This is a genomic window from Micromonospora sp. NPDC004704 (assembly GCF_053601675.1).
The window spans coordinates 57,672-112,910 of the sequence record NZ_JBSGCD010000011.1 but is presented as its reverse complement, the minus strand read 5'-3'; the positions used below and the strand labels follow the sequence as shown (position 1 = coordinate 112,910).

Here is a 55,239-nt window from a genome sequence, read left to right as displayed (position 1 = left end):
CAGCAAGAAGAAGAGTGCCGCGACCGGCGCGGGCGAGATCGGCACCTTCACCTCGCCCCACTCCCTCGCCGATACCCTGGTGGTGGTCTACGGCGGGGTCGCGTCCCAACTGAGCGTCGCCGAGCGCGAGATCCAGGCGCCGGGGCTCGCCGCGTCCATCTATCTCAGCCGCCTGGACACGACGGGTCTCACCGTCACGGCAGGCAACAAGATCGAGACCTACTTCCAGTTCCGCGTCGATCTGGAGGCGCAGGGCAACGGCTGCAAGGGCCACGCCACCTTCGACCGGCCGATGTCGGACATCAACAGGTGGATGGGTAACGCGATCAAACTGACGTTCGGCCTGCGGAGCGCGCTGACCGAATGCAGCGTGCAGGTCGAGAACTGGCGGACCGGCTGAGGGCATGGCTCCTGCCGGGCTCCGTCCCGGAGCCGGCAGGAGCCCTTCACCGTGGAGGTGCCACCAACGTCGAGCGTCAGGGCTGGTTGAAGCCCAGGGTGTACGCACCCCCGCCGTCGACCGCCATGATGACGTAGCGGTACTGGCCACCCGTACCGGTGTAGGTGAGGTGCTCGTCGCCGAGCACGACGTTGCTTCTCGCGACGGTGCTCCAGGTGCGCCCGACGAACTTCTGCAACTCCAGGCTCAGCGCCTTCCCCCCGGTCATGCACGCGCTGTGGGTGCCGGTCCCGGCCTGGAAGGAGCCCCCGTTCGGCTCCACCACCGACGCGTTCGTACGCGCCAGGCTGCCCGAGTAGATCGACGCGTACGTGTTGCAGGGCGTTTCGGGCTGGGCGGTGAGCGTCAGCCCGTACGCGCCGAGGATCTCCCCGACCGGCTGGAAGAAGGTACGTCCGCCGTTGACGCAGTCACCGGATCCGCCGGAGGTCACCCCCTGCGCGTGCGCACCGGCCACGAACGGGCCGCCGGAGTCGCCGCCCTGGGCGCACACGGTGGTCTCGGTCAGCCCGGTGACCGTGACCCCGACACTGGCATAGGAGACGGTCTGGTTCAGTGAGGTGACCCGCCCGCAGTGCCAGCCGGTGGTGGCGCCGGACCGGCAGGTCGTGGTGCCGATCGGGGCGGAGAGCTGACCGACGATGGTGAAGTTGCTGCCGTCCTGGTAGTTGACCCACGGTTGGGGCACCCACGATCCGTTGGTCGCGACCCAGGCGAAGTCGCCCACCTGCCCGAAGGTCGAGCCGGCGAACGCCCCCATGCCGGTGCCGTTGATGTGCCTCACGGGTTCCCCGGCCGAGCCGCAGTGTCCGGCGGTGACGAAGCCACCGGTGACGGAGAATCCGACCGAGCAGCCGGCCGAGCTGGTCCAGTACCGCTCGCCGCCACGGATGTCGAGGTAGGGCACGGGGTTGTCCGTACTGGCTTCGATCCGGACGGTCGTGGGGTCGGCGCCGCTGGCGTTGACGAACCGGGTGGCCGCTGCCCCGTCCCGGGCCAGCACGGTCACGCTGTTCGTGGTCGGGTCGACCCGCCAGCCGGTCACACCGTCGACCGAGGCACCACGCGACCGGCGGTCCAGTTGTGCCACGACCGCGTCGAGTTGCCGGGCGCTGTGGCGTACCAGAATGGGGTTGGCGCCCGCGGCCCGGATCGTGGCCTGGTGGGCGGGGTCGGTGACGGCGACGGACAGCCGGTCGGCGCCGGCCGGCAGCCAGCTTCCGGCGAAGGTGTCGCCGAGCGCGGCCGGCAGCGACGCCGCGACCCGGCGGGCGCGGTCGTCCACCGCGAGTTGGCTGCGGGCCTCGGCGTCGGTGAGGCCCAGGTCGCGCCGGAGCGCGGCGAGCATCAACCCCGAGGCGGCGCCGCCGTGGGCGAGCGTGGTCGACCCGGCGGGCGCTGCCGGAGCCGGTGGAGTCGCGGCGATGGCCTGGGGTGGGGCGATGACGACGATGGCGAGTGTGGTGAGGGCGGTGAGGACGAAGCGGCGACGTGGAGGCATGCGGTCTCCCTGTGTCGGCCCGCCGGGCGCGAGAGGGCGGAGGTGATCGCGCCGGTCGAGGTTTGATCACGCATGCTAATCAGACAATGATTCATGTCCATACCAGAGATCAACCATCGGACGGGCGCAGTGCCCGCGTCCCATCCATCGGACCCCCTGTCGCAGGGGCGGACGGTGGTCGGACGAACGCGCGAAAGAACCGCCGGCCCTGGAACAACTTCCGGGTACGGGCGATGACTGTTCATCCGCCGAACAGCGCCCACACGGCACAGGTGACAACCGCGAGCAGGACGGCCCCCAGCATCACCCGCAGCGTTGACAGCTTGCCGCGCAACTCGCCCTGGAGCGGCTCCAGGGTGCCGCCGAGTTCCGGCACCGACGACGGCCGGAAGACCACCGCGCCGACACCCCCCTCGGGTACGGAGACGAGACTCCTCGTACGCCGTCCCGGTATCCCGCTGGCGCGTGGCATCCAGGCCACGACGGCAGGGCCGCCGGCCCGGACCGCGATGTCGTACGGGTCCCAGCCGGGCAGGCGATGTTCGGCGTCCTCGACGGCCACGACGGGTGTGGCGTACTCGGCGTAGGTGTCGTCGAGCCACCACTCGGGCCTGACCGGAATGACCCGCAGGATGCCCTGCCCCGAGGAGACCGGAACCGTGGAAGGGGCGCTCTCCTTCGCTCGGAGGTCGGTCACCACCTCGGGGGTGAGTGCCTTGTCCTGAACGAAGAACAGCTTCTCGGTCAGGCCGGGTCCGAGGACGGCCGTGGAGAAGGCCAGCGTGGCGAAGAAGGCGCCGCCGAACATGACAAGAACGGCGACTATGAACAGCAGCCTGTCGACAATCACGATGTCGATGTAGTCGGCGAACGCGAAGAGACCGACCCCCGCACCGAAAACCACGACGGAGATCAGGATGCCGATGACAGCGTCGCGGCGAGCCTCCGGATCCTGTCGCCGTACCCCCATGGGCGGAGCCTAACGACGGCCCGCAACCTGCGAAGATCGCCAACCGTGGCGTACCGTCTCCACATGAGACACTCGGCCCGGCGGTCGGTGTCCGAGCGGGAGGTACCGGCAGTGTCCGATCCGGCTTCGACGCCTGTTCACCTTGCCTCGGCGTTGGACGGTCTCGCCGAGAATCCGGAGTTGCCGGCGGAGCTGGTCCGTCGGCTGCTGGGCTACCGGCGAGGCTTGGGTCATGCGGCCATGCGGGCGGACCTCACCCCCGAGATGATCGCCGAAATCATCACCGCGAACCACCACTGGCTCATGCACAGTCTCGCGCTCAACCGCCACCTGCCGGACGCGGTTCGACTGCAACTCGCCGGGCATCGGGATTCCTCTGTCCGGGCCGCGTTGGTCGTGAGCGGACGCGACGCGGGCAGGGACGTGTTCGTGCGACTGATCGACGATCCGGACAAGCAGGTGCGTCAGTATCTCGCGGAGGGCGACCACGTACCCGCAGGTCTTCGTGCTCGGTTGGCGGCTGATCGTGACCCCGAAATCCGCGCGACGCTGGCCCGGTGGTGGCCGCAGGCTCCGGAGGAGGTACGGCGGACCCTGCTGACCGACCCGGAGGACAAGGTCCGTGCGGCGGCCTGCTCCACCTACTATGCCCGGCTCCCCCACCCGATCCCACCGGCCGACCTCGTCCCGGGCCTGCTCGCCGACCCGGTCACCCGGGTCGGTGCGGTGCGGCACTGCACGCTCACCGCCGAGATCGCGCTGTGGCTGTCCGACGACCCGAACCACCAGGTGCGGCGTCAACTGGCCGAGCATCCACAGCTCCCTTCGGACCTGCGCGACAAACTCGCCGAGGACCCGAGTGCGTGTGTGCGGGTGGGCATCTTCGCCCGCCCCGACACCCCGGAGCCGACCCGATCGGAGATCTACACCGAGATTCAGCAGCAGGGCTCGAGGTCGCTGATCGACGCGCCCGACGACGAACTCGACGACAACGCCGCCCTGCAGCAGGTCGAGGACTACTTCGCCCTGGTCGAGCTAAGGGATCTGCGCCTGGACTGGGTCACCGCCGACCCGCTCCCGCACGTCGGCTCGCCGTACGCCTGCTTCCGGCTCTCCGCCGCGTGCAACCCGTCGCTCCCGCCGGAGGCGGTGATGCGGCTGCTGGACGACAACGAGAGCAACGTGCGTACGACGATGGCCAGGCATGCTCCGCACCTCGTCGACGAGGACGCCGCCGAGCGGATCGACCGCACCTTCCGACCTCGCAAGAGGACGCGCTGGCGTCCGGCGGACGATTTCACCTTCTCGTCGCAGACCCTTCGCCGGTTCGCGACCGATCCCGACCCGAGGATGCGCCGCCTCGCTCCCCGTGACCCCGACCTTCCCGCCGACCTGGCCGAGCGGTTGGCCGACGATCCCGACAGCTCCGTACGCCGAGCCGTCGCCCCGCACCCGCGCCTGCCCACACCCGCGCTGACCGCGCTGCTGGCGGATCAGGACGAGTGGGTCGCCAAGGCAGCCGCGTCCTCGCCGTCGCTACCGACGGCGGAGATGGACCGGCTGCTTCGCCTCGCCGGCCTGTGACCGCTATCGGTGACCGCTGCACGGGCTTTGCTCGGAATAGATCGTCGCAGCATTCCCTCACTCCGGACCGACCCGGATAGTAGTTTCGATAGACGAATGGTCGGGGGCGGCAGGGGGTCGGGGTCCATGGGTGCCGAGCGGACGAATATGGAACTCATGCAGACGCTGGACGACGCGTGGAACAACCAGGATCTCGATTTGTTCAACAACCGCCACCACGAGGACGTGGTGGTGCGGTGGCCGGGCAAGCCCGAAACGCATGGGCAGCACAACCACGAGGCCGAGGCGATCCAGTTCTTCAAGGCGTTTCCGGATCAGCACCTGGACAACCGCCCGTACAAGGTCCTGTTCGCCGATGGCGACTGGACCTGCTCGATCGCGCACTGGACCGGGACCATGTCCGGGCCGATGCAGGGCCCGGACGGCAAGGAGATTCCTCCTACCGGTAAGTCCTTCGCCGTCGACTTCTGCACGGTGGCACGGTGGGTGGACGGGAAAATCGCCGAGGAGAACCTGTTCTACGATCTGACGACATTCATGAAGCAGATCGGGCTCGCCTGATGGCCTTCGCCCGCGGCACGTTCCCGAATCAGGACTGTCCGCGCCGATCGAAATCCTCGACGCTCGACCCGCCCGGCAGGCGGGTCTGGAAGTCGAGCACTCCGACCCAGGTCGGGCGGACCGCGATGCGGACCATTTTTGCACCGGGATGGTCGACCGCGGCGACGTTGGCCGCCCCCTGCTCGGGCCCGGCGTAACGGCGCTGGGCGAGTGCGTACTCCGGCACTATCCCGTCGACGTCGGTGACCTCGGCCCGCCCGCGTACGAGCAGCACCTCCGGCGGGGTGGAGGCGGCGTCGATGGTGACGGCCACCGCCGGCCTGGCCCGCAGGGCGGCGACCTTGGCGCCGCCGAAGGTGGACAGCACCACCTCGGTTCCGGTCCAGTGGAACAGCATCGGGAAAACCCGGGGTGTCCCGTCGGCGGCCACGTACGCCACCCGGGCCAGCTCGGTCGAGACGAGCAGGCGCTGCGCGACCGGGCTGTCCAGCAGGCGTACGTCTCCCTGGGGGAGGCTCATCACCTGGTCGGCGTGCAGCACGGTCACCGGTTCGGTGCCGTCGAATCGGCGCTGGTACCGCTCAGGTGTTCGGCCATCCGCTCGAAGGAGCTGGACCACCCCTCCTCCAGCCCCGCGCTCTCCGGACCGGCGGCGATCCCGGCGAGGTGGAACGTCATCTCCGTCTTGTCGCCGAGGTCGGCGAAGGTGACGGTCACCAGCGCCTCTTCGGCTCCGGCCCGCGCGTCCTCCGGTACGGGTACGGCGAGCACCAGCCGCTCGGGGGCGACCACCTCCCGGCAGGCGAAAACCACCGGGTATTCGGCGCCGTCCTCGTCGCCGACCATGCGCAGGCGCCACTGCCCACCCGGTCGGACGTCCATGTCGATCGTGGACAGGGGTGTGGTGAGCCCACGTGGCCCGAACCACCGGGCGACGTGTTGCGGGTCGGTCCACGCCTGGAAGACCAGGGCTCGTGGTGCGTCGAAGACCCGGGTGATCGTGAACTCCCGGGTGGGTTGACCGCTGGCGTTCGTCGTCTCAGTCATCCGTACCGTCCTTCTGTATCTCTCGCAGATGGTCGGAGAGGCGGTCGAAACTGCCTTCCCAGAACTGCCGGTAGTCCGCCAACCAGTCGGTGACGTCGCGCAGGGGCTCGGGGCGCAGCCGGCACGGACGCCACTGGGCGCTGCGGCCACGGGTGACGAGTCCGGCCTGTTCGAGCACCTTGAGGTGCTTGGAGACCGCCTGGAGGGTGAGCGGCAACGGCTCGGCCAACTCGTTGACGGTGGCCTCGCCCCTGGCCAGCCGGGCGAGGATCGCACGGCGGGTCGGATCGGCCAGGGCCGCGAAGGTGGCGCTGAGCTGCTGACTGGTATCCATGCCCTACTCAACCAAGTAGCTAATTAACCGACGGGTTGAATATACAGGCCAACACCGGTACGTCAAGGAGAACGGGCAGAAGGATCAGCTCCGACTACGCCGCGTCGCGGCTGAACAGTTGGACCCAGGTGCGGTGGGTGAAGCGCCAGCCGGCCTCGGTGCGGACGAATCGGTCGTGGTCCTCGCCGATGTTCCAGGGGGTGCTGATCGATCGGCCGTCGGCGTCGTTGAGATACACGGTCAGCACGGTCACCCCCTCGGCGGTGTCGCGGCCGTCGGCGTCGACCCCGGTGGCGACGAAGCGCATGTTGGACGCGAGGTGTCGGATGCCCGGAAAGGGGTTGTTCCGTTCGAGCTCCTCGCCCCAGGCGCGGATCGCGTCGCGACCCTGGGCAGGCTGGCCGATGTCGAGTACGCCGTTCTCGGTGAAGAGTTCGTGCAGGGTGCTGGCCCGACCGGCGTCAACCCGCCAGCCGCTTTCGCCGACGAGGCGGGACAGGCTCACATGGTCGGCGTCGCTGACGAGGCCGGGCAGGTGGGATCGTTGGTCGGTCATGTCGCTCACCGTTCGTGTCGTTCCGACGGACCCTCGCCGGCACCCGGCGGGGCTCGCTTGGCGGAGTCACGGCGGATCGCGTTTAGCAGTGGCGGGGAGTCCCACGCCGGTTCCCCGCTGAACCACCGTTGCAGCGCCGGGGACGGCGGACGTACGCCCCCCAGTGTGTAAAGCGCGATCGCGAGCAGCGTTCCGCCAACGGCCAGCCCGAAGCAGACCCAGAGAGTCATCTGGACGCCTGCCGCAGGGTTCTTCCCGACGGTCGCGGCGACGTACAGCAGGATCGGCGCGATCATGAACGCGGCCACCGCCCGCAGCAGCTCGACGATCGCGAACACCCGCTGGAGAGCGGCGTTGCGCAGTGAGAAGCCGGCAATGAACAGTGCCGGGGTAACCGTGGCGCCGACGCCGGCCCCGATCAGTCCCGTTCCGATCAGCGTACGGATGGTGGTGGGTGGAACAGCGAAGGCGATGAGCGCGATGCCCGCGATGAGCGAGAGCGTCCCAGCCAGCGCGAAATAATGGATTGCCCGCGTGGTGAACACCTTCGCGAACACGATCGCCGCGATCACCGCCCCACCGAACTCGGGGAGATAGAGCAGTCCCAGGTCCAGCGGCGAGTGTCGGTCCCGGAGCACGACGCCCGTCAACGCGATCGCGGGCAGGGAGGACGCCGCCGCGGACATGGCCACCACTATCCCGGACACCGGTAGCGTGCTCGTCAGGGGACGCACGATCAACAGCGGACGCCGGGCCCGGTACTGCTGCACCAGCAGGATGATGATCAACGCCACCCCCACAGCCAGCGGCGCCAACGCGGTGGCGTCGAGACTTCGGTGAGGCAGGAACTGTGAGGCTCCGTAGAACGCGGCCACACAGCCGGCGGTGGCCAGCACGACGGCAGTCGGGGAACGCGTGGCCGTAGGGTCGGCCGGCGGCACGTCCTGGAAGGTCAGCAGCGACAGCACCAGCGCCACGACGGCGATCGCCGCGATCACCCAGAACAACGGCCGCCAGGCGTTGGCCTCGGCTTGGATGCCAGCGATCAGCGGGCCGAGCGTGACCGCCCCGAAGATCGACAGGTTGAGGACCACCGCCGTCGGGCGGAGCTTCCCCGGTGGGAATCCCGTGACGAGCGGCGGCACGGCGGCGATCAACAAGAGACTGGTGCACAGGCCCTGAAGTACGTGCCCGACGATGAACAACGCCGGCCCGGTCGCCGCCGCCGCGAGCACCGAGCCGATCACGAGGATCGCGGTGTAGATGATCAGCATCCGGCGCTGGGGCAGATGCTGGGCGAGCTGCACCGACAGCACTGTGCCCAGCGCGTACCCGGCGTTGGCCAGGCCCTCGGCGAGACTCGTCTGCGCCGCGCTCATGCCGATCTGCCGGGCGATGATCAACATGAGCGGATCCAACGCGGCCGAGAGCACCAGGTACGGAACCAGCGCGGCGACGACCATCGCTGCCACCGCAGGGTAATGGCCGGCCAGCGGACCTTTCCTCGTCATCCGGCAGCCTCGCCATCCCCGCAGTCACGCCAGTGGATCGGAGCGGACCGTGCTCCGCAGGCCACGGACGCGTAGTTCGACAGCCCACCATCGGTGCCAAGGGCAGAGCATCGCCCAGCACGATCGATGGGGTCGCCGACGTTCATCCAAATCCGTGCCCCGGCGGCACCGATCATCCCATTCAAGATACTCCGCAAAAGGGTCTTATAAGTGGAATTGCGAAGGGACGAGCACGAGCTGCCGCGCCCGCCGTCCGGCCCGATGACCCGCCCCCTCAGGCGGCTTCCGGCCGTCAGGGCAAACTGAGGTATGGGCATCGACTACGGCTTCCAGGTGTACGTACATCGACGTGACGCGCGCGCCCCGGAACGAGGCGTACCAGGAGTTGCTGACGCGGGTCGCGGAGACGGGCTGTTGACTTAGGTAAACCTAAGTTGCACCATGAGCGAAGGCGCTACCCAGGAGGCACCGTGTCAGCACCGCTCTTCTCGTCGGTCATCCGTACCGCCAGTCAGGGCCCGCACGCCGAGGTCAACAACGCGGCGTTCATGACCAACCTCCTCGGTGGCCACCTCGGCGTGGACGCCTACGCCCGCTACACGGAGCAACTGCTGTTCGTGTACCGCGCCCTGGAGGGTGCCGCCGACTCGCTGGAGGACGACCCGGTCGCCGGGCCGTTTCTCCGGCCGGAACTGACGCGGGTGCCCGAACTGGAGCGCGACCTGGCGTACCTCCTGGGCGAGGACTGGCGCGACCGGGTCGCGCCACTGCCCGCGACCCGGCAGTACACCGCCCGCATCCTCAATGTCGCCTCGACCTGGCCGGCCGGGTACGTGGCCCACCACTACACCCGGTACATGGGCGACCTGGCGGGCGGGCAGGTGATCCGGAGCATCGCGGAGAAGAGCTGGGACCTGGACCGCAAGGGCGACGGTGTCCGCTTCTACGTATTCGAGGGCATCGACAATCCCGCGTCCTTCAAACGCGACTACCGGGCGCTGCTCGACGCCCTGCCGGTGGACGAGCCGGAGAAGCAGCGGGTCATCGAGGAGTGCCGGGCCGCGTTCACCCTGAACGGCGCCGTCTTCGCCGAACTCGGTGCCCTCTTCCCGCTCGGCGTACGAGAGGCCGTCTCGCCGCCGGTCAGCACGTCCGTCTGATCCGGGATCAGTCGGCGCGACCCCGGCCCGCTCGGGGTTTCGCCGAGCGTGGTGGCGCGGTGCGCATGTGGTCGCGGACGCGGCCGAGAATGGCACCGAGGGTGCCCAGATCGCGCTGTTCGAGTGCGTCGAGCAGCAGTCGCCGGACAACTTCGATGTGGCCGGGCAGGACCTGCGCCACGAGCGCGCGGCCGACATCGGTGACGGCCACGACAACACTCCGCTCGTCCTCGGCGGCGGGTGATCGGGTGACCAGTCCCCGCTTCTCCAGCAACCCGGCCTGGTAGGTCAGGCCGCTGCGGCTGTAGACGAGACCGTCGGCGAGATCGGTCATCCGCAGTCGGCCTCCGGGCGCCTCGGCGAGGCGGGCCAGAATCTGGAACTGGACGTTGCTGAGGTCGCCATCGGCCCGCAGGTGCCCGTCGACGGCGTGCTGCAACAGGCTGCTGACCTCCATGAGGGCGAAGTAGGCGCCGAGCTGCTCGGCATCCAGGGGCGCTGTCTCATGGCTCACCCCCACATTCTACTTGCTTCGAATTCGAAGCAGGCTGTAGTCTGCAACTGCTTCGAGTTCGAAGCAACTTCCAGAGGAGGAAGCGTCATGAAGGTCGTCCGTTTCCACCAGTACGGCGACGCCGGCACCCTGCGCGTCGAGGACGTCGAGCAGCCCACCCCCGGCCCCGGGCAGGTGATCGTGCAGGTGGCCGGCACCTCGTTCAACCCGGTCGACGCCACCATCCGCGCCGGCCACCTGCGGCAGGTCTTCCCGGTGACCCTGCCGTTCATCCCGGGGATCGACGTGGCCGGCACCGTGACGGCGCTCGGCGAGGGCGTCACCCGGTTCGAACCCGGCGACCGTGTTGTCGGGCTGCTGCCGATGACGGTCGACGGTGCCTCGGCCGAGTACGTGGCCGCCCCGACCGAGGTCCTGGCCGCCGCGCCGACCACGGTGCCGCTGGCCGACGCGGCAGCACTGCCGGTCACCGGGCTCACCGCCTGGCAGGCCCTGTCCGAGCACGCCGACGTCCAGCCGGGGCAGCGGATCCTGGTCTACGGTGCCGGTGGCGCGGTCGGTGGTTACGCGGTGCAGCTCGCCGTCCAGGCCGGCGCCACCGTCGTGGCCACCGCCGGCCCACGCAACACCGACCGGGTACGCGGCTACGGCGCCGACGTACCCGGTCGCGACATCGACGGTGTCACCGGGCAGTTCGACGCCGTGCTGAACTTCGCCCCGGTCCCGCCGGAGGAGATGGCCACCCTGGCCGGCCTGGTGCGCGACGGTGGCGTACTGGTCACGACCACCACGCCCGGCCCGCAGGACGAAGCCCGCAAAGTCCGTTCGAGCAGTGTGTTCGTCCGTGCCGACGCCGAGCAACTCGGGACGCTCGTCGACCGGGTCGACGCCGGCAAGCTGCACATCCACGTCGCCGACCGGGTCGGCCTGGACGAGCTGCCCGAGGTCCACGCCCGCAACGACGCCGGAACGCTGACCGGTCGGACCGTCATCATCCCCTGAGCTCCCGCCCCACCCGTCCGCACGGAACTCTCGACCAGCGCGGGCTCCCGTCGACTCCACAGCGGAGTCGACGGGAGCGCCGAGCCGCAGTGGCGTGAGATTTTGCACTGACAGTGCACTTGCCCTGGCTTCCGGTCCTGTCTAGCGTCGGACCATGGCTGCCTCCTGGACGTTCGCCGTGGCCCGTGACGACCTGGCCCGGACCACCCTGGTCGAGGGGGTGACGCCCGCCCTGTCCGAGGGCGAGGCACTGTTGCGGGTGGACCGGGTCGGGCTGACCGCCAACAACGTCACCTACGCGGTGCTCGGCGAGACGATGCGGTACTGGCGGTTCTTCCCGCCCGACCCCCGGGGGCTCGGACCGCAGTGGGGACTTCCGCCACTCTGGGGGTTCGCGGAGGTTGTCGAGTCGACGGTCGCCGGGGTCACCCCGGGGCAGCGGGTCTACGGCTACCTTCCACCCGCGGGTCACCTGGTGGTGCGACCGCAGCGGGTGGACGCGTCCGGGTTCCGGGACGCGAGCGAACACCGGGCCGACCTGCCCTCGCCGTACAACGTGTACCGGTCCGTCACCGGCGACCCGGCCTACCGGCCCGACCAGGAGGATCTGCTGATCCTGCTCAGGCCGCTGTTCTTCACCTCCTTCATGCTGGCCGACCAGGTCGTGGACAACGGCTTCCACGGCGCGACGTCGGTGGTGCTGTCGTCGGCGTCCAGCAAGACCGCGTACGCCGCCGCGTTCGAGCTGCACGGTCGCGGCCCGCGCCTGGTGGGGCTCACCTCCCCCGGCAACCTCGCGTTCACCCTCTCCCTCGGCTGCTACGACGCCGTGCTTCCGTACGACGAGGTGGACAGCCTGGACATGGTGCCGACCGTCTATCTCGACCTGTCCGGTGCGCCCTCGACCCGAACCGCCCTGCGGCAGCACCTCGGTGACCGGCTCGTCCGGGACATCGCGGTCGGTCTCACCAACCAGACCCCGAACGCGGACGCCGCCGGAGAGGTCTTCTTCGCACCGACGCAGATGCGCAAGCGCAGCCTGGACTGGGGCCGCGACGGACTCGACCGACGGTTCACCGACGCCTGGCAGCGGTTCGCCGGGGTGGTCGGCGGGTGGCTCGACGTCCGGGTCGGCTCCGGCCCGGACGACCTGCGGCGGGCGTGGCTCGACGTCCTCGCCGGTCGTACGCCACCACGGGTGGGCGAGGTTGTCCAGTTGTGAGCGGTGCGCCCCCGGGGCCCGGGGTTCACTGAAGTCCGGCGCCCCGGATGTCCGTCTTCGTAGAATCGCCGCATGCCCAAGATCGCCCAGTTGCTGGCCTCGCCCGTGCATCGCTACACGGGACGTCCGGCCGACGGTCCGGCACCGGCGCCACCGGGCGAACTGGTCGAGGAGATCCGGATTCGGGAGGGTCTCGGGATCGTCGGCGACCGGTACTTCGGCAAGCCCGCGCACCGCGACGCGAGCATCACCGTGATGGCGCAGGAGTCGTTGCCGCCCGGCGCCGACCTCGTACAACTCAGGCGCAACATCCTCGTCTGCGGGGTGCCCGTCGACGACCTGGTCGGATCCGTACTGGTGTTGGACTCGGGCGACGGTCCGGTGCGGCTGCGGGTGAACCGGCGGGCCCACCCGTGCGCCTGGATGGACGCGACCGTCGCCCCCGGCACCTGGCGGGCGCTGCGGGGAAAGGGCGGCGTCCGCTGCACCCCACTCGACGACGGCATCCTGCGGATCGGCCCGGTCCGGGTCACGATCGAGAGCTAGCCGGCAGGGTGGCGCGGCGACCGTTCGGCCGCCGCGCCACCCTGCGGTTTTCTCGGGGTACGGACTCAGCTCGGGCTGCAGGAGACCGTCGGCCAGGTCCAGTTCCCGTTGGGCTGGATGGTGACGCCCCAGTTGTTGCCGCTGCCGTTGGGCTTGGCGCTCAACACCTGGGTGCTGGGATAGGTGGCGTTGACGTTCCAGGTGGAGAGGACCCTCGCCGGGGACGGGACGTTCATCGTCACGGTCCAGGTGTTGGAGCCGGACACCGAGACGTTGAGGTTGTAGCGGTCGCTCCACTGCTGACCCGCGGACAGCGTCGCGGTGCAGCTTCCACCGCCGCCGCCGCCGCCGCCACCGCCGCCGCCACCGCCGCCGCCGGAGCCGCCCAGCGTGATGTTCGAACTGCCGCTGCTCTGGTAGCCCTCGGTCGCCATGATCATGTAGTTGTGGTTGCCGAGACTCATTCCGTTACGGGCCCACGCGTCGAAGTGGTTGCCGGAGGTGATGGTTCCACCCGTCTTCTTCGACTGCCGGACACTCCAGTACTGGTAGAACGTCGCCGTACCGATGATCGAGGGCTGGTTGACGCGCTGCGTCTGGTAGATGTCGTACGTGCCGCCGTCGCTGCTGACCGTGCCCTTGTACGTGCCCGTCGGCCGGTAGGTGCCCCAGTTGTCGACGATGTAGTACTCGATGAGCGGGTTGGTCGTCCACCCGTAGAGGGTCAGGTACGCGTTGCCGGACGGGTTGAAGCTGCCCGAGTAGGTCACGCTCCGGCGTCCACCCGTACTCCAGCCCTTGCCTGCGACGAAGTTTCCGGTGTTGCGCCACGAGGTGCTGTAGTTGCCACCGGATCCCAGCTCCATGGAGACCGATCCGGGGCTGTCGGTCCAGAACGAATAGAAGTAGCCGTTGTTGGTGCCGGTCTGATTCGAGGTGATGGCCGCGTACGCGATGCCGGGCAGCATCGCGTTGGCCGCCATCATCGCTACCGCGCAGGCACCGCCGACGAGGAGCCGGGCGAGACCACGTCTGCGCGTTGTCGGGTGGGACGGGACGTCGTTCATGGGCGTGCTTCCTCCTCGTGAGGGCTGGCGGGGAGACCAGACAGCGCGGTACGACCGGCGGGACTCTGTCGGTGGCCGGGGACACGGCCACCGCGTCGGCGTCGTACAACGCGGGTGGGGTGGGCCGGTCGTCGTGCACTGGACGACCGATGGAGCGGGTCGCGGTGTGTTGGTACGGATCGACACTTGTCGACGTCAATCGATGGCGCCAGTATTGGTACGACCCTGTCGGATTGTCAACAACTTCCGGAAACATTACGGAAATCTGATCTTGGCTGGGTGCGGAGACGGGGAAAGCCCCACCTGCTCGTCGTTGGAATCCGAGTCAGGGGGTGAGCGAGAGACTCCCCCACTCGAAGGATCGGGATTCGCGTACGCGGGCGCCGAAAGTTCCGGAGACTTTCCGGGCCACACAAAGCCGAACGGCCCGCTCGATCCCTGTCCTGTGTGGACGGGGTGAGCGGGCCGGGTCGGGGTGCGGGTGCCGGTGGGGTCAGTCGAAGCTGAACACCAGCGGGAAGACGAGGACGACCGCCCAGGCCCAGACCGCGTACACCAGCACGTACCGGGTCTGCCAGCGTTCGAGGCGGGCGAAGGGCATGCGGCCACGTACGAAACCGAGGAACAACCAGGCCGACCACGCCAGGTTGGTGAGCAGGATGAGGTTCTCGCCCAGGGCCGCGGTCTTGTTGGGACTGAAGCCCCATTCGGTGATCCGGCCGGTGATCGCCACCAGCACCAGGACGTCGATGACCAGGGCACTGACCACGAGCGCGAGCTGCAGGCGGTCGAAGAGACCGGGCCGGGCCGTGAGGTCACGGGCCGAGATGGCGTACAGGAGCAGGCCGAGCACGACGACGAGCAGCAGGTCGAAGAGGATCAGCGCGTCGCGCTCGACGTCGATCCCGTTGGTGGTCCAGACGATGGCGACCAGGAAGGCCAGCAGGGTGGCCGCGAACAGGGGCGTGAAGACGCGGGTCAGCACCGGCGCCATGTTCTCGATGACGCTCTGCTTGGCCTCCACCAGCCAGGCCGCCACGATGATCGCGGCCATCGCGCCGCACGGCAGCAGCCACCCCTCGATGAAGCCCTCGGCGTTGAGACCGATGGCCCGGAAGGTCCCCGCCGTGAAGGCGGTGAGCACACCACCACCGAGTCCGATGAGGGCAAGGTAGATCAGCCACTCCCCGGTGAACCGGATGAAGTCCATCCGTCGCCGGTCCGAGCGCCAGTCGCCGCCCACGTAGGCGACGCCGACGACCAGCCACAGCGCTAGCGGCAGATGGATCGCCGTGAGCACGAGACTCTGCGAGTCGTCGGCCATCGGGTACGCGTTCACGGCGACGCCGCCGAGCACGAACAGCAGCGCGAGCACCCCGACGGTCCGGGGTGCGACCCGGCGTTGCCAGACGAAGTACGCGGCCAGCGCCGGCAGCGCGAAGAGGCTGAAGTTGCGTACGAAGAAGGGGCCGTCGTCGTCCGAGATGTCCAGCCCGAACAGGGCCGGCACCTTGATCGCGAGCGCCGCGACCGCCGCACAGAGCACCATGACCGGCAGCTCGCGACGGGTACGGGCGGCGGCGGGCGCATCCGGCTCACCGGGCAGTACGAGCTGCTTCCACAACCGCTCGGAATGCTCCCGGGCGAACTCCCGCGACAGCTCGTCGAGGCTGCCCATGCGTTTGACCGCGATGAGGAACGCCTCGTCCGTGTGCAGGCCCGCCTCGGTCAGCTCGGTGACCCGGCTGCGCAGATGGTCCTCCAGCTCCTCGGCATCGGTGCGGTGCAGCTCCCGACGGCGCTGCATGTACGCCCGCCACTGCGCGATCTGGCCTTCCAGGTCGTTGTCGCTCTCGGCGATCACAGTCCCGCCTCCCACGCCGGGGCCGGGATCGGCCGGATGGACTGCGTCGCGCTCCAGACCCCCCGCAGGGCGTCGACAACCGCGGCCCACTGGAGGCGCTGCTCGGCGAGTTCGGCCCGGCCCTGGTCGGTGATGCGGTAGTACTTACGGCGGCGACCCCCGGGTGGGGTCTCCCAGGCCGAGTCGACGTGCCCCAGCCGCTCCAGCCGGTGCAGCAGCGGGTAGAGCAGACCGTCGGTCCACTCCAACTGCCCGCCCGACAGCTCGTTGACCTGCTTGAGGATCGCGTAGCCGTAGCTCTCGCCCTCCGCGAGGATCCCCAGCACGAGCGGCGTCGCCGAGGCCGCGACGAGGTCCTTGGTGATGTGCATGTGACCCCCTATACCTAGAACTGCAATGCATAGTAGTTCTAGGTATAGCAGCCGCGCAATCCGGACCGTCGCCGCGAGCCGCGATGTCCGGTTCCCGACAACCCGGCCGGGACGCCCTGACCGCCATCGCTCCGGACGAGATGGAGGTCGAGTTCGGCCTGAAGCTCAGCAGCCAGTTCGGCGTGGTGCTGACCAAGGGAACCGCCGAGGTCAACATCGTCGTACGAATGAAATGGTCGGCGCAGGCGTGAAGCTCGCCGACCGCTCGGGTTTCGTGGGTCGGGTGCCGACGTTGCGAGGTGCCACTTCGGCCGGACTGGCCCGTGTGGTCGGACCCCGACACCTGGCCACCTGCACCCACGTGGTGAATGTCGCCCTCGGCCTGGACCCGGGAGACGGCGGTCGGCCGGATCCGGGCCAACGGGTCCCGATCACGTTCCCGCTGACGGGACGGGCGACGCCGGTCCACGGCAGGGTCACCGCCTGGTCCCCGCCGACGCTGAGCGGAAAACCCGACTGCCGGGACCTCGCCGAGTGGGTCGCGTGGGTTCGGCGCTGCCGTACCGGATCTGCCGGCACGGCCGGACAGGAGCCCGCAGCCGCCACCCCTGACACGGGTGGGGGCTGGTCCCGCGCCGCAGCGAGCGGACCAGCCCCCACCGACCGACGCCTTATCCGGGGCCGGGTCAGGCCGGAGTCGGCAGGTCCTCGAACTCGACGACCTGGCGCACCTCGACCTCGACCTCCTCGAACAGGTCGGCGTAGCGCTGGGCGAACTCGACGGCCTCCGCCCGGTTCGCGAAGTTGAGCAGCGCGAAACCGCCGATGACCTCCTTGGCGTCGATGAAGGGACCATCGGTCGCGGTCATCGCCCCACCCCGGGCCTTACGGACCAGGGCGCCCCGCTCCGACGGGTGGACACCCTCGGCCATTATCAAGATGCCCTTCTCGACCGAATCCTGGATGAACGCACCCAGCTTCTCCATGAACTCCTGGCTGGGGTTCCATGCCTCCGGCGCACGCTCGTCGAGCCGGTGCATCATCAGAAACCGCATTGCCACTCCCTTGCCATCTCCGGCTGAGGTCCGGTCAGTTCCCGGACGCGATGACCAGCCGTCTCATACCCGTCGAACGACGATCCGCCGATTCGACACCCCCACCGGAAATATTTCCCCGCGCCGGCAGGCCGGGTCGTGGAGGTCACAGACCCGCGGTCCCCGTCAGGTTGTGCCGGTCGAGCCGAAGATCATGTCGAGGTGGGCGTCCAGGACGTTCAGGGCCCGCTCGGCGGTGTACTGGCCGCCGAGCAGGTAGACGCCCAGCCCCTCCATCAGCGCCAGCAGGCCCGCCGCGGTGTCCTCGGTGTTCGCCCCGGGCAGGACGCCGGCGAGGAAGCCGACCATCTGCGCGGTGTCCTCGCGCAGGCCGGTGGCGGCGGCCGGGCGTACGGCGGTGTAGGCGAGGAACGCCAGTGCCACCCGCCCGTCGTCGCGGGTGTGCTCGTCGAGTGGCAACACAGCCGCGATGATCGTACGCAGCAGCGCCCTCGGGGACGGTTCCTCGCCCAGCCGGGCCACCGCTTCGGTGACTCGTACCTGGTTGCGCTCGCGTACGACCGACAGCGCGAACGTCATCATCTCGTCCTTGGTGCGGAAGTAGTGCTGCACCAAACCCGAGGAGACGCCGGCCTGGGCTGCCACGTGCCGCAGGCTGACCGCTTCCAGCCCCTGCTCCGCGGCGACCCGCATCAGCGCGTCCGCGATGAGCGTCCGCCGCTCCTGGTGGTCGACCTTCTTGGGCATGGAATCGATGCTTTCACAGTGCCGTTTTGTCGGCGCTGACCGTACGCGCCTTCCGGACGAAGGCGTCGGGATCGTCGGCGTAGAGGCGCAGTTCGTCGACCGGGTCGGTCTCGCCGCCCGGCAGTACGAAGGTCAGCGGACGACGCAGCCGGACGTCGACGCTGGTCTGGCTGCCGACCACGATGTGCAGCACCCGGCGGTCGCCCACCTCTTCGACCTGGACCGATCTGCCCGAGGGCATCGAGCGGTAACTCCTGCTCACCGTCTCGATCTCCTGCCGCGGCACCGTGATGTCGATCCCCGCACCCACCCGCACCCGGATGCCCGTGTCACCGACGACGTGCGGGTGGATCTTGATGCTGGCGAAGAAGCCGATCATCCAGAGCAGGCCCCAGACGCTCAGCCCGAGCATGATCCACCGGGCCGGCTCCCAGGGCACGACGTTGCGGACGATCAGGTCGAGGATCGGTATCTCGACAACCGACAGGCCGATGAAAACCCCGAGGATCGGCTTGATCACCCCGAGGTAACCGAACGGTTCGTCGCCCGGAGCCAGCGGCAGCGGCCGACGCAGCGCCCACACGTACATGCTGCGCCACATCGCGGCCTCGGTCACCGCTGCCCGGCGCAGCAGCGCACCGGCCTTTCCCCTGGTCGGGGTCCTGGTATCGGTCGGGGTCCTGGTGACGGTCATGGTCGTCGTCCTCACGGCGGTGGCGGGTCTCGGGGTTCTGTCCGGTGCAGCGGGGTCGGTGCCCGGTCGGGTTCGGGTGGTGGGAGACGTCGTCGGTCACTCGACGGTGACCGTGCCGGCCACGCCGTCCACGGTGACGGTCTGACCGGTGGCGATCTTCCGGGTGGCGTCGGGGACGCAGATGACCGCGGGGATGCCGTATTCGCGGGCAACGGTCGGGCCGTGGGCCATCACCGCCCCGGTCTCGGTGACCAGCCCGCCCGCGGTGAGGAACAGCGGTGTCCAGCCGGGGTCGGTGGTCGCGGTGACCAGGATCTCGCCGGGTTCGACGTACGCGGTCGCCGGGTCGCGGACCACCCTGGCCGGCCCGGACACCCGACCCGGAGCCGCACCGACACCGGTGAGTACCCCGTCCGCCGCCGGTGCCACCGGCAGTACGGTCTCGACATCCGTGCCGTCGGACAGCAACGCCACCGGTACGGTCCTGCGGCGCGACTCCCGCCGGTGCACCGTTCTGCGGGAGATCACCGTCTCCCGGTGGTCGACGTTGCCGTGTACGGCGGTGTGCACCTCGTCGACGGTGAGGAACATGATGTCGTCCGGCGACTCCAGCAGTCCCGCGCCGGTCAGGTCGGCACCGATGAGCAGCAGTTGCCGGCGTACCTCCCGCAGCCGGTACAGGCCGGCGAACTTGCCCGCCTCCCGCAGACCGGCCAGGGAACGCGCTCGGCGCAGCAGGAATCCGGCCAGCCGACCCCGGACCGGGCGACGCCGGCGGGCCCGCGCGACGAGGTCGTGGAGGGTGGCCTCGGCCGTCGCGGCGGCACGTTCGAACCGCTTGTCGGGGGCCTGCTCGGGGTCGGTGACCCGCAGGTAGTTGGCGATCGCGGCGAAGACCGGGGTCGGATCCTCCTCCCACCGGGGGACACCGAGGTCGACCTCGGCGGCGCCACGGTGGCCGTACCGGTCGAGGAACGCCGCCAGGCCGATGTCCGGGAGCGTTCCGCGTACGTACCGGGCGGCCAGTTCCTCCGGGGGCGTACGCAGGAGCAGCTCACGGTGTTCACCGGCGCGTTGGGCGAGCCGCCACAGCGCCAGGTCCATCTCGATGGTGACGTTGTACGGCATCCCGCCGAGGACCGTGTGGATCTCGTCGGGGCGGGCGACACCCTTCAGGAGCAGGGCCGGCAGCGCGGCGGCGAGCATGCCGGTGACGATCGGCCAGATGATCTCGTCGGGGCTGTCCGTCTGGTCGTGCGCCTGCACGAAGGTCAGCCGCTCGGCGGAGGTTCGCAACCCGTCCGGCGCGGCCGACCGGAGCCTGAGCCGCTCGATGGCGTCGAACATGCGCAGCCGTGCCGCGTCGGGCCGGGCCAGCGTCCGTACGATTCCGACCACCGCCCGCGCGGCCGTACGCAGGGGTGGAGCCCCGGCCCCACGCGGACCCTGCGTGCCGTTGCCCTGGCCCGGGGCGAACCGGGGATCGGCCAGGATGTGCTCCATCGCCGCCTGGGCCCGGGGACCGAAATCGACCGCCATGAGCTTGACCAGGCGTTTACGGGTGGACCTGCCGCGCGCCAGGTCGGTCAGGTCGCCGTAGAGGCGCCCGCCGATGTCGACGATCTCGACCCGCATCCCGAGCGCGGCGACCATCGCCGCGACCGTCGACTTCAGGGTCGACATTCCCATCGGGGTGACCGGTTGCAGCATGCCCTGGACGTGGCCGAACTCCAGGTAGACCCGTGGCTGGGGCCGGTCGGTCGGCGGGGGCGGCGGGAACAGCGTGGTGATCGGCCGCGACTGCAACAGCCACAGGGTCCCCTCCCGGTCGAACGCCCACTCCACGTCCTGCGGGCGGCCGAAGTGACGCTGGAGCCGCTCCCCCGCCGCCCACAGGTCCGCCAACTGCGCCGGGGTCACGCAGCCCGTGGCGTCCTGCTCCGACCCGTCGAGAACGTAGTGGTCGACGTCGGTGACGCCGTCGACCACGGCCGTGCCGAGTCCGGGGGCCGCGTCGACCATCATCTCCGTCCGTCTGCCGGTCAGCGGGTTCGCGGTGAACAGCACACCCGCCACCTCGGGGGCGATCATCCGCTGCACGACAACCGCCATCCGTACCGGCTCGTGGTCGACGTCGTGGGCGTCGCGGTACGCGACCGCGCGGGCGCCGTGCAGCGAGTCCCAGCATTTCGTGATCGCGGCCAGCAGTTCGGGAACGCCGGTGACGTTCAGGACGGTGTCCTGCTGCCCGGCGAAGCTCGCGTCCGGGAGGTCCTCGGCGGTCGCACTGGACCGCACCGCCACAAGACCCCCACCGAGCCGCTCGTACGCCTCGACGATCGCCGCCCGCGGGAGTACGCCCAGCCGGTGGGCCTCGGTGGTGACGCAGAACCCCGGCGGCACCCGTTCACCCCGCCGGATCATGTCCCCCAGACCGGCCGCCTTGCCCCCGACCAGATCGACCAGGTCGGCGGTGGCCTCGGCCAAGGCAAGTACGTGCATCTGCGGCGTCCCCTCTTCGCAATGCGACTGCATTGCATCCCACGATAACCGACATGGCAATGCGACTGCAACGCAAAAGAGGAGCGGAAACACCGCCGCCCACGGTGACGTGGACCGCAGGGTCGGGCGGAGGGTCGAGCCGTACCGTCTCGCGACCGCACGCCGACGGTCGCGAGACGGTCTATCGGCTATCGGAAGGATGCGGCGTGGTCCACGGCCCACTGGGCGAAGGTGCGGGCCGGGCGGCCGGTCAACCGGGGCACCACGGCTGCCCAATCCTCGTTGACCGGGGCGGGCTCGCGGGCGGACCTGGCCCAGACCTCGAACATCCAGTCGACAAAAACGGCCGGATAACCGTCCCGGATCCACTGCTCACGGGCCTGCACCGGATCGTCCTCCTCGAACCTGACCTCCTCACCGAGAGCCGCCCCGATCAGGCCCACCTGCTCGGCCGTGGTGAGCGCCTCCGGCCCGGCGAACGTGTACGTCACCCCTGCGTGGCCCTCCCGGATCAGCGTCGCCGCGATCACCGCGGCAACGTCCGACTCGTGGACCGGCTGGGTCACCGCGTTGCCGTACGGGCGGCGTACCAGCCGATCCGCGCGTACGGACGGGGCCCAGCCGAGCCAGTTTCCGGCGAACTCCCCCGGACGGACGTGCGTCCACTCCAGACCGGACCGCTCGGCGGCCCGTTCGACGGCCAGGTAACCACGGGCGCCCCAGGCGTCATCGTCGGCAGCCGCGCCGGAGAGCACCACGATCCGGCGTACGCCAGCCGCCTTCGCCAACGCGACCACCTCCTCCGAGGTCTCCGGAGCCGCCGGGACCAGGTACATCCTGTCCACCGACCGGAGCGCGTCCCGGATCGTCTCGGGCTGTTCCAGGTCGCCCGCGAACAGTTCCACCCCGTCGGGCAGACCGGCCGTTGCCGGCGTACGGGTCAGCGCGCGGACGGGCTCGCCGGCCAGGAGCAGTTCGTCGACGATCCTCCGCCCCATGAAACCGGTGGCACCGGTCAGCAGGATCGTCATCCGGCTTCTCCCGTCCGTACCGGCGGGCGGAAGTCGGTGGCGTGGTCGAGGGCCCACTGGGCGAAGGTGCGCGGTGGGCGTCCGGTGACCCGCTGGTAGGTGTCGGTGGGTGGCAGCAGGTCCGGCCCTTCGACGGCGGCGGCCAGCAGCTCGATCAGCCACTCGGCCGTCTGCCGGTCGTAGCCGTCGTCCAGCCACTGCGTACGGGCCTGTTCCGGGGTCAGCTCCTCGAAACCGACCGGGGTGCCGATCGCCGCCCCGATCGCGGCCACCTGCTCCGCCCGACTGACCTTCGCCGGCCCGGTGAGCGTGTACGCCGCACCGACGTGCGCATCACCGAGCAGGGCCGCCACGGCCACGTCGGCGATGTCGGCCTCGTGCACCCACGGGAAAGCCGCTGCGGCGTACGGCGCACGCACCACCCGCTCATCCCGGATCCGCCCGGCCCAGTCCAGGGCGCCCACCGCGAGCAAACCCGGCCGTATGTGGGTCCACTGCGCGCCACTGGCTTCCACCAGCCGTTCGACCGCCCGATGCGCGAGCCGTTCCTCGGCGAGGTGTCGCCGCAGCGCACTGATGTCGGGATCGTCCGGGGCGTCGTCGGAGTCGAAGGCGGCCGCGGCGGCCGAGTGCACCACGAACCTGCGTACGCCGGCCCGAACCGCCAGGTCCACGAACCCCGTGCCGGGCTCGCTGTCAACCTCGACGAAGGGAAACAGGTAGACCTGCTCCACCCCGGCCAGGACAGCCTGCCAGGTCTCGGGCCGCGTGAAATCACCCTCGACCGTCTCGACCCCGGTTCGCGGCGGGGCGGCCGACGGTCGGCGGGTCATCGCCCGCACCGGCCTGCCGGCGGCCACCAACCGGTCCACCACCTGACGACCTGTGTTCCCGGACGCGCCGGTCACTAGGATTGTCATGTTGCTCCTTTCCGGATCCCCTGAATGGCGCAATGGACCGCCGCCGTACCCGGCCAAGGTTCACGGCGGCGGTCATCCGGACGATAGGCGGATTTCCGCGACCTCGCACATAGCACATGTGTGCCAATTGGCGGACGGGGTCGGTCTCGACAACCCTGCGCGTGTTCGCGAGCCGCATCGGTGGAGACGGGTCGGCGGGCCCCTGCTCCTGCTAGCGTCGTCACGTGAGTTCCGTGGTCAGGCAATCGGTGTCGGTGAGGTTCACTCGTCGTCGGTGCCTGTCGTGGCCGTCGGAGGTGCGGTCGGTCGGCTGGGTGCCGACGCGGCCCGCCGGGGTGATGCGGCATCCGGGTACGAACGGATGGCTGTCGTCGTGGGGTACGAACGCGCACGGTGAGATCGCGGGTTGTCCGCCGGGAGACGACCTCCGCTGATAGCGGATGTCGCTGCGACGACCACCACTGGTGGTCGCCTTTCCCCCGTTCCGCCTCCCCCCGTCATCGGGTCGACACCGCCTGGCCGTGGCTGTCGCCGCCGTCCGGGGCGGTTACCCCATCACTCGCGAAGGTGCCTGGTTGATGCGCTCGCCACTTCCCCCCGTTCCCGGTCCACCGGCCACATCCGTGCCCACCGTCACGGCTTGCCGGTGACCGCCGTGGTGGTGACCCGGCTGAGCCGGGTGCTGCGCGGCGACGCGGTCGGCGGCGGGCTCCTGATCGTCGCGGCGGTGTTCGCCCTGGTGTGGGCGAACTCGCCGTGGGTCGGTGCGTACGAGTCGCTGCGGTCGGTGACGTTCGGCCCGTCCGGGCTGCACCTCGACCTGTCGCTGCACGCGTGGGCGGCCGACGGGCTGCTCGCGGTGTTCTTCTTCGTCGTCGGGAACGAACTCAAGCAGGAGTTCGTCGGCGGGGAACTGCGTGACCCGCGTCGGGCGGTCCTGCCGATCGTCGCGGCCCTGTCCGGGGTCGTCGTGCCGGCGGGAATCTTCGCCCTCGTCACCCTGGGCAGGGGCGAGGCGGCGGCCGGTTGGGGCATTCCGATGGCCACCGACATCGCGTTCGCCGTGGCGGTCCTGGCCGTTGTCGGCCGCGGCCTGCCCGCACCGCTGCGCACCTTCCTGCTGACGCTCGCGATCGTCGATGACCTGGTCGCGATCATCGTCATCGCCGTGTTCTACTCCGCCGGTCTGGCGTGGCTGCCGCTGTTCGCGGCGATCGCCCTGCTGGCCGTGTTCGGTCTGCTCCAGGCCGGGCGCGGCCCGGCCGGCAGGCTGTGGACCGGTCCGGTGCCGGGTTGGGTGATCTTCGTGCCCCTGGCCGTGGTGATCTGGGCGTTGATGCACGCCAGTGGCGTACACGCCACCATCGCCGGGGCGGCGATGGGCCTGCTCATGCGTACGCGGGCCCGGCCAGGCGAGCGCATCGATCCGAGTCACCGCGTCGAGGAGGTGCTGCGACCGTGGACGAACGGCCTGGTCCTGCCGGTCTTCGCACTGCTGTCGGCCGGGGTCGTGTTCGGCTCACTCGGCGACCTGGTCGGTGAGCCCGTCGCGGTCGGGGTGTTCCTCGGCCTGGTCGTCGGGAAGGTGGTCGGGATCGCCGGGGGCGCGTGGCTGGCCACGAAGGTGTCACCGGCGCAGCTCAACCCGAGCCTGGGTTGGCTCGACATCATCGGCATGGCCCAACTCGCCGGGATCGGCTTCACCGTCTCGCTGCTCATCAGCGAGCTGTCCTATCCCGGCAACAGCCGGCTGGTCGACGACGCTAAGAGCGCGGTCCTGCTCGCCTCCGCCGTCGCGACCATCCTCGCCACCATCATCCTGACCTGGCGTGGCTCCCACCATCGGGGTCGCCCGGCGCACGGCGGGCGGGTCGAGACGGCGGCCCGGTACGGCCCGGCCGACGGCAACGGGGCGCGGAGGTAGGTTTTCTGCTGGTAGGAGGAGACTGTGCCCGAACCCGACGCCACACCCGTCGACCCGGACGTCGACCCGCGCCTGCCCGACGAACACCGAGCAGCGCGCCCCGGCCCGTGGCCGGTCCTCGCGGTGATCGCAGTCGGCGGGATCATCGGGGCGGAGAGCCGGTTCGGTCTGCAACACGCCTTTCCGCACCCGCCGGGCGGGTTCGCCTGGGCCACCTTCTGGATCAACATCTCCGGATGCCTGCTGCTCGGCGTACTGATGGTCCTGGTGACCCGGGTCTGGCCCGGCCGGGCACTGCTGCGCCCGTTCCTCGGCGTCGGAGTGCTGGGCGGATTCACCACGTTCTCCAGCTACACCCTGGAGGTGCAGCAGGCCGTCGCGGCCGACCACCTCCAGATCGCCGTGGCGTACGCGATCGGCACCCTGGTCGCCGGGCTGCTGGCGGTCTGGATCGGCTCGACCGTCACGACCGCGGCGGTACGACAGCTCGGGGAGGGACGATGACCGCTCTGCTCGTCGCCCTCGGTGCAGCCGCCGGAGCGCCGTTGCGCTACCTCACCGACCGCTGGATCCAGAACCGATTCGGTACCCGGTTTCCCTGGGGCACCCTGGTGGTCAACCTCGCCGGCTCACTGGTGCTCGGTTTCCTTGCCGCCCTACCGGCCGCCTCGGCTCTCATGGCCTTCGCGGGAGTCGGGTTCTGTGGCGCGCTGACCACCTACTCGACCTTCAGCTACGAGACGCTACGGCTGTACCAGGAGGGCAGCCGCGTCGCCGCGCTCGCCTACGCCGGGGTCAGTGTCACAGGTGGCTTCGGCGTCGTGTTCGCCGGTGTCGCCCTCGCCCACACCTTCTCCGGATAGCCGGAACCGATCACCCGACGACACGTCGCCGACCGCGTCCGGGCACCCCGCTGACCGACCGAGGACCTTCCCGACACCCGCAGGTGCCCGGTGGACGCCTGCGTCAGTCGGGTACCGCCAACGCCTGCTCCCGGAGCGCCTCCGCGTGCTCGTCGGCGGACGGCTGGTGCAGGTCGCCGACGAAGACCGCCACCGCCACCCCGTCCACGCCGAGAGCGTCGTGCAGCCGTCGCCACGCGAACAGGTTGGGATGCTCGTACGCGGTGCACGCCTCGGCGGGGGCGAGCAGGTCGATCGCCCGCCGGAGCCCCGCCCGGTCGAGCCGGTAGGAGGCGGAACCGGCGCTGTGGCCACAGACCGTGGCGAGGACCGAAGCCGGCAGCGGATGGGCACCGACGTTGATCCGGACGAACTCGACCCGGTCACCGACCAGACGTCCCATGCCGTACGCCTTCGGGGTGACCCAGCCGGGAATCCCCGCCTCGAACCGCCGCCGTGCCGAGGCGATCTCCTCGACCGTTTCCCATCGTTCGGTCATACCGGCAAGCCCTCCGGAAGGTCGAATCGTTGCGCGAACGCGGACATCTGGTCCCGTTGCTCCTGCGGATCGGCCGAGGCGGGACTGATCACGATACGGGTCGCGCCCTGCGCGGCGAGCGCGGCGACGTTTTCGAGTGACATGTCGATGGAACCCCATCGGGTGTATTCGAGGGTCTGCGGGTCGCGGCCCGCCCCGACGGCGGTCGACCGGACGAGGTCCCACTGGATCGCCCGCTCCTCGTTGGTGAGGGCACCGCCGGGAAAGTAGCCGTCGCCCCGGGCGCCGGCCCGGCGAGCGGCCGGGCGGCTCGATCCCCCGACGTGGATCGGCAGGTGGGTGACGCCGAGCGGCTTCGGGTAGCTGCTCAGGTCGTCGAAGTCGAAAAACTCGCCGTGGAAGCCGACTCCCCTGTCGTCACCTTCCCAGAGCAGCCGCAGCACGTCGATCGCCTCGTCGGCCCGCCGGCCCCGGCTGGCGAAGTCCACACCGAGCGCCCGCGCCTGACCGGGGAGGGTGCCGAGGCCCACGGTCAGCAGTCGCATGCGGCCCCCGGAGAGCACGTCGATGGTGGCGAGACGTTTCGCGAGCAGCACCGGGTGGTGGTACGGCAACAGCAGGACACCCGTACCGAGCAGGATTCGTCGGGTGTGCGCGGCGACGAAGGTCAGGCAGTCGAGCGGGTCGGTGTACGGCAGCGACGGCGGCACCGGCATCGCCCCGAACGTCGCGCCGGGATAGAGGACAACGTGCTCCGGCAGGTACAGGGCCTCGAACCCGCACGCCTCGGCGTGCTGCGCGAAGCCCACTATCCGGTCGGGGTCCACGCCGTAGAACGGTGTGCTGTAGCTGATCGCGAACTTCATGGTCATCCCTCCACCGGTCGCAGCGACGCTAAACCCTGCCGCCGGTGTCAAGGCAACACCGACTGCTGCCGCCCGGACGGATGCGTACGGGCGGACAGATCCGGGTAACGGGGTGACAGCCGGCACGGGTGTGCGTACGCCTGCGACGATTCAGACAGATCCAGGGGGTGCACATGTTTCTGATCTTCGGCTTGCGCACGAAGGCCCAGCGGTTGGGGACGGTGCTGATGGCCTGCCGGGCGTGCGGACAGCCCGGGAACCTGCTGGTGATCCGCGAGGTCACCAAGCTGAGCCTGTTCTTCGTCCCCCTGATCCCGGTCAGGACGAAGTACGTGGTCCAGTGCGTGAATCCGTACTGCGGTGACCGGACGAAGGTGAGCGCCGGGGAGGCGCGCAGGCTGCTCGCCACCGGTGTCGGTTCGGCGCACTGAGCATGCTCCGCCGACCGGTGCCGGTCAGTCCTCCGGGATCGAGTCGATCACCGAGACCAGTACGCCGCGCGCCTGCTCCAGGTCACGGATCATCCCGTCGACCCGCGCCTTCTCGACCAGCAGACTGGACCGGAGCGCGGGCGACGGCCGGCCCTCGAAGCAGGGCAGCAGTTCGGCGATCTTCTCGCTGCACAGCGCCGCCGAGTACAGCCGCTGGATCAACTCGACCCGGCCCACCGCGTCGTCGTGATAGCGGCGCTGCCCACCGGCGGTCCGTTCGCTGGCGAGCAACCCCTGCTGTTCGTAGTAGCGCAGCGAACGAACGCTGACACCGCTCGCGGTGGCGAGTTCACCGATCCGCATCGTCGCTCCGATCCCACACTTGCACCTGACACCCGTGTCAGGTTCTAACATACGCGGCATGCCCGAGAACACAGGATCGAACGAGGTACGTCAACTCCGCGTGGTCGTCGAAGCGGCGGACTACGAGGCCGCGGTGACGCTGTACCGGGATGTGCTGGGGCTCCGGCCGGAAGCCGCGTTCGCGGGCGAGGGCGACGCTCGCGTGGTCATCCTCGACGCGGGCCGGGCCACCCTGGAACTCGCCAACCCGGCGCAGCGAGCGATGATCGACAGTGTCGAGGTCGGACGGCCGGTCAGCCCGCACATCCGCCTCGCCTTCGAGGTGGACGACACGACCACCGCGACGGACGCCCTGGTGGGAGCCGGCGCCGAGCTTGTCGCCCCGCCGACCCGGACACCGTGGAACTCGCTGAACTCACGACTCGAAACCCCCGGCGACCTCCAGATCACCCTGTTCCAGGAACTCGGCGGGCCGCGTACCGGAGACGCGTCGCGGGGCGACGTTCCGTTCGCGCTGGTGGACGTGTTCGGGGACGCCCCGCTCACCGGAAACCCGCTCGCGGTCGTGGACCTCACCGACTGGGGTCAACCGGTGGACGAAGCCTGGTACCCGACCGTGGCCCGCGAGCTCAACCAGTCCGAAACCACGTTCATCCTGCCCGGCCGGGACGGCGCCGTACGGGAACTGCGTTCGTTCACCGCCGGCGGGGTGGAGGTTTTCGGCGCCGGTCACAACGCACTGGGCGCCTGGTGGTGGCTGCTGGACTCGGGGCGCCTGACCCGCACCGAGCCCGGTACGGAGATCATCCAGCGGATCGGGGGCCGAAACCTACCGGTGGTGGTCAGGAACGACGGCCAGCTCGACATGCGTCAGACGGCACCCCGCTTCGGCGCGTACGCCGATCCCGATCTTGTCGCCCGCGCCGTCGGCCTCGGCCGGGACGACATCTCCGAGGTGCTGGCACCGCAGGTGGTGGACACCGGGGCCAACCATCTCATGGTGATCCTGCGCGGCGCCGAGGCGCTGGCGGCGGCCACACCGGACAAGCCGGCGCTGATCGCGGTCGCGGAAAGCGTCGCGGCGCAAGGGGTCTACCTTGCCTGGCTGGACGGTACCGAGCCCCGGCCGACCGCGCACGCGCGGTTCTTCAACCCGGGGGTGGGACTCGACGAGGACCCGGCCACCGGCAGTGCGGCAGGGCCGCTGGCCGCGCTGCTGCACCGTCACGAACTGCTCGACGCCGACGAGGAACTCGTCATCGTCCAGGGCGAGACGATGGGACGCCGGAGCACCATCCGCGCGACCGTCGGCCGGGACAACGTGGTGACCGTCGCCGGTCGCGGTTGCGTGACCGTACGCGGAAGCATCCACCCGCCGGGTCCGGCCCTTTCGTAGCCGCTGGCGCCTCGACCGGGTTGCGCCGCCGCAATACGATCGCATCGCACGCGATCGACGGGGGTCACGGTGGCTGACAGGGTCACGGATTCGGGGCCGGTGGACAGGATCGAGCGGGTACGGCGACCATGGCGGCGGTGGCGGACCCACCGCTACGAGCGCGGCGCCCTGGGCTACAGCTCGTCCGGATTCCATCCGTACGCCATCCACCTGGCGAACCGGTCCGTGGACAGGTGGCGCCCGTTCGCCACCAGGTACCCGGCCCGGTTGGCGCGTGCACTGGCCGTACAGGCGGCGTGCCTGCACGCGCGCGGGCGGACCGAGCAGGCGTCGAGCGCCCTCGACGAATGCCTCGACCTCTGCGCCCGTGCGCACGGTCCGGCAGCCTCACCGGACCTGCGGCGCGCCGCCTATCTGCTGGCCAGGACCGGCCGACCCGATGACGCGCTCACCCTGATCGAACGGGTGGTCGGCGAGGCCCGGTCGGGTCCGCCCGGCGAACTGACCCACGCCCTGGTCGAGTACGGCCGTCAACTGGTGCTCCACCAACGGTTCGGCGACGCGGTCGCCGTACTGCTGGAGACGGTCACCCGGGACGCCCCGGGCAACGCTGCCGAGACCCAGGGGCGCTACCTCCTGCTCGTCGCGCTCGGCGAGTCGGGCAGGTACGACGAGTTGGAACGGTACGCCGCACGGGATCTGCCGCAGTTCGCCAAGCTCGCCCGACTCAACGTGATCGAGCGCAAGCGCTACGTCAGCCTCCTCGCCGCGCTGGCCCGCTACCGGTCGGCGGCCGGCGGCGAGACCCGGGGCCGGGACACCGAAACGGTTCTCCGGACCCAACGGGACATCCTGCACCGGCAACTGGCCCGCCGGACGTCGATGTGGCGGGGAATCGGCACGCTCCTGCGGCAGAAGCCGGACCGGGACACGCGGCTGGCGAACCAGGCGGAGCGGCTGGAGGCGGCGGTTGCCGCCGAGGTCGCCGAGGTGGGGCGGCTACGGGAGGCCGGCGACAGTCCCGCGCTCGCCGACGCACTGGCCGCGCTCGCCGAGGCCCGATGGCGTACGGGCGGCCAGCGCAGCGAGGCGCTCACCGTACAGCGGGAGGTGGTGGACCTGACCCGTCGCCTCGCCCGGCAGGATCCCGCCGGGTCGGCAACGCCGCTGGTCGACCGACTGCGCCGATTCGCCGAGTGGGCCGAGGTGGTCGGGTTGCACGGCGACGCCCGAGCGGCGCGGGACGAAGCCGACTCGTGGTCCGCCGGCAACCACCGGGCAGGAGACTCCTGAACGACCGGGGGAGCGCCCACGATCGGACGCTCCCCCGGTTGCCTGGTCACCCACCGCCGACCGGTGCCCCGGCACCGATCCGCAGCGCCGCTAACGGAACTGGACGTACGTTCTGAACTGCTTGCCGTCGTCGAGCGAGAGGACAAACTCGCGGCAGGTTCCGGCCCAGCTCCGATCCGTCTTCCACGGATAGGTGTAGCGGCCGTGGCCGCCCGCCGAGAGCTTCGAGTGGCCGGGCGTCTCCGCCTTGACCGGCAGCGGCCCCGGCGTCACCGTCCCATCCGGATTGACGGTTTCCAGGGTCGCGCAGTCGACCAGCCGGGAGTACGGCGAGTTGCTGGCGAGAAGGTCGCGATCGTGGTCACGGCCGCGATCACGGTCGTGATTCCGGCCGAGGTCGAACTGCATCGGTGCGGTCGAGCCGGCCTTCACACTGTTGAGGGTCGGCTTCGCGGACCGGTTGGTGAACGGGCGCTCACATGCCGGGTGGGTGTCATACGCACCGGAGTTGTCGTCCCGGCCGGTGGTGCCCTGGACCGCGCTGTAGCCGAGGCCACGGCGGGCGAACGAGGCCCACAGGGTGCAGTTGTTCTCGCCCCCGGTCAGCGCCGCGTCGGCGGCGATGATCGCGTCCCGGCCGACCACGAATCCGGGTGCGCACCCCTGGATCTTCAACCCGTCGATCACGAGTTGCATGGCGAGGTTGTTGCCGCCGGTGTCCCAGCGTCCGTACGCGTTGCGGTTGAGCCCGTGCCGGTCGATCAGGTCCCAGGTCATGTCCCACAGCACGGCGGCCCAGCCGTGGCCGATCCCGTGCGGCGCGGCCAGCGAGGTGCCGTCGAGCCAGGCACCGGTCTTGATGCTGTCGTAGGTGAACGGCTGGATCTCCATGTTCCGCGAGTACGGCCGCGGCCGGAAGCCGTCACCGGAACGGCTGTCGGCGAACTGGGCGTACTGGCCGTAGCCGCGCGGGCCCTCGGGGTCGTCGAGATCCGGGTTGATCAGCGACACGATCGCGAGGAAGTCGCTCCACCCCTCGCCCATCTGTTCCTGCCCGCTGAGGCAGTTGACGTTCGGGCCGCCGGTCAGCCGGTTCGAGACGCCGTGACCGTACTCGTGGAAAATCGTCTCCGACCGGAAGGCGGCGTCGCGCATCGCCGGGCGGTCGACGTTGCGGTGCACCCGCCCGGACGCCGGGAGCGCCGCCCGCAGGGTGCCGCCGTCTGCCTGGCTCACCATCACGGCGGGGATGCCGACCGATGGGCTCATCGAACCGTTCATCACCACCGGGGCGCCCGTCGCGTTGTTCACGACCACCACCGCGACCGCACCGGCGGTTTCGGCGTTGACCACCTGCGTGTGGTAGTTGCAGGCGCTGGTGCGGTCGACCAGGGCGATCGACCCGGCCGGCAGGCTGTACGCGGTGCACCCGTCGCCCACCGCGTCGACGCCGTCGTCCACCGCGACAACCTGGCCGCTGAAACCGGCGTTGGTGGGCGCGGGGGTGAAGCGGGCGTACTCGGCCTCGTAGATGGTGGCCCCGGCGCCCGCGCCGATCGTCACCGCGTTCGGGAGCCCGAACTGGTTGCCCGGCCACAGGAACATCTGCATCCGGGGTGCACCCCCGTCCTGGGCGGGGGTGGAGAAGTTGGCGTTGTTCTGGCCGGAGCCGTCCTGCGCCTCGCACCGGACGTCGTCACCGCCGACGCCGCCGCGTTCGTAGTTGTTGACCTGGAAGTTGCCGCCGACCTCGTTGAAGCCGTACCGGTAGGTCAGGTCGTGCACGATGTTGCACCAGTAGAAGAGGTTCGCCACCGCGGCGTCGGTGTAGGTCTGCGGCTGCTGGTTCAGGTCCGCCGGGAAGTTGAAGTCGAGACCGGGGCCGCCGTCGGGCACGCTGTTCGGGTCGGGCTGGTTGTTGGCGTCGCGATCGGCGTACGCGCGGACGTTGTTGCCCTGCGTCGTACTGGCCTCCGCGCCCGCCACCCCGTCGGTGTCGTGCCAGCCGTACGGGGAGGCCGTCGCGTCGGCCGGGTTGGTCACCAGGCTGCGCGGCCCCTCGTTCGGGTCGTTCTTGGGGAACGTGAAGACGCGGTAGCTCGAACCGTCGTTGACCCGCTTGGGCGGGAACTGCGGCCGGACGTCGACCGGGCGGGTAGGTCCGTTCCCGGTCGGGCCGGTACGGCGCCCTAGGGTGCTGGCCAACTCCTCCGGCGCGTCGTGGGTGGTCCAGTCGTCCACGTTGAGCAGTGCGCCGGTCGTACCGTCGACGGTGGCGTTCCAGAGGTGGGCCTCGTCGGAGTCGTCGATCACCAGTTGCCAGGCGAGGCGAAGGCCCTCGTCGGTCCGCTGCCAGCCGAGCCGGGCCGGGATCGGCTGCCCGGAGATGCCGCTGCCGGAGACCACCGTGCGTCGGGCGGGTCCTGCGCCGCGGTCGAGCACCTGTGGGGCGGCCGGAGCGGGCAGGTCCAGTGCCTCGGCGGCGGCCTGCACCGCGGCGGGTGCGTCCAGGACCGCGCTGCCCGAGGGCCGGTCCGCCAGGCTGGGGGTCAGGGTGTGGCCGACGAAGACCACGCTGCCGTCGCGGGCGATGCTGACCGTGGCCGTCGCGCCGAAGACCTCCAGTTCCTGGAACCGCTGGGACAGGTTGACGTGGGTAACCCCGTTGTGCTCGCTGGTGTAACTGGAGGAGACGACCAGGTCACCGAGGTCGGCTGCGGTCACCCCGTACCGGGTGGGGTTCGTACGGAGGTAGTCGATCGCGATGCTCTCGGGCTTGCCCTGGTTCGGGCCGGTGAGGAACAGGGCGTTGCGGCCCTCCGTACCCGTTTCGCCCGTGGTGTTGTCCGGTGCGGCCGAGGCGGGCTGTGCCGCCATCGGTGTCAGTACCGCGACCAGCGCGGTGACCAGCAGAGATGCGGTGTGGCGACGGACCGGAGTGGGGTGTGGACTGAGTGGCACCGGTGCTCCCTTCGTTGCGCGGGTACGAGGGCGCTGGAGATCACAGAGTGGGTTTTGACTGACAGTACGGATCACTTCACGGTCGGTCGTCCGACGGATGTTCAAAATCATCAATGTCCTCTGCTACGGCTGTCGGACCCACCGCCCTCCGGACCCGACACTTCGCTCCGCGTCGCGCCTTGACCCCAAGTCCTGTTGAGGTTTTAGCGTGGTTACCGATCGGCAGAGCCAGGGGCCGGGCCGAACCGGGCCACGGTGGATCGAGAGGACGACACTGATGACCGGCAATTCCGCGACCACCGAGGCACCACCGGCCGTGACGGTGCTCGGCCTGGGTGAGATCGGCTCCGCACTGGCGAGCGCCTTCCTCGCCGGCGGGCACCCGACGACGGTGTGGAACCGTACGCCGGGAAACGGTGACGACCTGGTCGCCCGGGGAGCGCGGCGGGCCGTGACCGCCCGCGACGCCGTCGCCGCCAACCCCCTCGTGGTGGTCAGTGTGAAGGGCAACACCGCCGCACGCGAGATCCTGGAATCGGCCGGTGACGCGCTTGCCGGCCGCGCCGTGGTCAACCTGACCGACGGTACGTCGACCGAGGCGAGAGCCGTCGCCGGGTGGGCTGCGGAGCAGGGTGCGGAGTACCTCCACGGGCAGATCATGACGATCGCCCCCGGCATCGGGCACCCGGACAGTGTCGTGTTCTACGGCGGAGCCGACACGGTCCATGACCGCTACCGGTCGACGCTCCGGCTGATCGGTGGCCGCGGCACCCTGGTCGGCGCCGACGCCGGTCTACCCACCCTGTACGGGATGGCCGTGCACGGAACCATGTGGGGAACGCTCAACGGATTCCTGCACGCCGCCGCACTGCTGTCGAGCGAGGGCGTCGAGGTGAAACGGTTCCTGGAACAGGCAGGCGCCTCGGTCTCCGCGCTCCTGTCCCACCTGCCGTCGATCGCCGACGAGATCGACCGTGGCGAGTACGCGACCCCGTACGGCGGGCTCCGGCATCACCTGCCGTCGGTCGAGGACCTGGTCCGGGAGAGCCGGGCGCGGGGTGTCGACGAAGGGTTGCCCGACTACACCCGGACCCTGGTGGCCACGGCAATCGACGCGGGTCACGCCGACGACAGCTACTCCCGCCTGGTCGAACACTTCAGGCAGCGGTGAACAACGCCTGTCGTCGGCCGACGCGGACGCGCGTGCTCGGCGGCGGGCCGGTGCCCACCGCCGAGCACGCGCCGGTTGACCGCTACTTGGCCAGGAAGGCGAGCAGGGCCTCGTTGACCTCTTCGGCATGGGTCCACAGCAGACCGTGTGGGGCCCCTTCGAGCTCGACGTAGTCGGCGTCGGGCAGGAGCTTGTGGAACGGGCGGGCGGTCGCGTCGATCGGAAGGATGTTGTCCGCCGTGCCGTGCAGGATGAGCACGGGTACGTCGATCTTCGGGATGTCGGACCGGAAGTCAGTGATCCAGGTCGGTACGGCGGCACTGGAGGCGTACCAGGAGGCTCCGGCGGCGACGTTCCAGCTGTTGCGCAGCGCCTCCTCGGACAGCCGGGTGCCGAGGTTCTCGTCGGTGTTGTAGAAGGACTTGTAGAAGTCCGTGAAGTAGGCGTACCGGTCGGCGGTCACCGCGGCGAGGATGCCGTCGAAGAGTTCCTGCGGCGCCCCGGTCGGGTTGTCCTCGGTCTTGAGCAGGAACGGTTCCAGCGACGCGAGGAAGGCCGCCTTCGCGATCCGCCCCGAGCCGTACGTCCCGAGGTAGCGGCCGACCTCGCCGGTACCCATCGAGAATCCGACCAGCACGACGTCGGTGAGGTCGAGCGTGTCGAGCACGGTGTTCAGGTCCGCGGCGAAGGTGTCGTAGTCGTATCCGGTGGTGGGCTGGCTCGACTGGCCGAAGCCGCGGCGGTCGTAGGTGATGACCCGGTAGCCCGCCTTGAGCAGGGCAGCGCTCTGCTTCTCCCACGAGTGCCCGTCGAGCGGGTAACCGTGGATGAGGACAACCGGCTGACCCGCACCGTGGTCCTCGTAGTAGAGGTCGATGCTGGTGCTGTTCTCGGAGCCGACGGTGATGAAGGGCATCTCTGCCTCCGATGATCCTGTGATCCTGCTGAGAACGGTCGTTCTCACCTCGTGGTAGTAGCCTAGACAACGATCGTTCTCCGCGCACCATCCGGAACGGGGTCGATCGGGTGAGAGGTGTCACCCCGAGCGAGGGAAGAGGAAGACGGTGACCGGAGAGAGCCAGCGGCCGGACGACGACGCCGTACGGGCGAAGGTGCTGGAGACCGCGGACCGGCTGTACTACACGTACGGCGTCCAGGCCGTCGGGATGGACACCCTGCGCGCCGAGTCCGGCGTACCGCTCAAGCGGCTCTACCGCCTGTTCCCCTCGAAGGAGTCGATCGTCGAACAGGTCCTGCTCGGCCGGCACGAGGTGTGGAACGCGCTGGTCGAGAGCGCGATCGAGACCGGCGATCCCCGTCAGCGCCTGCTGGCGATCTACGACATGCTGTCCCGCTGGTTCGACCAGGACGACTTCCGCGGGTGCATGTTCATCAACTCGTTCGGCGAACTCGGGTCGACCGCTCCCCGGATCGCCGAGATCGTCCGGACACACAAGGAGGGTTTCCAGGTACGCCTGGCCGAACTCGTCGCCGAGTCCGGGGCACCGCCCTCACTCGCCCCCCAACTGGCGATCCTCGCCGAGGGAGCCCAGACGACGGCCGCGATCGCCGGCACCAGCGACGCCGCGACACACGCCCGCCAAGCCGCCGAAACCCTCATCAACGCGGCCCTGCAGACCAGCAGGACAACCACCGGGTAGACCGCCCGGACCACAGCCGGACATCGGCGGCCCTGAGTCTCGGCGGCCACGACGGTGGACGGCCCGGCGTGCGGCCCTCCCGGCTGTCAGAGAGCGGGGTGCTGGTCGCGGACCGGGCTCAGCGACTCCAGCAGCGAGGCGATGTACAGGATCGTCGATTCCGCGTGCCAGTTGGCCGCCACCTGCACCCCGATCGGCATGCCCTCGCCGCTCGTGCCGAACCGCATCGACAGGGCGGGAAGTCCGGTCAGGTTGAACGGAACGGTAGGCGTCATCAGCCGGAAGGCGTCCACGGTCTGGCCGTCGACGGTGAACTGCGTGAGGGCGTGTGCGTGTGCGGGGATCGACGTCACCGGGAGCAGCAGCGCGTCGTACCGCTGGAAGTACTCCGCGAATCCGTCCCGCAGCCGCTCGACACCCTGCTCGGCCCGGACGTAGTCCTGCACCGGCGTGTCGGGGGTCGAGATCATGGTCTTCGAGTACCTGAACCTCTGGTCCTCGTGCCCCGCGGTGGCCTCCTGCATCGCCGGTTTCATCTCCATGACGTGCTGCCGGGCGAAGAGATCGAAAGGGTTGTCCCGTTCGAGTGCCGGGATGGTCACGGCGTCGACCCGGAGCCCCGCTCCCCGCAGGGCGTCGGCGGCCTTCTGCACGGTCGCGGCGGTCTCCGGGTCGATCGGGCCGAGTCCCGAGTCGACCAGCCAGCCGACGCGGACGGGCCGGTCCGGCGAGGGACCCAGGCCGGTGTCGAAGTCGTACGGAACGATGGAGAAACCGTCGGCACCGTCGGGACCGGCCAGCAACGAGTACGCCAGTGCGAGGTCGCGGATGGTCCGGGCCATGGGGCCGGCGTGCCAGTCACGACGCGGCTCCCGTGGCCAGGTCCCCGTCATCGGGATGCGCCCGTGCGTTGGCTTGAGGGCCACGACACCGGTGTCGGACGCCGGCCCGCGCAGCGAGATGGACAGGTCACTGGCGAGCCCGAGCGGCGACATCCCGGCCGCGATCGCCGCGGACTCCCCGCCGCTCGAACCCCCGGAGGAGCGGTCGAGGTCCCAGGGGTTGTTCGTCCGGCCCGTCAGCAGGTTGTCGGACTCGATCCAGTACGCGAACTCCGGAAGATTGGTCTTCGCCAGGAGGATCCCACCGGCACGCTTCATCCGCGCCACGGCGGTGGCGTCGGTGTCCGGGACACGCCCCGCGAAGATCGGCGAACCGCGCTGGGTGAGCACCCCGGCGGTGTCGAACGAGTCCTTGACCGTGAAGGGCACGCCGTGCAGCGGCCCCACCTCCGCCCCCGACGCGAGTTCCTCGTCCGCCGCCCTCGCGGCGTCCAACGCGCCGTCGGCGAGCGTGACCACGGCGTTGATCTTCGAATTCGTGGCCTTGATGCGGTCGAGGTACGCCTGAACCACCTCGACCGAGGAAGCTTTCCCTGTGCGGATGAGCTCGGCGAGCTCGGTCGCATCACAGCGGTTCAAATCCGTAGTCATGATGGATTCTGGGGCGGAACCGAACCCGGGCAGGCACGTCGAGGCAGAATTTCGCCTCTCCGGGTGAATGCCGTCGCCTTTGGCGATGTCAGTCCTGGCTTTGTGCCATCACCGCGAAGTGGGGCCGGGACAAGGGTCACCCACGCAACAGGGCGATTGCGAGGGCGGCCATGAGTGCGGCGACCAGGCCGTCGACCACCCGCCAGGCGCCGGGACGCGACAGTGCGGGGGCGAGCCGGTGCGCACCGTAACCAAGGGCGGTGAACCAGACCACGCTGGCCAGGACCGCGCCCGACCCGAACAGCCACCGGTTGTCGTACTGGTTGGCGACCGAGCCCAGCAGCAGCACCGTGTCCAGGTACACGTGCGGGTTCAGGTACGTGAAGGCGAGGCACATGGCGATCGTCGTACGCAGCGGAACCGGGCGGTGGTCGGTCGGCGTCAACCTGTCGGGGCGCAACGCCCGCCTGGCCGCGAACAGCGCGTAACAGATCAGGAACGCGGCACCCACCCAGCGAACAGTGCCGGCGACCGCCGGGCGGTCCGCGATCGCCGCGCCGAGGCCGGCTATCCCGAGGGAGATCAGCAGCGCGTCCGACGCCGCACAGGTCAGCACCACCGGGAGCACGTGCTGGCGGCGCAGCCCCTGACGGAGGACAAAGGCGTTCTGGGCGCCGATGGCGGCGATGAGGGCGATGGAGGCGGTGAAGCCGGCGAGGGTCGAGGTCAGCACCGACCCGACGCTACGGTTCGGCCTGATCGCACTCCAGCTAAAGATTTTCGTGCCCGATTAGCATCTCTTAACATGGCACTCGACTCCGGCCAGTTGGCCGCACTCCAGGCGGTGGTGGACGAGGGCAGCTTCGAGGCCGCCGCCCGCGCGCTGCACATCACCCCGTCCGCGGTCAGTCAGCGGATCAAGGCGCTCGAACAGGCCGCCGGGCAGGTGCTGGTCCGGCGTACCCGACCCTGCCAGCCGACCGAGGCGGGCCGTCCCCTGGTCAGGCTGGCCAGCCAGCTCGCACTGCTCGAACGGGAGGCACTGGACGCCGCGCGTGGCCCGCTGACCGGGCAGCAGACCCGTACCCGGATCGCGGTGGTGGTCAACGCCGACTCGCTCGCCACCTGGTTCCTGGGCGCGCTCGCGCAGCTGCCGAGCGATCTCGCGTACTGCTTCGACCTGCACCAGGACGACCAGGACCACACCGCGGACCTGCTCCGCGACGGGTCGGTGATGGCCGCGGTGACGGCGCAGCGGGTCGCGGTGCAGGGCTGTCGGGTGCACCGGCTCGGCGCCATGCGTTACCTGGCCATGGCCTCGCCCGAGTTCCACCGCGCCCACTTCGCGGCGACCGACACCACCTCGGCGCTGGCGACGGCGCCCATGCTCCAACTCGACCGCAAGGACAGGTTGCAGCACCGCTTCGTCAACAAACTCACCAGACGGCGGCTCGACCCTCCGATCCACTACGTTCCGGCGGTGTCGGCGTTCACCGAGGCGATCAGGCTCGGCCTGGGCTGGGGCATGGTGCCCGAACGGACCGCCCGCGAGGACCTGGCGGCCGGTCGGCTGGTCGAGATCGCCCCCGGGCGGCACCTCGACACGCCCCTGTACTGGCAGTCCTGGCGCCTGGAGTCGACCGCCCTGGCCACCCTGACCAGCGCCGTGCAGGCAGCAGCCGCGACGGCACTGCGCTGAGCCACCGCCCTGCCGTCGACGACGCGGCCCGGCGGCCGGGCGCTACCCGTTCCGGTCAGGGGTGCAGGCCGAGGTAGGTGATCGGACCGGCGTCGGTGACGTCGACGGGGTGGAAGCCGAGCCGGTCGTAGAACACCCGCGCGTTGGCGTTCGCCGTGACCATCCCGAGATGCAGGCCCGGTACGCCGGCCCGGCGCAGCGCCGCGGTGAACGTGTCGATCAGGGCCCGCCCGTGACCGGTGCGCTGGTACGCCGGCAGCACGTCGATGTGCAGGTGCGCGGGGTACCCGGCCAGTTCGGGCAGGACCATGCGCTCCGGGGTGTGCAGGAGGTGCGCCATGACCTCGTCCGGCGTGGTCGGCTCCCCCGCCGGTGGTGGATAGTCGTCGCCGACCCGGGGCAACCACTCTTTGCGGAACCGGCGGACGAACACCCCTGTGTCGGCGGTGCCGAGGACGTAGCCCACGGCCCGCCCGTCGTGGTCGAGCACGAACGCCAGGTCCGGCTCCAGATACGCGTACGGGTGGGCGAAGATGTTCGGCAGGATGCTCGGATCGGCGTACGAGCCGGTGGCGTCCTGTCCCGCGTCTGCCGTACGGATGCAGATGTCGTGCACCGCGTCGAAGTCACCGGGCCGGTACGGGCGGATCAGCATCGTGTCGCAACCTGCCGTTTCGCGCGGACGGTCGGGCCACCGGACATCGGGCGCCGGATCGAGGTTTGTCGAACGGCCATCGTACGGTCCCCGGGTACGAGGCGCGGGACGCGTTCGCCCGACTGCTGTCGATCAGGAGAAGCGCTCGATCGTCACCGGGATCAGCCCCTGGTGCCGCATGACCGCCATCAACCCCCGCAGCACGGGTCCGATCCGGTCCGCGCGCCTGCTCCCCAGGTCTACGGTCAGGTCCAGGCACCAGGCGACACCGGGACCGACCCTGCGAACATCCCACCTGAAGAGGTCCTCGGCCACCCGAAGTTCGGCGCTGCCGGCCACCCGCGCCCGTGGATCGTCGGCGTCCGGAGACACCCTCATCTGCCACCGGGACCGCAGCCTCGCCAGGCCGTCATCGGGCAGGTCGTTGACGAAGAGGATCCGGTAGAACCGAGTGCTGTGAAAGCCCTCGGGGACCTCGCCGGCCCCCAGCCGCAGCGGCGGTGCGGTCGCCAGCGATTCGGCCGCGCCGAAAAGGGAGCGCAGCGTCTGTTCGTCAGGCAGGTCACCGCCACCGAGCCAGCGGTAGACCTGCACGACCTCGTCGCGGTCCGCCGTGGCGATCCGGCTGCGAAGACCCGCATCCGTCCGTACGCGCCGACTGAAGGGTGCCGCACCCACCCAGCCGTCCAGGACTGTCCACCTCGCACTACCCAGGGCGAGCGCCGTGTGGTCACTGGCGAGTTCGAACTCCTCCACGAGGACTCCGACCGGCGCGGCGGGGGCTTCACCGTGGTGTCTCTCGGGCTGGATCAGGTAGTAGTCCAGGAACAGGTGCGACGAGGATGCGGGGACGTCGGTCCTCCGCGGTCGGCGTACGGCGGTCTCCATCGCCGCAACATACTCCCGCCCGGACCGGTCACCACGACATGGCGACAGACCGCACAGACGCCGCTATCACCACGGACCAAGGTGATAGCGGCACCGGTCGTTGATCACTAGCAGGGATCAATGAAGCTCTGCACATGTCCCGAGTCGAGGTAGTAGTCACTTACATATTGCGGAGAGCCGAAGGGGTTGTCGAGCTTGACCCAGATGTTGTAGCCGAAAACGGGTGTACCCGTAGTCCAGCAATGCATCTCAACTCGATATCCACCGGGGACAGTGGAGACGATATTGTTGATATCGGTGCGCGGCGATGAGCGGACATTCAGGTTGCCCGAAACGTGTATGACGAAGGCGCATTTGCCGGTGTCGTCCCAGGGGCAGGGGTGCGTGGCGGCGGATGCCGGCGACCCGAACAGCAGGGTGGAACAGAGTGCCGCCACGACTGCGGACACAAAGAGGACAGAACGTCTTGCCATGATTCATCTCCCTGGGTGTGGCTGGGATGGCGTCATTCGTTGATCACTGCGGGTGCACCGTGGCCCTACCGACCGGGTGCGCGTGGATCACGATCATCCTCTGCACCAGAGGCGAGAGGCCGCGTGATCACAGGTGTACCGAATGAGAGGGGCGTTCACCACCTGGGTGTCACCGTCCATGGTGATGCAGAGCCCACTGACCGCGTTCCTGAACTCGTAGTAAGGGCTCCCATCCCGCTCCAACTTCCAGAAGCGTGGCTTGGTACGAATGTGTTACGGACACAGACACCGCTCGGCCATGACCAACACGCGACGGCTCGGGCACGGCGGGCAGCATCACCCCGTCGCTCCTACGAGCGGATGCTGACCTCCGAACTCCCACCCCTTTCGCGTCTTGAAGAATCTTCGAGATGTCGGCTACATTTCCGCTACAACGCGGACAGTGATCCCGCGTCGGCAGGGTGCGAGTACCGGGCACCACGGCGTTCCGGGGGCGCGGGTGGAGTTTCAGGTGCTCGGTCCACTGTCGGTGAACCGTGCCGATGGGCCGGTCGACCTCCATCACGGCCACAAGCCGATGCTGCTGCTGGCGATCCTGCTGGCCCGCGCACCCCAGGTGGTATCGGTCGACGAGCTGCTGATCGGCGTCTGGGGTGACCGACCGCCCCGATCCGCACGCCCCAACATCCACCAGTACGTCCATCGGCTACGCCTCGCGCTCGGCCCCGAGCGCATCTGCCGGCACCCGTCCGGGTACGCACTGCAGATCGCGGACCACGAATTCGACGCTGCCCGGTTCCGAGCGCTCGCGGCACGAGCCAAGGTCGATCTCGGCGACGCTCGTACCGAGGAAGCCAACCTGAGCCTGCGGTCGGCACTCGACCTCTGGCGGGGACCCGCGTTCGACGGTTTCCTCGACTGCGAGCTGGTGGCGGCAGAGGCCACCCGACTCGAGCAGCAGCGGTGGTCGGTCCGCGAGCGATGGACGGAGACCGAGCTGGCGCTCGGTAGGCACCGGGAGATGGTGGACGTCCTCAGCGAACTCGTGGACGCCCAGCCCTACCGGGAACTGCCTCGGGCCCAACTGATGCTCGCCCTGCACCGCAGCGGCCGGCGGTTGGACGCGCTGGACCTGTATCGCCGCACCCGGAACCTGTTCGTCACCGATCTGGGAGTGGAGCCCGGCGAGGCGTTGCGACTACTACACCAGCGGATCCTCGTCGGAACACCGACCGCCGGTGGCGGCGCCATCGGGAAATCGCAGAATCTCGGCACCCTGAACCAGTTGCCGCCACTGTCGGTCTCCTTCGTCGGTCGGGTCGCCGAACGGGCACAGCTCGTCGAGGCACTCATGGCCGGATCCGCCACGTCCCCGGCGGTGATCGGAATCTCCGGCCTCGGTGGACTCGGTAAGACGAGCATCGCGGTCTGGGCGGCACATTCCGTACTGGATGCCTACCCGGACGGATGCGTCTTCGCCGACCTGCGTGGCACCGACACAAGACCGCCGTCCCATCATGCCGTGCTCGGCGCGTTGCTGCGCGCCCTCGGAATCCAGGGCACGGAGTTGCCGCAGGGACGTACGGCGCGACTCGGCCTGTTCCGGGCGATGACGGCCAACCGTCGCCTGCTTATCGTGCTCGACAACGCCGACAACGAGGCACAGGTCCGTCCGCTGATTCCCGGCGGCCCCGGATGCGGGGTGATCGTCACGTCACGGCGCTTCCTGGCCGGGTTGGAGCGGACCCACACCCTCGAACTGGATCCGCTCACCGACAGCGAGAGTGCCGAGCTGCTACGGACGCATGCCTCCCCACATGCCATCGCAGACAGCACCGGTGTGGCGGACCTGATCCGGTGGTGTGGCGGGCTGCCCCTGGCGATCCGCATCGTCGCGGGTCGGCTGCGGTCACGCAACGCACTCAGCCCGAGCCACCTCGTCCGTCTCCTGCAGGAGGCCGGCAACCCGGTGGACGAGTTGCACCTCGGGGATCTCAACATCCGCAGCACGTTCATGCTCAGCTACCAGCGACTGGGGCCGGCCGCCGCCACACTGCTGGCCCATCTCGGCCGGCTGGGGTACGCGCGTTTCACCCTGGACACCTGCCTGCCGCTGGTGGACGAGACGCACGGGCGGGTCCTCGACGCGCTGGCCGAACTGGACCACGCTGGCCTGATCACGGGTGAGCACCCCGGTCGAGCCATCGGGGCCGCCCGTTACCGGATGCACGATCTCGTCCGGTCCTTCGCCGCCGCCCAGGCTCCGAGCAGGTCGAGCGACGCCTACCGCGGCGTCCTGAAGCGACTGACAAGTCACTACATCGCGAGATTGTGCTCCAGCCGGGACTTCGTGCACGGCGGATCGCTGCACCACCTTCCGATTGTGGTTCCGCCCTCGCGACCCTTTCCCGACGAGGCCGCGGCGCTGGACTGGCTCGACGCCGAGGTGGACAACATCCTCGCGGCGATGCCGGCCATCGGCGAAGCGGGACTCCACGAGGAGGTCTGGCAGGTCGCCTACCTGTTGCGCCCGTACCTTCGCCTCAGGCACCGCTCGGATGACCGGCACACGGTCGGCAGGGCGGGCGTGGAAAGCGCTCGTCTCATCGGGAACCAGCTTGCCGAGGCTCTACTGCTCGAATGCCTGGCGACGGCACACCATGACGACGATCTCAAGAATCCGTCGGCCAAGCTGCACTACGAGCAGGCGCGACAACTGTTCCGTGCGGTCGGAAGCAACATCGGTGTGGCGACGTGCGAGGACCAGCTCGGCACCTATTATCAGAACATCGGCGAACTGGAGCTGTCCGAGCAGCACCACCGCAGGGCACTCGCGGTTCCGGAGTACACGAGCGACCCGGGCAACGCTTGTCGATCGCACATAAGCCTCGGCACCCTGTACGGCCGGCAGGAGCGATACCCCGACGCCGAGCGCGAGTTCACCACGGCGCTCACGCTCGCGATGGATGCCCACGACCAGTACATCGCGTGTTTCGCCCACCACAACCTCGCCTACCTCTACCGTCTCCAGGGACGGCGGGACGAGGCTCTGCTTCACGCGCACGCAGAAATCGAACTGGCAGTCGTCATCAGGAACAAGCTGCGCGAGGCACGCGCACGGGAATTGCTGGGTGACATCCACGGCGAGCACGACCCGAACTCGGCCACGACGGCGTGGCAGCGGGCGGTGGAGCTGTACGAGCAGCTCGGTAGCGATCGGGCCGAGGAAGTGCGGTCCCGGATGCAAAGCACCGGGTAGGTCAGTCGTCGGCAGTATCGTTCACCGATCTGCTGGCCGCGGTGACGATCGGGGACGTGGTGGAGACGAAGCTGCTGGCGGCGGCGCGGTCGGGTGATCCGGATGCGTTCGGCCAACTGGTCGATCCGTTCCGAAACGAGTTGCAGACGCACTGCTACCGGATGCTCGGGTCGATGCACGACGCCGAGGACGCGCTACAGGAGTCGCTGGTACGCGCCTGGCAGGCCCTGGGACGGTTCGACGACCGTGGCTCGATCCGGCCGTGGCTGTACCGGATCGCGACCAACAGGTGCCTGACCCTGATCGAGCGTCGCCGTCGCCGGGAGCTGCCGACCGATCTCAGCCCCGGCGCCGAACCACCGGCGGAGGTCGCGTGGCTGGAGCCGTACCCGGATGCCAGGCTGGGTTGGGCGGACCAGGGGCCGGAGGCGCGCTACGTCGCCCGCGAGGGAGTGGAGCTGGCGTTCGTCGCGGCGCTCCAGCACCTGTCGGCCGGGCAGCGAGCGGTGCTGATCCTGCGCGAGGTGCTCGGGTTCTCCGCCCGCGAGGTCGCCGAACTGCTGGACACCACGGTCGCGGCCGTCAACAGCGCGCTGCAACGGGCGCGCCGGGTTCTCGACGGTCGGCTCCCCCGGGTCACCCAGCAGGCGACCCTCGGGGCCCTCGACGACCGGACCGTACGGCGGCTGGCGGACCGGTACGCGACCGCGTGGGAGAACGGCGACGTCGATGCGATCGTGGCGATGCTCACCGACGACGCCAGGTACGCCATGCCACCGCTGCCACAGTGGTACGAGGGACACGACTCGATCCGAGCGTTCCTGATCGAGAAGCCGCTGACCGTGCGGTGGCGTTTCCTGCCGGCGTACGCGAACGGTCAGGTCGCGTACGGGACCTACCTGTGGGACGACGAGCGGGGGGTCTTCGTGGCGGCGGGGCTCGACCTGGTCGAGTTCCGGGGAACGAAGATCGCCGAGGTGATGTCGTTCCTGATGCCGGAGATCTTCGACCGGTTCGGTCTGCCCGACGAGGTTCCCGAGTAGTCCGGCCGACGATGTTCCGGGAATCCTGCGCCACGCACTACGGGTTCCCCGCGGACAGGGCGGCGATCATGGTGCCGGGTCCGATGACGGCGGGCCGGTCACTGACCTGCCCGTCGCCGAGCTCGACCACCCGCCACACGCCGTCCGCCCGCAGCGCCAGGTCGACGGTCACGAACGGCAGACCCAGACCGGAAACCAGCGGTACGACCGCAGCGAGGTCAACCTCCCGGGCAGGCGCCTCGTCCGGGGTGTCCGGGTGCGGCCCCACCAGTACGCACACCCCGTCGACCCACCAGGTGCGTACCTCGGCGGTGGTGAACCGTTCGAATCGGCGCAGGACAAGACCGCCGACGAAGTCGTCCTCGCGCAACTGGAGGAACCGGCTCGCCACCCGCCACGCGGCCACACCATCGGAGATGTCGGGAATGTAGGCCGCCTCGTGCCAGTGGTGCTTCATCGACTTGGTGTAGTCCCGGAGCACCCCCGGCCCCGCCCCCAACTCGGCGCGTACCCGGTCGAAGTCCGCCCGGTCCGTGCCCGTGGTCCAGGCCGATCGCGGCGTGACCTCGGCCAGCGCCGGATACCAACCGGGTAGCTCGTGTGCCCGGCGGTACTGCTCGCCGGTGGTCCGCAGGGTCACCCCCCTCCCGGCCAGCGCGTCGGCGAACGCGGCGTACCGCTCGCCGCGCAGCATCCAGCCCCGGTAGACCGCCGTACCGCCGCCCTTCACCGAGGCGACGGCCCGCTCGACCTCCTCGCCACGGGCGAGTGCGTCGTGGTCGACCAGGCCGACATCGAGCCCGGCGGCTCGGGCGGCTTCCGCCTCCGGGGCGAAGTGTTCGTCCGGACGGCGGGGACGGAGAGGATTGGCGGGCACCAGCAGCATCACGGGCACATTCTTCCGGCGACGGGCACGGGTCTCCAACCGATATCGGCAGGTTCAGTCGGGTGATCGGGATGCTGCGGGAGCGGGGCGGTGCTTCACTCGCGGTGAAACGGTCACCGGGCGTCCAGTTGGGCGCCGGTCACCGGCACCGGGAGGGTTCCGAGCAGGAACCGGTCCGGGCGGACGATCGTGACCGCCGTCCGGTGTGGCCCGGTGAGCAGGCCGTCGAGGTCCTCGACCACCGGGCAGCCCAGTCCGGTCGGCCGGCTCCGCCCCGGCGCGACGACCGCCAACGCCACCGCCTCCCTGGCCGCCAGCCACTGCCGGGCGCCCGCGTCCAGGTGCCAGAGCGGGTCGCCGCCGTAGCCGAGCACCGCCCAGCGGTGACCGAGCAGGTCGTCGAGGCGGATGACGGCGCCGTCGGGCGTACGGACCCGGGCGTCGGGCAGTTGCCGGCCGGCGCGGGGATGCGGTCCGGCGGTGCCACGGGGCAGGCGCGGGGCGGGTCGGACCTGTCGCCCGGCGAGCCGGTCGAGGCCCGGCACCGCACCGACCGTACGGACGACCGCGCGCAGCAGCGCCGAGCCCAGCCGGCTGCGGGTCTGTACGAGTCGACCGGTACGCAGCGCCATGGCGGTGGTGGCGAGCACGTCGGGGCGCCGCTCCCGCTCGTAGGCGTCGAGCAGTTCGGGGTGGTCGAGCCCGCGCGCGACCTGGGCCAGGCGCCAGGCCAGGTTGGCGGCGTCCCGGATGCCGCTGCCGAGCCCCTGGCCTACGAACGGCGGCATGGAGTGGGCGGCGTCGCCGGCCAGCAGGATCCGTCCCTGCCGCCACCGGGTCGCCATCCGGGCATGGAAGGTGAACACCGCGGCGCGGCGCACCCGTACCGAATCGGGGTCGACCCAGGCGCCGACCAGCTCGCGTACGGTCTGGTCGTCGACCATCCGGGCGGGATCCTCCCCCGGCAGCAGCATCCACTCCCAGCGGTGGGCGCCGGGGCGGAACATCGTGACCAGCGGTCGCGCCGGGTCCAGGACGTATCCGATCGTCGGTTCGGTGTCGGGGCGCGGGTCGGTGGTGACGGCGTCCACGACGAGCCACGGCTCGGGAAAGCTGATTCCCTCGTACCCGAGGCCGAGCAGCGTACGGACCGTGCTGGAGGCGCCGTCGCAGCCGACGAGCCAACCGGCCCGGATCCGGTCACCGTTGTCGAGTTCGGCGGTGACGTGGTCGTCGGCCGGTTCGACCTCGACCACCGATCGACCGGTGCGGAAATCCACCGTGGGCAGTGTGCCGATCCCGGCTCGGATCGCCGCCTCCAGCGCCGGTTGGTCGATCAGCGCACCGGCGGGCGGGGCGTGCTCCCCGGCCGGAATGTTCACCTCGATCAGCGGTCGCCGGTCGGCTCCGTACACCCGTGCCCGGCGTACGTCGGTGGACCAGCCCGAGGCGTCGGCCAGGCCGGGCACCCGGGCGAGGATCCGCCGTACCTCGGGGTCGACGGCGGCGGCGCGAGGCCGTGGACAGGGCTCGTCGTACGGGTCGACCACCGCCACCGTGACGCCGTGCGCGCCGAGCAGGGCGGAGAGCACCCCGCCGACCGGCCCGCATCCGACGACCAGCACGTCGACGTCCGTACCGTTTCCTGCCCTGGTCACGTCCACCCCCGGTGTACGCACCCGACGCTCCGGGCCTTCGCTGTGAGCTGCCGCCCCGACGTGGTCACCCGCCGACCGGCTGCGGCTCTCGTTCGGCCGTGAGCTGCCGGCCACGCCGGACCTGCCGGATGCCCACGAGGATCAGGGTAATCGCCGCGACCGTGAAGGCGATGTCGCTGATCAGCTCCTCCGTCGCGGAGACGGGGCGCCACGGGGCCAGGTAGAAGCCGTCCCAGGCGTGGGTGAGCAGGGCACCCCCGGCCAGCGCGAGCCGGTGTCCCTGGTCCCAGCGTGGACTGCGGGACCAGCGCAGGACGAGCCAGGCCATCCCGGTGAGCAGGGCGAGGCTGATGGCGACCCCGAGCCAGTTCTCCGGCATCCAGAGCAGGCGGGACGCGACGAGGGCGAGCAGCAGGACCAGTACCCGTCGCTCGGGCGCTCCGGCGCCGGGGCGGGTCGGGCGGTCCGGTACGCGGAACGCGGTCACGATGAAGGCGAGCGCGAGAACGGCGGCCACGGTGAGCTGGACCGTGCTGGCACTGAAGCCCTCGGTTTCCTGAAGGTCGGCGTAGATGATGGCGCCGCCGAGCAGGTACAGACCGGCGGTCGCCACCAGACCGGGCGTACGCAACCACGGGGTCGTGCTGCGGCGGGGAAACAGGGACTCGATGACGGCGATCGGTACGCCGATGCTCCAGATGGCGTGTCCGGCGACGAACATCAGTCCGAAGTAGCCGCTCATCCGCAGGCCGGGGACGTGGGCGATGCTCTGGAAGTCCACCCCGGCGTAGTCGGGGTTGAACAGTGACTGGTCGAACAGGCCGGCCTCGATGACGCCGTAGGCCAGCCCGAGCAGCAGCATCGTCGGCCAGCCCCGGCCGGTACGGCGGGCCAGCTCGCGGATCAGCAGCGCACCGCCGCCGTACATCGGTACCAGGAAGATGATCAGCGGCAGGTCGCGGACGGTGTGGCTGCCCATCACGTACTCGCCCACCCAGGGCGCGAGCAGGGCGAGCCCGAGGACGGGCAGCATCCGCCGACCGAGCCGGGGCGGCGGGGCCGGATCGACCGGCGGGGGCTGCTGGGTCATACCGACGAGTCTGGATTCCTCGCGGTGACGCGCACTACGAACCGAAGTCTCGTACCGCCGCGACTTCGGTCTACCGCCGGGTCTGTGCGGTGTTGGATCGACGGCGGCAAGCCGGGACACCGTGACGGAGACGGATGGGGAACAATGTCGGGCGTGGAAGCCCTACGCCTGGTGTTGCTCTATGTCCACCTGATCGGTTTCGCCCTGCTGCTGGGCGGTTCGATCGCCCAGTACGTGAGCGGCGTGCTGCGGATCAATCCGGCGATGCTCTGGGGTGCGGGCATCCAACTCCTCTCCGGCCTGGGGCTCGCGGCACCGCTGCGCGACGGTGACGAGCCGTCGCCGGCCAAACTCCTCACCAAGCTGCTGATCGCCATCGCGATCTTCGTGATGGTGTTCTTCTCCCGCAAGCGGGACGCCGTCAACCGTGGCCACTTCCTCGGCATCATCGTGTTCACCCTGGCCAACGCGGCCGTGGCAGTGTTCTGGCGATGACAACCGGGCGCCAGCGCACGGCGACCCGATGACCGTTCTGCGGGTACGCGGCCGGGCGCTGCCCGACGGCGAGTGGGTCGACCTGTTCGCCGACGGTGACCGGTGGACAACCGATCCGGTGCCGGCCGCCGAGCTGGTCGCCGAGGGGTGGCTGCTTCCCGGACTGGTCGACGCACACACCCATCCGGGGGCGGAGGTGCCGGGCCAGCCCCTGGACGAGGACCTGCTCCGGGCCGACCTGCTGGAACACAGCCGCACCGGCGTCACCATGATCCGTTCGCCCGGACTGGCCGGGGATCCTCCACCGTGGTTCGGCCAGGACCGGGATCTGCCTCGCGCGGTGCACGCGGGACCATGGCTCGCCCAGCACGGTCAGTTCTTCGACGGCTGGGGCGAGCGCGCCGACCACGCCGACCTGCCACGGGTCGCCGCCGCGCAGGCCGCCCGTACCGGCTGGGCGAAGCTCGTCGGCGACTGGGCCCCGGAGCACGAACCGGTCCCGGTGGAGGTGATGCGCGCGGTCGTGCACGCGGTGCACGCCGTCGGAGGGCGGGTCGCGGTGCACTCGCAACAGGCGGCCGGGGGCGCTGCCGCCGTCGCCGCCGGGGTGGACACGGTGGAGCACGGCATGTGCCTGGATCCGGGACTGCTGGACCGGATGGCCGCGCAGGGCACCGCCCTGACGCCCACCCTCAGGGTCATCACGAACTCCCTGGAAAAGCTGCGTACCCGACCGGACAGCGCGTGGCGGCGTTGGTACATGGACGGCGCGGGTGCGCACGCGGCGCTGGTGGCAGCGGCTGCCGAGGCCGGAGTGACCGTACTCGCCGGGACCGACTCGCGACCGCACGGCCGCATCGCCGACGAGGTCCGCGCGCTGGTCGCCGCAGGCGTACGACCGCACGTCGCGGTTGGTGCGGCGTCCTGGACCGCCCGGTCCTACCTCGGGCTCGACGGCCTCGTTGCCGGAGCGCCCGCGGACGTCGTGGTCTACGACGAGGATCCGCGGGCCGACCTCGCCCAACTGGACTCGCCTCGGGCGGTCGTGCTGCGCGGTCGCCTCGTCCGACGCCGGTAGCCGCCCACTTCCGCCTGTCGCCGGTGCGGGTGACCGGCCACCTGGCAAACTGCCGGTCATGGATCGGGAGCGGGTGACCGACTGGGTTGCGGCGTACGAGCGGGCGTGGCGTACGCCGGGGACCGACCCGCTGGCCACGATCTTCACCACCGACGCGAGTTACCTGCAGGGGCCGTACCGGCAACCGGTGCTGGGGCTGCCCGCCATCGCCCGGATGTGGGAGGCCGAGCGCGAGGGGCCGGACGAGGCGTTCCGGATGACCAGTGAGGTGGTCGCGGTCGACGGTGACACCGCGGTCGTACGCGCCGAGGTGCACTACGGCGAGCCGACAAACCAGGAATTCCGCGATCTGTGGATCCTGCGTTTCGCCGACGACGGCCGCTGCCGCGCGTTCGAGGAGTGGCCGTTCTGGCCGCCGAATGCCGGGGACACGTCGCAGGAATAGCTCACCGAATGCCGTCGAATCAGTGCCCGCGAATTCGATCGTATTCGTAGACCATTGCACGGCGGGTGCCGGGACAAGATAATGGTGCCCGACCGGCCCGGCGACCCCCTCTGCGACCGGCGGTGATTCCGGTCAGTCGGCCGACACGGTGCCGATACCTCGCACAACCACCACTCCAGCGCCGATCGTTCCACTGGACAGCGCCGTACGTTCATCGGGGCTTTGATTTGGCACGGTGGTCAACCGATTGCGGCCGGGCATGATGTTCGGGGCCAGTCATGAGCGTACAACTGCCGAAAAGGCGCAGTCCGTGCTGGCCGAACGCCGAACCGGCGTAGAAGGAGGAAGTGTGCGAATCTCGGTTGCCCGAACAGTTGCGCTACTGGCGGCGTCCAGCGCGGCGCTTGCCATTACCGCCTGTGCGCCCCCGGAGAAGGAAAGCGCCGCGTCGAACAGCGACGCGGCCAAGGCCGTGAGCGTGAGCGACCTCGGTGGGCTCGACAAGCTCGTCGAGGCCGCCAAGAAGGAGGGGCAGCTCAACGTGATCGCGCTGCCGCCGGACTGGGCCAACTACGGCGAGATCATCAAGGCGTTCAACGCGAAGTACGGCATCAAGGTCAACTCCGCTCAGCCGGACGCGTCCAGCCAGGACGAGATCAACGCCGCGAACCAGCTCAAGGGCCAGGACGGCGCCCCGGACGTGTTCGACCTCAGCGGCGCGGTGGCGTCGGCCAACACCTCGATGTTCGCCCCGTACAAGGTGGCGACCTGGGACGACGTGCCGGCGGCGCTCAAGGACGCCAACGGCACCTGGGTCAACGACTACGGCGGCTACATGTCGATCGGCTACGACGCGAGCAAGGTCCCGGCGCCGCAGAGCGTGGCGGACCTGCTCAAGCCGGAGTTCAAGGGCAAGGTGGCGCTCAACGGCGACCCGACCCAGGCCGGCGCGGCGTTCAGCGGCGTGGTCATGGCGGCCCTGGGCAACGGTGGCTCGGCCGACGACGTCAGCAAGGGCATCGACTTCTTCGGCCAGCTCAAGAAGGCCGGCAACTTCCTGCCGGTCGACCCGACCTCGACCACTGTCGAGTCGGGCCAGACGCCGGTCGTCATCGACTGGGACTACCTGAACGTCGCCCAGGGCGCCAAGCTCCAGGGCAAGCTCGACTGGAAGACCGTCGTACCGTCGAACGCGGTTGTCGGCTCCTACTACGTGCAGGCGATCAGCAAGGACGCCCCGCACCCGGCCGCAGCCCGGCTGTGGCAGGAGTTCCTCTACTCCGACGAGGGCCAGAACCTGTGGCTCGGCGGTGGCGCGCGTCCGGTACGGGCCGATGCAATGGTCAAGGCCGGCACCCTCGACCAGGCCGCGTACGGCAAGCTCCCCGTCACCAGCGGCGAGCCGGTGTTCCTGACCGACCCGCAGACCGCTAAGGCCAAGGAGAGCCTGGCGGCCAACTGGGCGAAGGCAGTGGGCTGACCGACGATGACCGTCGTTACGCCCCACCCGGACCCCGTGGCGCCCGCGCCCGGGGTCCGGCCCGCCCCGGCCGCCCGGCGCCGGATCAGCCTGCCGGGCCGTGACCTGCTCGGCGTCGTACCGTTCTTCGCATTCATCGTGCTGTTCCTGGCGATCCCCACCCTGGTGGTGGTGATCGGCGCGTTCACCGGCGACGGCGGCGGCTTCACCCTCGACAACCTGTCGGCGATCGGTACCTCATACATCATGGAGGCGTTCGGGCGCAGCATCCTGCTCTCCGCCGTCACCGCCGCGATCGGCGCGGTCCTCGGCGGGCTGCTCGCGTACGCGTTGGTCACCGCGAAGCCGGACGGCGTCCTGCGCCGGGTCGTCACCTCGGCGTCCGGTGTCCTCGCCCAGTTCGGCGGGGTGACCCTCGCGTTCGCGTTCGTCGCCACCATCGGGCTGAGCGGGTTCGTGACGGTGTTCCTCCGGGACCATCTCGGCGTCGACATCTACGCCCACGGGGTGTGGCTGTTCGAGCTGCCCGGCCTGCTGCTGGTCTACACCTACTTCCAGGTGCCGCTGATGGTGATCGTGTTCCTGCCCGCGCTCGATGGCATTCGTCCACAGTGGCGGGAGGCGGCGGAGAGCCTGGGCGGGTCGACCTGGCAGTACTGGCGAATGGTGGCGATGCCGCTGCTCGCCCCGCCGTTCCTCGGCTCGACGCTGCTGCTGTTCGCCAACGCCTTCTCGGCGTACGCGACCGCCGCGGCGCTGGTCAGCCAGGGCAGCCCGATCATCCCGCTGCAGATCCGGGGCGCCCTGACCAGCGAGGTGATCCTCGGCCAGCAGAACCTGGGCAAGGCCATGGCCCTCGGCATGATCGTGGTGGTCGCGCTGGTGATGTGGCTCTACGCGGTGCTACAGCGAAGGAGTTCGCGATGGCTGGGGTGACCCGACGCCGCGCCCGACGCCAGCGGGCCTTCCGCTGGACGATCGTCACCCTGCTCGGCATCTTCTTCCTGCTGCCGCTGGTGGCGATGCTGGAGTTCACCACCCGTGGCCCGAACGGCACGTACACCCTGGAGACCTGGAAGCTGCTGGTCGACTGGGGTCAGCTCGGCGAGACCTACCCGGATCTGGCGACCGGTGTCGTGAACTCGTTCGGGCTGGTGCTGCTCACCGTCGCGCTCACCCTGCTGCTCCTGGTGCCGACCGTCGTCTGGGTACGGCTACGCCTGCCCCGGATGCGCCGGCTGGTGGAGTTCCTCTGCCTGCTGCCGCTGACCATCCCGGCGATCGTGCTGGTGGTCGGGCTCGCCCCGGTGTACGCGTGGGTCACCTACTTCCTCGGCGGTTCGGCGCTCACGCTCACGTTCGCGTACACGATTCTGGTGCTCCCGTACGCGTACCGGTCGATCGACGCGGGACTGTCCGCGATCGACGTACGGACCCTGGCCGAGGCGTCCCGGAGTCTCGGGGCGAGCTGGGCGACGGTGATCTGGCGGGTGGTGCTGCCGAACATCCGCTCGGCGGTGCTGTCGGCCGCGTTCCTCACCGTCGCGCTGGTACTGGGCGAGTTCACCATCGCGTCCCTGCTCAACCGCAGCAACCTCCAGGTCGCGATCAACCTGCTCGGCAAGAGCAGCGCCACGATGTCGGTCGCGGTCTCGCTGACCGCGCTGGTGCTCGCATTTGTCCTACTGATGCTCTTGTCCCTCGTCGGCGGCGGCCGACGCCGGACTTCCCCGAAGGAGACACGGTGACCGGTACCACCAGCGTCGCCGCCGCGCCCGGCGAGCGCGACGGCGCCCGGCAGGGCGTCACGGTACGACTCGAATCGCTGCACCGCCGGTTCGGCAACACCTCCGCCCTGGACGGGCTCGACCTGGAACTCGCCCCCGGTGAGCTGGTCGCGCTCCTCGGCCC

Annotated in this window: 56 protein-coding genes (2 of these 56 running past the window's edge); 26 read left to right on the top strand and 30 right to left on the bottom strand. The window is 69.9% G+C overall.

Going from position 1 to position 55,239, the window contains the following annotated elements; translation table 11 throughout:
* Positions 1-400: the 3' portion of a hypothetical protein gene (locus ACWEFB_RS17680; RefSeq protein WP_452286636.1), read on the top strand. It extends 188 nt beyond the left edge of the window; the window shows 400 of its 588 coding nt (coding positions 189-588); its start codon lies beyond the left edge, outside the window; it ends in the stop codon at positions 398-400.
* A gap of 76 nt (positions 401-476) precedes the next feature.
* Here the strand turns inward: ACWEFB_RS17680 and ACWEFB_RS17675 are convergent, their stop codons facing one another.
* Complete coding sequence (locus tag ACWEFB_RS17675; RefSeq protein WP_452286635.1) at positions 477-1,961, bottom strand: S1 family peptidase; 1,485 nt, start codon at positions 1,959-1,961, stop codon at positions 477-479.
* 241 nt (positions 1,962-2,202) lie between these two features.
* Positions 2,203-2,931 carry a hypothetical protein gene (locus tag ACWEFB_RS17670; RefSeq protein WP_452286633.1) on the bottom strand — a complete coding sequence of 243 codons (729 nt, stop codon included), beginning with the start codon at positions 2,929-2,931 and terminating at the stop codon, positions 2,203-2,205.
* Between the two features lie 63 nt (positions 2,932-2,994).
* On the opposite strand from ACWEFB_RS17670, the gene ACWEFB_RS17665 reads away from it, so the two are divergent.
* Both ACWEFB_RS17665 and ACWEFB_RS17660 read left to right on the top strand, forming a co-directional pair.
* The gene (locus ACWEFB_RS17665) at positions 2,995-4,515 is read left to right on the top strand and encodes a hypothetical protein (RefSeq protein WP_452286631.1); all 1,521 of its coding nucleotides are present in this window, start codon (positions 2,995-2,997) and stop codon (positions 4,513-4,515) included.
* Between the two features lie 156 nt (positions 4,516-4,671).
* Positions 4,672-5,076 (top strand): ester cyclase, encoded by a 405-nt coding sequence (locus tag ACWEFB_RS17660; protein ID WP_452286629.1) that lies wholly within the window; start codon positions 4,672-4,674, stop codon positions 5,074-5,076.
* Between the two features lie 28 nt (positions 5,077-5,104).
* Here the strand turns inward: ACWEFB_RS17660 and ACWEFB_RS17655 are convergent, their stop codons facing one another.
* The 5 genes from ACWEFB_RS17655 to ACWEFB_RS17635 form a co-directional block, all read right to left on the bottom strand.
* Positions 5,105-5,623, bottom strand: coding sequence for a pyridoxamine 5'-phosphate oxidase family protein (locus ACWEFB_RS17655; RefSeq protein WP_452286627.1), 519 nt, complete (start codon positions 5,621-5,623; stop codon positions 5,105-5,107).
* The gene (locus ACWEFB_RS17650) at positions 5,620-6,123 is read right to left on the bottom strand and encodes an SRPBCC family protein (protein ID WP_452286626.1); all 504 of its coding nucleotides are present in this window, start codon (positions 6,121-6,123) and stop codon (positions 5,620-5,622) included. The genes ACWEFB_RS17655 and ACWEFB_RS17650 overlap by 4 nt, the downstream gene beginning before the upstream one ends.
* Entirely contained in the window at positions 6,116-6,457 is a 342-nt protein-coding gene (locus tag ACWEFB_RS17645) for an ArsR/SmtB family transcription factor (protein WP_452286624.1), read from the bottom strand. Before ACWEFB_RS17645 ends, ACWEFB_RS17650 begins: the two co-directional genes overlap by 8 nt.
* Positions 6,458-6,551: 94 nt before the next feature.
* Positions 6,552-7,013, bottom strand: coding sequence for a nuclear transport factor 2 family protein (locus ACWEFB_RS17640; protein ID WP_452286622.1), 462 nt, complete (start codon positions 7,011-7,013; stop codon positions 6,552-6,554).
* Positions 7,014-7,018: 5 nt separating this feature from the next.
* The gene (locus ACWEFB_RS17635; protein ID WP_452286825.1) at positions 7,019-8,476 is read right to left on the bottom strand and encodes an MFS transporter; all 1,458 of its coding nucleotides are present in this window, start codon (positions 8,474-8,476) and stop codon (positions 7,019-7,021) included.
* 518 nt (positions 8,477-8,994) lie between these two features.
* Between ACWEFB_RS17635 and ACWEFB_RS17630 the strand changes: the two genes are divergently transcribed.
* Positions 8,995-9,684: a biliverdin-producing heme oxygenase gene (locus ACWEFB_RS17630; protein ID WP_452286620.1), complete on the top strand. Its 690-nt coding sequence runs from the start codon at positions 8,995-8,997 to the stop codon at positions 9,682-9,684.
* A 7-nt stretch (positions 9,685-9,691) separates the two neighbouring features.
* Here ACWEFB_RS17630 and ACWEFB_RS17625 read toward each other — a convergent pair whose 3' ends face one another.
* Positions 9,692-10,198, bottom strand: a complete 507-nt coding sequence (locus ACWEFB_RS17625; RefSeq protein ID WP_452286618.1) for a MarR family winged helix-turn-helix transcriptional regulator — start codon at positions 10,196-10,198, stop codon at positions 9,692-9,694.
* A gap of 87 nt (positions 10,199-10,285) precedes the next feature.
* Here ACWEFB_RS17625 and ACWEFB_RS17620 point away from each other — a divergent pair, with 87 nt between their 5' ends.
* From ACWEFB_RS17620 to ACWEFB_RS17610, 3 genes are all read left to right on the top strand, one after another.
* Positions 10,286-11,200, top strand: a complete 915-nt coding sequence (locus tag ACWEFB_RS17620) for an NADP-dependent oxidoreductase (RefSeq protein WP_452286616.1) — start codon at positions 10,286-10,288, stop codon at positions 11,198-11,200.
* Positions 11,201-11,354: 154 nt separating this feature from the next.
* Complete coding sequence (locus tag ACWEFB_RS17615; RefSeq protein ID WP_452286614.1) at positions 11,355-12,422, top strand: DUF2855 family protein; 1,068 nt, start codon at positions 11,355-11,357, stop codon at positions 12,420-12,422.
* Positions 12,423-12,494: 72 nt separating this feature from the next.
* Positions 12,495-12,968, top strand: coding sequence for a molybdenum cofactor biosysynthesis protein (locus tag ACWEFB_RS17610; RefSeq protein ID WP_452286612.1), 474 nt, complete (start codon positions 12,495-12,497; stop codon positions 12,966-12,968).
* Between the two features lie 65 nt (positions 12,969-13,033).
* On the opposite strand, the gene ACWEFB_RS17605 is transcribed toward ACWEFB_RS17610, so the two are convergent.
* The 3 genes from ACWEFB_RS17605 to ACWEFB_RS17595 all read right to left on the bottom strand — a co-directional run bounded on the left by ACWEFB_RS17605 (position 13,034) and on the right by ACWEFB_RS17595 (position 16,270).
* A complete protein-coding gene (locus ACWEFB_RS17605) occupies positions 13,034-14,035 on the bottom strand; it encodes a glycoside hydrolase family 11 protein (RefSeq protein WP_452286610.1) in 1,002 nt (333 codons plus the stop codon).
* A gap of 493 nt (positions 14,036-14,528) precedes the next feature.
* Positions 14,529-15,899 (bottom strand): permease prefix domain 1-containing protein, encoded by a 1,371-nt coding sequence (locus ACWEFB_RS17600; RefSeq protein ID WP_452286608.1) that lies wholly within the window; start codon positions 15,897-15,899, stop codon positions 14,529-14,531.
* Complete coding sequence (locus ACWEFB_RS17595) at positions 15,896-16,270, bottom strand: PadR family transcriptional regulator (RefSeq protein ID WP_452286606.1); 375 nt, start codon at positions 16,268-16,270, stop codon at positions 15,896-15,898. Before ACWEFB_RS17595 ends, ACWEFB_RS17600 begins: the two co-directional genes overlap by 4 nt.
* Before the next feature lie 83 nt (positions 16,271-16,353).
* Between ACWEFB_RS17595 and ACWEFB_RS17590 the strand changes: the two genes are divergently transcribed.
* A complete protein-coding gene (locus ACWEFB_RS17590) occupies positions 16,354-16,521 on the top strand; it encodes a CU044_2847 family protein (RefSeq protein ID WP_452286604.1) in 168 nt (55 codons plus the stop codon).
* A gap of 435 nt (positions 16,522-16,956) precedes the next feature.
* On the opposite strand, the gene ACWEFB_RS17585 is transcribed toward ACWEFB_RS17590, so the two are convergent.
* The 6 genes from ACWEFB_RS17585 to ACWEFB_RS17560 all read right to left on the bottom strand — a co-directional run bounded on the left by ACWEFB_RS17585 (position 16,957) and on the right by ACWEFB_RS17560 (position 23,219).
* The gene (locus ACWEFB_RS17585; protein WP_452286602.1) at positions 16,957-17,325 is read right to left on the bottom strand and encodes a YciI family protein; all 369 of its coding nucleotides are present in this window, start codon (positions 17,323-17,325) and stop codon (positions 16,957-16,959) included.
* A 165-nt stretch (positions 17,326-17,490) separates the two neighbouring features.
* Complete coding sequence (locus ACWEFB_RS17580) at positions 17,491-18,072, bottom strand: TetR/AcrR family transcriptional regulator (RefSeq protein WP_452286600.1); 582 nt, start codon at positions 18,070-18,072, stop codon at positions 17,491-17,493.
* A gap of 13 nt (positions 18,073-18,085) precedes the next feature.
* Positions 18,086-18,766 carry a PH domain-containing protein gene (locus tag ACWEFB_RS17575; protein ID WP_452286598.1) on the bottom strand — a complete coding sequence of 227 codons (681 nt, stop codon included), beginning with the start codon at positions 18,764-18,766 and terminating at the stop codon, positions 18,086-18,088.
* Between the two features lie 96 nt (positions 18,767-18,862).
* Entirely contained in the window at positions 18,863-21,268 is a 2,406-nt protein-coding gene (locus ACWEFB_RS17570; RefSeq protein ID WP_452286596.1) for a PEP/pyruvate-binding domain-containing protein, read from the bottom strand.
* A gap of 188 nt (positions 21,269-21,456) precedes the next feature.
* Positions 21,457-22,299, bottom strand: coding sequence for an NAD(P)H-binding protein (locus ACWEFB_RS17565; protein ID WP_452286594.1), 843 nt, complete (start codon positions 22,297-22,299; stop codon positions 21,457-21,459).
* Positions 22,296-23,219 carry an NAD(P)H-binding protein gene (locus ACWEFB_RS17560; RefSeq protein WP_452286592.1) on the bottom strand — a complete coding sequence of 308 codons (924 nt, stop codon included), beginning with the start codon at positions 23,217-23,219 and terminating at the stop codon, positions 22,296-22,298. Before ACWEFB_RS17560 ends, ACWEFB_RS17565 begins: the two co-directional genes overlap by 4 nt.
* Positions 23,220-23,865: 646 nt before the next feature.
* Between ACWEFB_RS17560 and nhaA the strand changes: the two genes are divergently transcribed.
* Genes nhaA through crcB (ACWEFB_RS17545) form a run of 3 tightly spaced genes read left to right on the top strand, consistent with a single transcriptional unit; the run spans position 23,866 to position 26,006 of the window.
* Positions 23,866-25,143, top strand: a complete 1,278-nt coding sequence (gene nhaA / locus ACWEFB_RS17555; RefSeq protein WP_452286823.1) for a Na+/H+ antiporter NhaA — start codon at positions 23,866-23,868, stop codon at positions 25,141-25,143.
* A gap of 24 nt (positions 25,144-25,167) precedes the next feature.
* A complete protein-coding gene (gene crcB, locus ACWEFB_RS17550) occupies positions 25,168-25,647 on the top strand; it encodes a fluoride efflux transporter CrcB (RefSeq protein ID WP_452286591.1) in 480 nt (159 codons plus the stop codon).
* Positions 25,644-26,006: a fluoride efflux transporter CrcB gene (gene crcB, locus ACWEFB_RS17545; RefSeq protein WP_452286589.1), complete on the top strand. Its 363-nt coding sequence runs from the start codon at positions 25,644-25,646 to the stop codon at positions 26,004-26,006. The genes crcB (ACWEFB_RS17550) and crcB (ACWEFB_RS17545) overlap by 4 nt, the downstream gene beginning before the upstream one ends.
* 103 nt (positions 26,007-26,109) lie before the next feature.
* On the opposite strand, the gene ACWEFB_RS17540 is transcribed toward crcB (ACWEFB_RS17545), so the two are convergent.
* Together ACWEFB_RS17540 and ACWEFB_RS17535 are read right to left on the bottom strand one after the other, a co-directional pair.
* Positions 26,110-26,544 (bottom strand): hypothetical protein, encoded by a 435-nt coding sequence (locus tag ACWEFB_RS17540; protein WP_452286587.1) that lies wholly within the window; start codon positions 26,542-26,544, stop codon positions 26,110-26,112.
* Positions 26,541-27,416 (bottom strand): LLM class F420-dependent oxidoreductase, encoded by an 876-nt coding sequence (locus ACWEFB_RS17535; RefSeq protein ID WP_452286585.1) that lies wholly within the window; start codon positions 27,414-27,416, stop codon positions 26,541-26,543. The genes ACWEFB_RS17540 and ACWEFB_RS17535 overlap by 4 nt, the downstream gene beginning before the upstream one ends.
* A gap of 167 nt (positions 27,417-27,583) precedes the next feature.
* On the opposite strand from ACWEFB_RS17535, the gene ACWEFB_RS17530 reads away from it, so the two are divergent.
* Positions 27,584-27,841, top strand: coding sequence for a zinc-ribbon domain-containing protein (locus tag ACWEFB_RS17530; RefSeq protein ID WP_452286583.1), 258 nt, complete (start codon positions 27,584-27,586; stop codon positions 27,839-27,841).
* Positions 27,842-27,865: 24 nt separating this feature from the next.
* Here the strand turns inward: ACWEFB_RS17530 and ACWEFB_RS17525 are convergent, their stop codons facing one another.
* On the bottom strand, positions 27,866-28,204 hold the full coding sequence (locus ACWEFB_RS17525; RefSeq protein WP_452286581.1) for a MerR family transcriptional regulator: 339 nt from the start codon (positions 28,202-28,204) through the stop codon (positions 27,866-27,868).
* Positions 28,205-28,262: 58 nt separating this feature from the next.
* Between ACWEFB_RS17525 and ACWEFB_RS17520 the strand changes: the two genes are divergently transcribed.
* Together ACWEFB_RS17520 and ACWEFB_RS17515 are read left to right on the top strand one after the other, a co-directional pair.
* Entirely contained in the window at positions 28,263-29,600 is a 1,338-nt protein-coding gene (locus ACWEFB_RS17520) for a PhzF family phenazine biosynthesis isomerase (RefSeq protein ID WP_452286578.1), read from the top strand.
* Between the two features lie 99 nt (positions 29,601-29,699).
* A complete protein-coding gene (locus ACWEFB_RS17515; protein ID WP_452286576.1) occupies positions 29,700-30,893 on the top strand; it encodes a hypothetical protein in 1,194 nt (397 codons plus the stop codon).
* 90 nt (positions 30,894-30,983) lie between these two features.
* Here the strand turns inward: ACWEFB_RS17515 and ACWEFB_RS17510 are convergent, their stop codons facing one another.
* A complete protein-coding gene (locus ACWEFB_RS17510) occupies positions 30,984-33,854 on the bottom strand; it encodes a M36 family metallopeptidase (RefSeq protein ID WP_452286574.1) in 2,871 nt (956 codons plus the stop codon).
* A gap of 277 nt (positions 33,855-34,131) precedes the next feature.
* On the opposite strand from ACWEFB_RS17510, the gene ACWEFB_RS17505 reads away from it, so the two are divergent.
* On the top strand, positions 34,132-35,025 hold the full coding sequence (locus tag ACWEFB_RS17505) for an NAD(P)-dependent oxidoreductase (RefSeq protein WP_452286572.1): 894 nt from the start codon (positions 34,132-34,134) through the stop codon (positions 35,023-35,025).
* Positions 35,026-35,107: 82 nt separating this feature from the next.
* On the opposite strand, the gene ACWEFB_RS17500 is transcribed toward ACWEFB_RS17505, so the two are convergent.
* Positions 35,108-35,941 carry an alpha/beta fold hydrolase gene (locus ACWEFB_RS17500; RefSeq protein ID WP_452286570.1) on the bottom strand — a complete coding sequence of 278 codons (834 nt, stop codon included), beginning with the start codon at positions 35,939-35,941 and terminating at the stop codon, positions 35,108-35,110.
* 148 nt (positions 35,942-36,089) lie between these two features.
* Here ACWEFB_RS17500 and ACWEFB_RS17495 point away from each other — a divergent pair, with 148 nt between their 5' ends.
* Positions 36,090-36,686: a TetR/AcrR family transcriptional regulator gene (locus tag ACWEFB_RS17495; RefSeq protein ID WP_452286569.1), complete on the top strand. Its 597-nt coding sequence runs from the start codon at positions 36,090-36,092 to the stop codon at positions 36,684-36,686.
* Between the two features lie 86 nt (positions 36,687-36,772).
* Here the strand turns inward: ACWEFB_RS17495 and ACWEFB_RS17490 are convergent, their stop codons facing one another.
* Together ACWEFB_RS17490 and ACWEFB_RS17485 are read right to left on the bottom strand one after the other, a co-directional pair.
* Positions 36,773-38,179, bottom strand: a complete 1,407-nt coding sequence (locus ACWEFB_RS17490) for an amidase (protein ID WP_452286567.1) — start codon at positions 38,177-38,179, stop codon at positions 36,773-36,775.
* A 136-nt stretch (positions 38,180-38,315) separates the two neighbouring features.
* Entirely contained in the window at positions 38,316-38,912 is a 597-nt protein-coding gene (locus ACWEFB_RS17485) for a LysE/ArgO family amino acid transporter (RefSeq protein WP_452286565.1), read from the bottom strand.
* Positions 38,913-38,984: 72 nt separating this feature from the next.
* Here ACWEFB_RS17485 and ACWEFB_RS17480 point away from each other — a divergent pair, with 72 nt between their 5' ends.
* Positions 38,985-39,878 carry a LysR family transcriptional regulator ArgP gene (locus ACWEFB_RS17480; protein WP_452286563.1) on the top strand — a complete coding sequence of 298 codons (894 nt, stop codon included), beginning with the start codon at positions 38,985-38,987 and terminating at the stop codon, positions 39,876-39,878.
* A 55-nt stretch (positions 39,879-39,933) separates the two neighbouring features.
* Here ACWEFB_RS17480 and ACWEFB_RS17475 read toward each other — a convergent pair whose 3' ends face one another.
* The 3 genes from ACWEFB_RS17475 to ACWEFB_RS17465 form a co-directional block, all read right to left on the bottom strand.
* Positions 39,934-40,533 (bottom strand): GNAT family N-acetyltransferase, encoded by a 600-nt coding sequence (locus ACWEFB_RS17475; RefSeq protein WP_452286561.1) that lies wholly within the window; start codon positions 40,531-40,533, stop codon positions 39,934-39,936.
* A gap of 132 nt (positions 40,534-40,665) precedes the next feature.
* Positions 40,666-41,421, bottom strand: a complete 756-nt coding sequence (locus ACWEFB_RS17470; RefSeq protein ID WP_452286559.1) for a hypothetical protein — start codon at positions 41,419-41,421, stop codon at positions 40,666-40,668.
* 107 nt (positions 41,422-41,528) lie between these two features.
* Complete coding sequence (locus tag ACWEFB_RS17465) at positions 41,529-41,894, bottom strand: hypothetical protein (protein WP_452286557.1); 366 nt, start codon at positions 41,892-41,894, stop codon at positions 41,529-41,531.
* A gap of 499 nt (positions 41,895-42,393) precedes the next feature.
* Between ACWEFB_RS17465 and ACWEFB_RS17460 the strand changes: the two genes are divergently transcribed.
* Both ACWEFB_RS17460 and ACWEFB_RS17455 read left to right on the top strand, forming a co-directional pair.
* Positions 42,394-45,153 (top strand): BTAD domain-containing putative transcriptional regulator, encoded by a 2,760-nt coding sequence (locus ACWEFB_RS17460; RefSeq protein WP_452286555.1) that lies wholly within the window; start codon positions 42,394-42,396, stop codon positions 45,151-45,153.
* A 47-nt stretch (positions 45,154-45,200) separates the two neighbouring features.
* On the top strand, positions 45,201-46,196 hold the full coding sequence (locus ACWEFB_RS17455; protein WP_452286821.1) for a sigma-70 family RNA polymerase sigma factor: 996 nt from the start codon (positions 45,201-45,203) through the stop codon (positions 46,194-46,196).
* Between the two features lie 37 nt (positions 46,197-46,233).
* Here the strand turns inward: ACWEFB_RS17455 and ACWEFB_RS17450 are convergent, their stop codons facing one another.
* The 3 genes from ACWEFB_RS17450 to ACWEFB_RS17440 all read right to left on the bottom strand — a co-directional run bounded on the left by ACWEFB_RS17450 (position 46,234) and on the right by ACWEFB_RS17440 (position 49,830).
* Positions 46,234-47,082, bottom strand: a complete 849-nt coding sequence (locus tag ACWEFB_RS17450) for an ATP-grasp domain-containing protein (RefSeq protein WP_452286553.1) — start codon at positions 47,080-47,082, stop codon at positions 46,234-46,236.
* Positions 47,083-47,195: 113 nt separating this feature from the next.
* Positions 47,196-48,761 (bottom strand): bifunctional 3-(3-hydroxy-phenyl)propionate/3-hydroxycinnamic acid hydroxylase, encoded by a 1,566-nt coding sequence (locus tag ACWEFB_RS17445; RefSeq protein ID WP_452286551.1) that lies wholly within the window; start codon positions 48,759-48,761, stop codon positions 47,196-47,198.
* Between the two features lie 43 nt (positions 48,762-48,804).
* Positions 48,805-49,830, bottom strand: a complete 1,026-nt coding sequence (locus tag ACWEFB_RS17440) for a hypothetical protein (RefSeq protein WP_452286549.1) — start codon at positions 49,828-49,830, stop codon at positions 48,805-48,807.
* 153 nt (positions 49,831-49,983) lie between these two features.
* Between ACWEFB_RS17440 and ACWEFB_RS17435 the strand changes: the two genes are divergently transcribed.
* The 7 genes from ACWEFB_RS17435 to ACWEFB_RS17405 all read left to right on the top strand — a co-directional run.
* Entirely contained in the window at positions 49,984-50,325 is a 342-nt protein-coding gene (locus tag ACWEFB_RS17435) for a hypothetical protein (RefSeq protein WP_326559001.1), read from the top strand.
* A gap of 28 nt (positions 50,326-50,353) precedes the next feature.
* Positions 50,354-51,403 carry an amidohydrolase family protein gene (locus ACWEFB_RS17430; protein WP_452286547.1) on the top strand — a complete coding sequence of 350 codons (1,050 nt, stop codon included), beginning with the start codon at positions 50,354-50,356 and terminating at the stop codon, positions 51,401-51,403.
* A 58-nt stretch (positions 51,404-51,461) separates the two neighbouring features.
* Positions 51,462-51,848 carry a YybH family protein gene (locus tag ACWEFB_RS17425; protein WP_452286545.1) on the top strand — a complete coding sequence of 129 codons (387 nt, stop codon included), beginning with the start codon at positions 51,462-51,464 and terminating at the stop codon, positions 51,846-51,848.
* Between the two features lie 349 nt (positions 51,849-52,197).
* Positions 52,198-53,328, top strand: a complete 1,131-nt coding sequence (locus ACWEFB_RS17420) for an ABC transporter substrate-binding protein (RefSeq protein WP_452286543.1) — start codon at positions 52,198-52,200, stop codon at positions 53,326-53,328.
* 6 nt (positions 53,329-53,334) lie between these two features.
* Positions 53,335-54,264 carry an ABC transporter permease gene (locus ACWEFB_RS17415; RefSeq protein ID WP_452286541.1) on the top strand — a complete coding sequence of 310 codons (930 nt, stop codon included), beginning with the start codon at positions 53,335-53,337 and terminating at the stop codon, positions 54,262-54,264.
* Positions 54,252-55,076, top strand: a complete 825-nt coding sequence (locus tag ACWEFB_RS17410; RefSeq protein WP_452286539.1) for an ABC transporter permease — start codon at positions 54,252-54,254, stop codon at positions 55,074-55,076. The genes ACWEFB_RS17415 and ACWEFB_RS17410 overlap by 13 nt, the downstream gene beginning before the upstream one ends.
* A protein-coding gene (locus ACWEFB_RS17405) for an ABC transporter ATP-binding protein (protein WP_452286537.1) crosses the window boundary here: on the top strand, positions 55,073-55,239 show its beginning. The gene runs 931 nt beyond the window's last position; only the first 167 of its 1,098 coding nucleotides appear in the window; its start codon is at positions 55,073-55,075; its stop codon lies off the right edge, out of view. The genes ACWEFB_RS17410 and ACWEFB_RS17405 overlap by 4 nt, the downstream gene beginning before the upstream one ends.

What these genes read in the sequence shown, in the direction of transcription:
- ACWEFB_RS17665 (WP_452286631.1), top strand. Translation starts at nt 2,995, where the DNA reads ATGAGACACTCGGCCCGGCGGTCGGTGTCCGAGCGGGAGGTACCGGCA.
- ACWEFB_RS17450 (WP_452286553.1), bottom strand. Translation starts at nt 47,082, where the DNA reads ATGCTGCTGGTGCCCGCCAATCCTCTCCGTCCCCGCCGTCCGGACGAA.
- ACWEFB_RS17500 (WP_452286570.1), bottom strand. Translation starts at nt 35,941, where the DNA reads ATGCCCTTCATCACCGTCGGCTCCGAGAACAGCACCAGCATCGACCTC.
- ACWEFB_RS17560 (WP_452286592.1), bottom strand. Translation starts at nt 23,219, where the DNA reads ATGACAATCCTAGTGACCGGCGCGTCCGGGAACACAGGTCGTCAGGTG.
- ACWEFB_RS17480 (WP_452286563.1), top strand. Translation starts at nt 38,985, where the DNA reads ATGGCACTCGACTCCGGCCAGTTGGCCGCACTCCAGGCGGTGGTGGAC.
- ACWEFB_RS17505 (WP_452286572.1), top strand. Translation starts at nt 34,132, where the DNA reads ATGACCGGCAATTCCGCGACCACCGAGGCACCACCGGCCGTGACGGTG.
- ACWEFB_RS17490 (WP_452286567.1), bottom strand. Translation starts at nt 38,179, where the DNA reads ATGACTACGGATTTGAACCGCTGTGATGCGACCGAGCTCGCCGAGCTC.
- ACWEFB_RS17470 (WP_452286559.1), bottom strand. Translation starts at nt 41,421, where the DNA reads ATGGAGACCGCCGTACGCCGACCGCGGAGGACCGACGTCCCCGCATCC.
- ACWEFB_RS17565 (WP_452286594.1), bottom strand. Translation starts at nt 22,299, where the DNA reads ATGACGATCCTGCTGACCGGTGCCACCGGTTTCATGGGGCGGAGGATC.
- ACWEFB_RS17590 (WP_452286604.1), top strand. Translation starts at nt 16,354, where the DNA reads ATGTCCGGTTCCCGACAACCCGGCCGGGACGCCCTGACCGCCATCGCT.
- ACWEFB_RS17410 (WP_452286539.1), top strand. Translation starts at nt 54,252, where the DNA reads ATGGCTGGGGTGACCCGACGCCGCGCCCGACGCCAGCGGGCCTTCCGC.
- ACWEFB_RS17645 (WP_452286624.1), bottom strand. Translation starts at nt 6,457, where the DNA reads ATGGATACCAGTCAGCAGCTCAGCGCCACCTTCGCGGCCCTGGCCGAT.
- ACWEFB_RS17640 (WP_452286622.1), bottom strand. Translation starts at nt 7,013, where the DNA reads ATGACCGACCAACGATCCCACCTGCCCGGCCTCGTCAGCGACGCCGAC.
- crcB (WP_452286589.1), top strand. Translation starts at nt 25,644, where the DNA reads ATGACCGCTCTGCTCGTCGCCCTCGGTGCAGCCGCCGGAGCGCCGTTG.
- ACWEFB_RS17610 (WP_452286612.1), top strand. Translation starts at nt 12,495, where the DNA reads ATGCCCAAGATCGCCCAGTTGCTGGCCTCGCCCGTGCATCGCTACACG.
- ACWEFB_RS17605 (WP_452286610.1), bottom strand. Translation starts at nt 14,035, where the DNA reads ATGAACGACGTCCCGTCCCACCCGACAACGCGCAGACGTGGTCTCGCC.
- ACWEFB_RS17580 (WP_452286600.1), bottom strand. Translation starts at nt 18,072, where the DNA reads ATGCCCAAGAAGGTCGACCACCAGGAGCGGCGGACGCTCATCGCGGAC.
- ACWEFB_RS17575 (WP_452286598.1), bottom strand. Translation starts at nt 18,766, where the DNA reads ATGACCGTCACCAGGACCCCGACCGATACCAGGACCCCGACCAGGGGA.
- ACWEFB_RS17540 (WP_452286587.1), bottom strand. Translation starts at nt 26,544, where the DNA reads ATGACCGAACGATGGGAAACGGTCGAGGAGATCGCCTCGGCACGGCGG.
- ACWEFB_RS17530 (WP_452286583.1), top strand. Translation starts at nt 27,584, where the DNA reads ATGTTTCTGATCTTCGGCTTGCGCACGAAGGCCCAGCGGTTGGGGACG.
- ACWEFB_RS17425 (WP_452286545.1), top strand. Translation starts at nt 51,462, where the DNA reads ATGGATCGGGAGCGGGTGACCGACTGGGTTGCGGCGTACGAGCGGGCG.
- ACWEFB_RS17415 (WP_452286541.1), top strand. Translation starts at nt 53,335, where the DNA reads ATGACCGTCGTTACGCCCCACCCGGACCCCGTGGCGCCCGCGCCCGGG.
- ACWEFB_RS17520 (WP_452286578.1), top strand. Translation starts at nt 28,263, where the DNA reads ATGCCCGAGAACACAGGATCGAACGAGGTACGTCAACTCCGCGTGGTC.
- ACWEFB_RS17585 (WP_452286602.1), bottom strand. Translation starts at nt 17,325, where the DNA reads ATGCGGTTTCTGATGATGCACCGGCTCGACGAGCGTGCGCCGGAGGCA.
- ACWEFB_RS17595 (WP_452286606.1), bottom strand. Translation starts at nt 16,270, where the DNA reads ATGCACATCACCAAGGACCTCGTCGCGGCCTCGGCGACGCCGCTCGTG.
- ACWEFB_RS17465 (WP_452286557.1), bottom strand. Translation starts at nt 41,894, where the DNA reads ATGGCAAGACGTTCTGTCCTCTTTGTGTCCGCAGTCGTGGCGGCACTC.
- ACWEFB_RS17615 (WP_452286614.1), top strand. Translation starts at nt 11,355, where the DNA reads ATGGCTGCCTCCTGGACGTTCGCCGTGGCCCGTGACGACCTGGCCCGG.
- ACWEFB_RS17660 (WP_452286629.1), top strand. Translation starts at nt 4,672, where the DNA reads ATGCAGACGCTGGACGACGCGTGGAACAACCAGGATCTCGATTTGTTC.
- ACWEFB_RS17525 (WP_452286581.1), bottom strand. Translation starts at nt 28,204, where the DNA reads ATGCGGATCGGTGAACTCGCCACCGCGAGCGGTGTCAGCGTTCGTTCG.
- ACWEFB_RS17620 (WP_452286616.1), top strand. Translation starts at nt 10,286, where the DNA reads ATGAAGGTCGTCCGTTTCCACCAGTACGGCGACGCCGGCACCCTGCGC.
- ACWEFB_RS17670 (WP_452286633.1), bottom strand. Translation starts at nt 2,931, where the DNA reads ATGGGGGTACGGCGACAGGATCCGGAGGCTCGCCGCGACGCTGTCATC.
- ACWEFB_RS17570 (WP_452286596.1), bottom strand. Translation starts at nt 21,268, where the DNA reads ATGCACGTACTTGCCTTGGCCGAGGCCACCGCCGACCTGGTCGATCTG.
- ACWEFB_RS17430 (WP_452286547.1), top strand. Translation starts at nt 50,354, where the DNA reads ATGACCGTTCTGCGGGTACGCGGCCGGGCGCTGCCCGACGGCGAGTGG.
- ACWEFB_RS17535 (WP_452286585.1), bottom strand. Translation starts at nt 27,416, where the DNA reads ATGACCATGAAGTTCGCGATCAGCTACAGCACACCGTTCTACGGCGTG.
- ACWEFB_RS17475 (WP_452286561.1), bottom strand. Translation starts at nt 40,533, where the DNA reads ATGCTGATCCGCCCGTACCGGCCCGGTGACTTCGACGCGGTGCACGAC.
- ACWEFB_RS17650 (WP_452286626.1), bottom strand. Translation starts at nt 6,123, where the DNA reads ATGACTGAGACGACGAACGCCAGCGGTCAACCCACCCGGGAGTTCACG.
- ACWEFB_RS17635 (WP_452286825.1), bottom strand. Translation starts at nt 8,476, where the DNA reads ATGGTCGTCGCCGCGCTGGTTCCGTACCTGGTGCTCTCGGCCGCGTTG.
- ACWEFB_RS17440 (WP_452286549.1), bottom strand. Translation starts at nt 49,830, where the DNA reads ATGACCCAGCAGCCCCCGCCGGTCGATCCGGCCCCGCCGCCCCGGCTC.
- ACWEFB_RS17675 (WP_452286635.1), bottom strand. Translation starts at nt 1,961, where the DNA reads ATGCCTCCACGTCGCCGCTTCGTCCTCACCGCCCTCACCACACTCGCC.